Below are 57,447 nucleotides of genomic sequence, written 5' to 3' on the forward strand. Positions count from 1 at the left end.
AGAAACAGCTGCGCATCCGGCGAGATTTCCGCTGCCGTCATGGCAGGGATCTGCTGGGCGTTGGCGGACAGCCCGCCGTACCCCAGCATCGCCGCGGTCAAGGCGAGCGCCGTCCCGCTCGAAAGCGCCGCCTTACGCGAGACTCCGCCGATCCCCACCGGCGAAAGGTCGCTTCCCCTCATCACATTCACTCTATCCGTCCTCCTGATGCAGCAGGATCGTTACGCCGAACAGCCCTGCCGCCAGGACCGGGAACCACGCCGCGACAATGGGTGGCACAACGTCGTTGCTGCCAAGGGCCTGAGCAAGAAACGTCACCACGTACAGCACGAATCCGGCCACGACGCCACTGACGAACACGCGACCCGACTGTCCCGTTCTGGAGAAGCGCGTGGCCACGGTAGCGGCCAGCAGCGTCATCGCCACGAACAGTGCGGGCCGCGCGATCAGGGTATGGTACTGCATGGAGAATGCCATGGAGTTAAAGCCCAAGCTCGCCGCGACGTCTATTTTCGATCCGAGTTCCCAGATCGATATGGTTTCCGGATCTGCCAGTCTGTTCTCGATATACTCCGGTCTGAGGCTCGTCGGGAGACGGTACTCGACGAGATCACGCGGAGTGTAACCGATCCGCGTCACTCGCGGCCGGTAGAGGATCCACTCCTGCTCGACGAGTTCGGCCCGCGGCGCGTCGATGCGGGTCTCGACGGTGCCGTCCCTTCCGATCACGAAGGCCGTCGCATTGGAGAGGACTCGCCCATTCTCGGCCACCTGCTTGGCGCCGATGATCGAGGAGACGCCGTTCTCGTTCTGCCGAAGCCAGGGCGTCTGAAAGGCCTGCGACGACAGATCGACACCGTCCGTTCCCGCCTCGATTCGTGCGGCATAGGCTTTCGCCGACGCCGACAGGGGATTGTAGACGAAGGTCGCGAAGAGCCCGAGGAAGATCGATCCGGCGATGAAGGGAAGAAGGATCTGCCAGATCGAAACGCCGGCGGCACGGGCGACGACGAGTTCCAGGCGCCGGTTGAGGGACAGAAGCGTGAAGATCGAGGAGAACAGGACGACGAAGGGAAACGCCTGTTCGACGAATGCGGGCACGCGCATGGCCGAGAACAGCGCGACCACCGCGAAGGGCTGGTCGTCCGTGACGGAGCGCCTGCTCAGTTCGACGAGATCGATGAGGTAGATCAGCGCGAAAATTGCGATCAGCGTCGCGAAGAAGTTGAAGAGATAGAGCCGGAGAAAATACCGGTTGAACGTCATCCGTCTCATTATCGGCTTCCCGAACCCGCGCTTCGACCCGGCCGTTGTCCAGAACGGAGGATGGCGCCGATGATCCGGCCCGGCAGGTCGACGATCGCCTGGACAATCGGGAGCTGGGACACGTTGGTGCCGCTCCGGATCAGAAGAATATTGACGAGGATCGCCGCCAGCGGAACGGCGAAGGCGAGAATGCTAAGGCCCGGTATCTTGCCCACATTGCTGGCCACGATGAAGCCGACCGCCTGCAGGGCCACCGCACCCGACAGTCCGAGGGTCATCGCCGCGTTCGAAGCCTGGCGGTTGGTTTGGGGCTGGCCGGCCACTGCGACCGCCCAGAAGGCGAAGGCGACGCAGTAGAGCCAGGTCGAGAACCGGTTGACCAGTTCGCGAATCGTGCGATCCGGCGCTTGCTGGATCGAGGCGTCGTTGAGGTCTGGATTGAGCAATTGATAGGTCGTCAGTTCCGAGGAGCGCGTCCAGTCCGATCCGGCATCGGGCCGAAGCTCCGAGAGATCGAAGGCATAGGTCTGAAATTCGATGATCGAGATCGCTCCGCTCTCGCGGCTCTTGCGATGCAGCTGCCCGTCATAGAGCATCAGAACGCTCTGATTGCCCTGTTCGACGATCGCGGCTTCCTTCGCGAAATAGGTGAGGTCGAGCTTGGGATCGCGCGTGTCCTGGATGAAGAGGCTCTCGATCGTGCCGCCATTCGTCTCGCCGACGGAAATGACGAGATCGGACTGGATCTGTTCGAACGCCCCCGGCCGCAGGAACACGCTGATCGTATCGACATTGACGGACCGGATTCCGTCGTAGAACGCCTTGGAGGCGAGGGGGCCGATGCCGTGGGCAATCACGAGCATGATCAGCCCGCCCAGAAAACCGAGAAGCACGATGGGTCGGGCCACCAGCGTGATCGAGGCACCGGACGCCGATATGACGGCGCGCTCGGAATCGGCATTCATCGCGTTGAGTGTCTGGATCGAGCCGAGCAGAACGGCGAAGGGAACGACGCCCGCCGCCAGATTCGGAAGCAGCATCAGCGCGATCCACAGGATGTTGCCGGCTGCCGATGCGCTGGTCTTGACGATGTCGATCCGAGAGAGCGCCTGGACGATCCAGACGATAAGGGCGAGCGAGGCGAGGGATCCCGCCGAGGAGACGAGCGCTCGGCGGAAGATGTAGCGTTCTATCAGCGTCATTCGGCCCTACCTGCGGTGCGGCGGCATTTCTTGCGGTTCATGGCGTCCAAATTGGGGCTTCGCTCATCTGCCGGGCAGCGGACGGTCGCCGATCATGTCCTTATAACCGTTCCAAACCGTTCGAGGCAGTAGCCCTCCGAGCGTCTCGATGCAATCGCGCGGCGCTGAACCCGACTCGCGCATCGAAGCGATGACGATCCCGGTTTCTACCCGGCGGCGGACCATGATAGGCATGCGCGACACGACGATTGCGTCGGGCCTTTGACCATCCGATCTATCACGAACATTGGACGCATCATGACGAGCCTTCCGAACATACGATTCTCATCGATCGACGACCAGGCGCACGGCGTTCTCGTCGTCCTGGCGGGCGACGAGGCGAAACTGGCCGGGGCGCACGACGGATTTTCCGAGCTGGTCGCGAAGGCCGCGAAGGCGCGGAAGTTCAAGGGCAAGGCGCTTTCCAGCCTCGACATCCTCGCACCGTCCGGACTGGAGGTGGACCGCCTTCTGGTGATGGGCACGAAGCTTTCCCAGGAACCGGTCGAAGAGGATTGGCTGAAGCTCGGCGGCACGATCGCCGCGGCGACAAGCGGCGCGGAGGCGATCACGATCGACCTCGCGCTGCCGGGCGACAAGCAGGTCTCGCCCGAGGAGGCGGCGACCGTCGCCGCCGGTGCGATGCTGCGGACCTACAAGTTCGATCTCTACAAGACGAAGAAGAAGAAGGACGAGGACGAGGACGTCTCCGACACGAAGCAGGAGATCGTCATACGCGTTCCCGATGTCGCGGCTGCCGAGCGGGCCTTCGAGGCCGAGCGCGCGATCGCGGAAGGCACGATGCTCGCCCGCGACCTCGTCAACGAGCCGGCGAACGTTCTTGGACCCGTGGAATATGCCGAGCGGGCCGAGGCGCTGCGTTCGGTCGGCATCGAAGTCGAGGTCCTCGGTCAGGACGAACTCTCGGACCTCAAGATGAATGCGTTGCTCGGCGTCGCACAGGGCTCGCCCCGTCCGCCGCGCCTCGTGATCATGCGCTGGAACGGCGCCGGCAGCGACGAGGCGCCGATCGCCTTCGTCGGCAAGGGTGTCGTGTTCGATACCGGCGGCATCTCGATCAAGCCGGCCGGGTCCATGGACGAGATGAAGGGCGATATGGGCGGCTCTGCCGCGGTCGTCGGACTGATGCATGCGCTCGGCGCGCGCAAGGCCAAGGTGAATGCCGTGGGCATCATCGGCCTCGTGGAGAATTCGGTCGACGGCAACGCCCAGCGTCCCGGCGATATCGTCACCGCGATGTCGGGCACGACGATCGAGGTGCTGAACACCGATGCCGAGGGCCGTCTCGTGCTCGCCGATGCCCTCTGGTATTGCCAGGACCGCTTCAAGCCGAAGTTCATGGTCAACCTCGCGACGCTGACGGGTGCCATCATCGTCGCGCTCGGCAATCATCAGGCAGGCCTGTTCTCGAACAATGACGAACTCGCCGATCGCCTGTTCTCCGCCGGGAAAATCAGCGGAGAGAAGGTCTGGCGCCTTCCGCTGGCGTCCGAATACGACAAGATGATCGAAGGGAAGTTCGCCGATATCAAGAACATCGGAGGGGGACGCGCTGCCGGCTCGATCACGGCCGCCCAGTTCCTCCAGCGCTTCGTCAATGATGTTCCCTGGGCTCATCTTGACATCGCAGGCACGGCCATGGGTTCGCCTTCGAACGCCTACAACCAGTCCTGGGCCTCGGGCTTCGGCGTGCGCCTTCTCGAACGCCTGGTGCGCGACCATTACGAAGCGCGGTGACCGAACGCCGCCGGGCTGGGGCAGATGACCGAAGTCCTGTTCTATCATCTGACGGAGAGCCGTCTGGAGGAGGCCCTGCCGGACCTCCTCCAGCGGTCGGTCGATCGCGGCTGGCGCGCCGTCGTCCAGTGCGTCAGCGACGAACGCCTGGAAGCGCTCGACGCTGTGCTCTGGACGTTTCGCGACGACAGTTTCCTGCCCCACGGAACCGCCGGCTCGGAAGGAGCCGAGCGTCATCCGATCCTTTTGACGACGAGGTCCGACGAAGCGTCCAATCGGCCCGATATCCGCTTCATGGTCGAAGGCGCGACCCCCCCCGATCTTTCCGGCTATCAACGCGGCATCTACATGTTCGACGCATCGGACGAGGAGCAGATGGCCCATGCCCGCGAACGCTGGAAAGTGGAGAAGGCGGCCGGTCGCAATCTGACTTACTGGCAGCAGACCGAGGATCGCCGCTGGACGAAGAAGGCGTAACGCCCGGCAGGCGCGCGAACGCGTTCGTCTACGAAGGAGTGCGCTGGCTTCTCAGAGGGCGGGGGTCTGATCGTTCGAACGAAGCGGCCGTCCGGCGAGGGCCAGCCGGGCGCGGTCACCGTCTCGAAGGGCAATGCTCGTTCGACATGAACCCGTTCCTGCGCGCCGACGCTCTTTCGTTCCAACGCCGAGCATCGAACCAAGCCGGTCGAAGATTCACGAGAAGAGCGAGCATGAGGATCTGGAGATAGGCGGTCGTCTCGGCGATTTCTTCGAGCCACACATAGATGTGCGTCCCGAAAACCTCGCTCGCGACGAGGCAGAGCGCGATGAGGACGCAAGGCACGGCATAGAAGAATTGCATCTCGCTCCATCGTCTCGCCAACGGCTCGCGCTTGATCGCCAGAATGGCGACGATTGCAGCCACCACCGCGAGGAAGACATAGACCTTCCCGTCCGCTGTCAGGCAGGCACCGCCATCGTAGAAGGACGACGAGCATCGCGGCGTCTCGCGTGTCACGGCGAAGACGCAGAGCAGGGCGGCCACTGCGCAGACATAGAAGATCTCGCCGCGAAACCGGTATGCGCCGACGAGAAAGAGCGTAGCAGCAAGCGCGAGGATGATGGATTGAGATCCCTCGTAGAGCCCGTTCTCGACAGGCCCGACATCCAGACTGTCGAAGGGAGCGGCGGCCGCGGCGAAGATCAGCGCCAGGACGAGTGAGATCAATGCCACGGACACGAACAGCGTCGCCTCACGCCGTGTTCTGGTCTGCAGGAATCGGCTAAATCCTCCTGAGATGAACGTCAGGATGGTTCGAGCTGGATTGGGCATGGGGCATCGATTCCGGTTCGATCGTGGGGCGCCATCAGGCGGCGGCTCGTCCCGCATTCGGGACGGACACGGCGATCTTTCCCACCCGTCTAGCGCATCGTAACACCAGATACGAGCGCAACGCTGTAAATATTTGTAAGACTGACTGTTTTCCTGTCGTCTACGCGTCATGAAGAACGGTGGAACCGGGCTTTACTGGCACCGGCTCGGCCGCTTCAGCCGGCGATCGCAGCCTCGTACTCGCCGGACAGACCCAGCCATTCCTCTTCGAGCGTCTGGAGCGAGCGCTCGGCCTCGGCCTTCTGCCGGTTGAGGTCGACGACGCGAACCGGATCGTTGCGGTAGATCGCAGGATCGGCGAGCAGGCGATCCGTCTCGCTCAGCGTCTTCTGAACCTTCGCCATATCGGCTTCGAGCTTGTCGATCTTGCGCTTCAGGGGCTTCATTCGATCGCGCGCCTGCGCCGACTGACGCCGCAGATCGGCTTTGGGTGCCGAAGGTTCGATCGGCGCGATCGGAGCGGGCACGGATGCCGCATCCGCGTTGGTCTTCGTCGCCTTCGACGGCTTGCCGCCGGACAGGACCAGTTTCTTGTATTCCGACAGGTCGCCCTCGAAGCGGGACACCGTTCCCTCGTCCACGAGCCACAACCGATCGACGGTCGCCTCGACGATATGCCGGTCATGGCTGATCAGGACGACGGCGCCCGGATAGTCATTCAGCGCGTGGATGAGGCTTTCGCGCGCCTCGATGTCGAGGTGGTTCGTCGGCTCGTCGAGAATGAGGAGATGGGGCGCGTCGATGGTCGCAAGGCCGAGGAGGAGGCGCGCCTTCTCGCCGCCCGAGAGCTTGTCGGCAACGGTTTCCATCTTGTCGCGCGGCAGGCCCATCTGCGCGACCCGGGCACGCACCTTCGGTTCCGGGGCGTCCGGCATCAGGCGCCGCACGTGTTCGATCGCATTCTCCTGGGGTCTCAGGTCGTCGATCTGATGCTGGGCGAAATAGGCGACCTTCAGACCCGGTGCCTTCGTCAGGCGTCCCTGGCCCGCATCGAGTCGCTCGGCCAGAAGCTTGGCGAAGGTTGACTTGCCGTTGCCGTTCTTGCCGAGAAGCGCGATCCGGTCGTCGTTGTCGATCCGCAGATCGAGGTGCTTCAGGATCGGCTGGCCCGGCTGATAGCCCACCTCGATCTTCTCCATCGCGATGATCGGCGAAGCGGGCTGTTTGTCGGGTTCCGGGAATACGATCGGCGTCACGCTCTCCTCGACGATCGCCTGGAGCGGCCCGAGCTTCTCCAGCGCTTTCAGTCGCGACTGGGCCTGCTTCGCCTTCGACGCCTTGGCGCGGAAGCGAGCGACGAACGCTTCCATGTGCTTGCGCTTCTCGGTCTGCTTCACGTTCTGCTTCTGGAGCAGTTCGATCTTTTCGGCCCTCTGGCGAGCGAAGGAATCGTAGTCGCCGCGATAGAAGACGAGCTTCTTCTGGTCGAGGTGGACGATCGAATTGACCGCATTGTTGAGAACGTCCCGATCATGGCTGATGAGGAGGACGGTATGCGGATAGCGGGCGACGAAGTTTTCCAGCCAGAGCGTGCCCTCGAGATCGAGATAGTTCGTCGGCTCGTCGAGAAGCAGAAGATCGGGACTGGAGAAGAGGACGGCGGCGAGCGCCACGCGCATGCGCCATCCCCCCGAGAAGGACGAGGCCGGGCGGGCCTGCGCTTCCTCGTCGAAGCCGAGGCCTGCGAGGATCGAAGCCGCGCGTGCCTCGGCGGAATGGGCGTCGATGTCGAAAAGCCGCGTATGGATGTCCGCGATTTTCATCGGATCGGTCTCGGTCTCGGCCGCCGCCATGAGCGCGGCGCGCTCCTGGTCGCCGGCAAGAACGATCTCGATCAGCGACTCCTCCGTGCCCGGCGCTTCCTGCGCGACCTGCCCGAGCCGCATGTTGCGGGGGATGCTGACGGACCCGCTCTCGGACGCCAGTTCACCCGTGATGACGCGAAACAGCGTCGACTTGCCGGCGCCGTTGCGGCCGACTAGCCCGGCCTTCGTGCCTGTCGGGAGGCTGAGGCTCGCATGATCGATGAGAAGGCGTCCAGCGACGCGAGCGGAAAGGTCGGTAATCTGTAGCATGGCGCGCTTGTGCCACGGCTTTCGGTCGAGGTGAAGTCGCGCTTTGCACTCGCCGGATCGCAGGGGCGAAGAAACCGGCGAAACCTCGCTGCAGCAGGCCGCGCGCATCGATGGGGGAGAAGGCTTGACGCGGTCCCCGGCTTGGGCAGAGAGGAGAAGGGTGTGAATAGCCCGATCAGCATCGGCAAGCCTGCGTTGAGACGACGTCCCGATTTTCCTTTCGGGCCGACCGCCTTAGGTCCTGTCTCACGTTGAACGCGAGGCCCATACCGGTCGTTGGTAAGTTCCTTCGGTGTAATTGCGAAACGGTATCGAGCCCATCTGGCAGATGGACGCCTATGAGCATCACACTCTACGAACTCGTCGGGAGCGACGAAACGCGGCCGTTTTCGCCCCACTGCTGGAAGGTGAGAATGGCGCTTGAACTCAAAGGCTTGTCCTACGAGTGCGAGCCGGTTCGCTTCACGGAAATCCCGACCGTCGCTGATGGTTCGGCGCGGACGCTGCCCGTCCTCAGAGACGGTTCGCGCCTCATCGTCGACTCGTTCAAGATCGCCGAACATCTGGAGGAGGCCTATCCTGAGCGGCCGACGCTGTTCGGCGACGGAGCGGGACGCGCCTATGCCCGCTTCATCGAGAAGTGGGTGCTGATGGAGCTTCACCCGCTCATCACGAGAATCGCGGTTCGCGAGATCCACGATCTTCTGGATCTGCCGGACCAGAATTATTTCCGGCGTACGAGGGAGATGCGGCTCGGCGCGACACTCGAAGACGTCACCCGCAGCCGGGACGAGGCAAGGCCGAAATTCGCGTCCGCTTTGCAACCCGTTCGCGCCGTTCTCGACGAACAACCGTTCCTTGGCGGGGCGGAGCCCCGTTTCGTCGATTTCATCCTGTTCGGCGCCCTGCAATGGGTTCGCCTCGTCTCGACTTTCCCGGTTCTGGCGAAGGACGATGTGGTCGACATCTGGTTCGAGCGATGTCTCGATCTCTACGGCTCTCTTGGCCGATCCTATCCCGCCTGCGAGGGCTGACCTCGTCGAAATGCAACCGAGGCTAGTCGCCGGTCACGAAGTAGGCGAGTTCTCCGTCCGGCGTGATGCCGAGCCGATAGAAGTTGTAGGCGCCGAAGTCCGCCATGAACTCGTAATCGCCGGCGGTGACGAGTTCGAAGAGTTCGACCTTCTGCGACGGTGTGAGCGTATCGAGGCGGGTCTGGGCGAAATAGGGCCAGACATAGATGGTGTCCTCGCTGTCCGGCTCGACTACGATATGACCGGCCTCCAGAACTTCGAGAAGGATCGCCAGGATCTCAATCCCATCCGGATCTCCCGAAAGACCCTTCAGATGCTCGATGGGGTTTGTGACGCTGCCACCGAAGGACAGGATGGTTTCGTTCTCGCCGGTCTGCAGAAACGGGCGCAGCTTTTCGATGATACCCGTTCGCGCGACCTCCATGAGCCTCGCCCTGAGGTCTCGCACCGGCTTCGGCAGGCCCTCGTCTCCGTAGAAGATGCGGGATGTGCGAAGACTGTCTCCGGTCGCAGGAGGTGCCTCGGTATCAGCTCCCCCAGCCGAAGGTGCCGGTTGCGCCGGTTGCGCCGGATCGGTGTCGGTAGCCGCGGATGGTTGAGATCGGCTGGTCGAGGGGAGGGATGGTTGCGACCCGGCCGCTCCCTCGCTTGCGGGCGCACCTTCCACTGGATTACCGCCCGCTGCTGGCTCGACCGAAGTTTGCGGCACCGAATCCACCGGCGAACCGGCACCGTCCGGAGTGGCTGGTACCGTCGAAGGCAGGGGCGGGAGAGGGACGGCGACGATCCCTTCCCGGATCTCGCCCGATGCCTCGCCATTATCATCGACGATCTGCGAGAGGGCCATCGATGCGGTCGAAGCCGTGAGGCAACCGAAGAGTGCGGCCACGCGAACGAGTCCGTTCAAATTCGGCATCGTCTTCCTCGTCGAGCGGGACAGGGGAATGGGCTTGGACTCGGTAGAGGATCCGCCGGGCCGGGCCGGCGCAATCGCAGTCAAACTACTGAAGCGTCGGATTCTGGCGGAACACGCCGAACTCCACCTGGCGCCGCAGGCTCTCCAGAACGTCGAGTGCATGGGTTTCGCCGTGGAGACGGACGAGCTCGGTCATCGCAGTAGAGAGAGCGGTCTCTGCGAGGATCTCCGATTCGATCCCCTCGCTGATGCCATCGGCCCATGCCTCGTTGTGATATTCGAGGGCGACCTGCTTCTTCTCGGCCTGAATGATCTCGTCGAGTTCGGTTTTCGGCAGGTCGAGCATGAAGGCATCCCTTGTTCTCAATGCGGATTGCGACGATCCGTTTACGTTTCATTACCACGAAACACGGGATTGTCTGCGTCACCGGTGCAAAGATCATTTACGTTTGATTAATTTCCGTAGCGCGTCAGCATGTCTCGCGAAAGGGCGACACCCTCTTCCCTGTAACGATTGTGAGCGATCCGAGCTGCCGGGGTGCAGTGGCGATAGGTCGATTCGAACGCCCTGTAGCCACTGTTGAAGCTCGCGATCATGCGCTTGCGATCGGTCTCGTTCGGCTTCTGAGCCTTGAGAAAGGCGCTCATTTCGTCTCGCCACACATTTGATTTGGGATCGGCGCAAAGGGTGCTGAGGAAGTGCATCGACCCCATGACGGTCGAAAGGCGATTGATCGCATTGCTGAACGGGCCCTCGCTGGCCGCCGCGGGAGCCGCCGCGTCGCTCGCTTCGTCTTCCGCCTGCCCGGCCTTCCCCCCACTCTGCTGCTGCTGCGCGGCCTCCTGCGCCGGAGCCTCGCGCGGGAGGGCGAAGGAGAGCGGAAGAAGGGCGCAAAGGACGGCGAGCGAGGACGAGCGGCGGAGCGTGATCATGGTCGCCATTTTGGGTCCCGTGCGGACAATTTTAAGGCCGGCCGCCGCGGGTGCAGCAATGATGCGCTTTCGATGCGTCACCGCAACAGTTTCGCGCAGTCGGCGACGATGCGGCCGAGTTCGGGCGTCGTCTCTCCACTGGCCTCGAGCCCCGCGATCTCGGAACAGGGACGAAAGAGGACACGCGCGGCATCGCTTCCGGCGATGGGCGATGCGTTCTCGGGCAGCTTCCCGGTGAAGACGCAGATGACGAAATGAAACGCCTCATAGATCGCCTGATGATTCGTAACGAAGCGAAGCTCCGTCTCCTCGACGCGAACGCCGACCTCTTCCATGATCTCCCGCGCGGCGGCCGCAGACAGCGTCTCGCCGAAACCGACGCGGCCACCGGGAAGCGATAGCAGACCTTCGAGAGTCTGCCCTTTGCTGCGCTCGATCAGGAGCACGTCACCGTCGCGAATGAGAGCGACTGAAACGGCGATTTCGGGCTTCCTGGTCATTCTGATGAACCTTGCGTTTCCCGGGTGCGATGGCGGGCTTGACCCCGCGCGCCCAGCCCTGTTCTGTCGGCCGCATGTGCGGACGCTTCGCCTTACACGCCAAACCCGAACTCGTCGCCGAATTCCTCTCGGCTGGCGACGTGACGGATTTCCCACCGCGTTACAACATCGCCCCGACGCAGCCGATCCTTCTGGCGATCGGCGACGAGGGTGAGCGCCCGAACGGAAATGCATCCGGCCGGTCGCTGCAACTCGCCCGCTGGGGCCTCATCCCGTCATGGGTAAAGGATGCGTCCGGGTTCCCCCTTCTCATCAATGCCCGGGGGGAGACGGCTGCGACCAAGCACTCGTTTCGGTCGGCGATGAAGTACCGACGATGCCTCGTCCCGGCAACCGAGTTCTATGAATGGCGTCGGGAAGGGAAGGGTGCGTCGCAGCCCTTCCTGTTCAGGCCCGCCGATCGCAGACCGTTCGCTTTCGCAGCCCTGATGGAGACCGCGATCGGGCCCGATGGCGGAGAGTTGGACACGGCGGCTCTCGTCACAACGGCAGCGAGCGGTGCCGCAAAGACGATCCACGATCGCATGCCGGTGACGGTGGGAGAGCCGGATTTTGAGAGATGGCTGAACTGCCGCAACTACGGCGTGGCGGATGTCAACGATCTTCTGGAGCGTTCGGATGTGCCGGATTTCGACATCGTACCGATCGGGCCTGCCGTCAATAAGGTGGCCAATATGGGCCCGTCCATTCAGGACCCCGTAGAGAGACCGATCGAGGATCGGGACATGCCGGGTGACAGGAACGAGACGCCGCTCGGCGATCAGTTGCGACTGATCTGAAGGCTGCTTGTCACGGACGGCGTTTCCGAACGCGATATGATGGATGAACGGGGCCGTTTGCCGCGTGCGATCGGCCCCTTTCCTGGGTTGTCATTTGCCTGCGTTCTGGAACTGGGGCAGGGCGGCATGGGACTGGGCCACACGCTTGCCGCCGCAATAACTGGCTGCTGCGAGGATCGCGGCATTGCCGAGCTGGCGGTAGTTGTCTTCCAGTCGGATCTCGTTCTGGCGATCGGCCTGGGAGCGGAAGTGGATCTCGTTGTGCTTCATCGGGTGTTCGTGCCTGGCTGGTTGGACGCCTGTCCTAGCCATCCCGCAATTGAGACAGTTTCGAGGCATTCACGCTCTCCACGAACGCTTTGTGACACCGTCCGATCGGCGGACGGATCGATGCCGGAGAGCCGTGTCCTTCCGGCCACGCTGCGCGCCATGATGGTAAAGAATCGGTTAAGGCGGGGTGGGTCCTTACAGGTCGGTGGGGCCGAGGAATGGACCCGTCATTTCGCGTTCCGTCGCGATACCGGATTTGAAAATCGCCCGGATTGAGCCTACCCACGCAAAACGCCAATACCGATCTTCGAAGCGACAGGACGTTCAACCATGGCCGAGGCTTCTCGCGGTCTTCGACTGACCGATACGATGACGCGCCAGAAACGGGACTACACACCTCTGGATTGGCGCGACGACACCATTGCCGACGCCGACAAGCGCGTGCGGATGTATGTCTGCGGACCCACTGTCTACGATTTCGCCCATATCGGCAATGCGCGGCCGGTCATTGTGTTCGACGTCCTGTTCCGTCTCCTGCGCCATCTCTATGGCGCCGAGCGGGTGGTCTACGTCCGGAACATCACGGATGTCGACGACAAGATCAACGCACGCGCCGCCCGCGATTTTCCGGGCCTGCCGCTCAACGAGGCGATCAGGCTGGTGACCGAGAAGACCGCCGACCAGTTCCACGCCGATACGAAGGCGCTTGGCTGCCTTCCGCCGTCGGTCGAGCCGCGAGCGACGGAGTATGTCGCAGGTCATGCGGACGGGCACGACATGGTGACGATGATCTCGACCCTGATCGGGAAGGGCAACGCCTACGAGGCGGGTGGCGAGGTTCTGTTCGACGTCACCTCGATGCCGGACTATGGCGGATTGTCGAACCGCAAGCTCGACGAGCAGCAGGCCGGTGCCCGGGTGGCGGTGGAGCGGCACAAGCGAAATCCGGGCGATTTCGTTCTCTGGAAGCAGTCGAACGAGGGAGAGCCGGGCTGGGACAGTCCGTGGGGCAGGGGCCGCCCAGGCTGGCACATCGAATGCTCGGTCATGAGCGCGGCCCATCTGGGCGAGATCTTCGACATCCATGGCGGCGGGCTCGATCTGATCTTCCCGCACCACGAAAACGAGATCGCCCAGTCGCGTTGCGCGCACGGGTCGGACAGGATGGCCGAGATCTGGATGCACAACGGATATGTGCAGGTCGAAGGCCGCAAGATGTCGAAGTCCGAGGGCAACTTCGTCACCATTCGCGATCTCCTCGAGACCGAGACCTTCGGTGGCCGGACCTGGCCGGGGGACGTTCTGCGGCTTGCGATGCTGATGACCCACTACCGCGAACCGATCGACTTCTCGGTGAGACGGCTGGAGGAAGCCGAGACGGCGCTGAAGGCCTGGTTGTCCGACACGCGCGACGCCGCCGCGACGCGGCCGAGCGAGACGCTCGTCGCGGCGCTCTCGGACGATCTGGCGAGCGGAGCCGTGATCGCGGAACTGCATGCGCTTCGCCGATCGGATCCGGCAGCCCTGCGCGCCGGGCTCGACCTTCTCGGGATCGATCTCGAGCGTTTCGCGGGCGATGTCTCCCGGCAGGAGCAATTTCGTTCGCAGGTCCCGGTCGAGGAGATCGAGAGACTGGTCGAGGAGCGCCTCGCTCTCATCCGCGCGAAGGAATGGGCCGCCGCGGACGAGATCCGAGACATCCTTTCGCAGAAGGGCATCCAGCTGAAGGACGGCAAGGATGCGCAGACGGGCGAGCGGATCACGACCTGGGAGACGCGCCACTGATCCGTCGGGACGGTTCGGCTGCTGCCGACCCTTCCCCGCGTTATGATCGATGCGGAAGATCGATGGACACGTCCATTTGACGCATGAGCGCAGATTTCTTGCCCGATCCGTTCGCTGGCGGCAGTGCGCACTATAGTTTCATGTCGAAGAGCCGCGCCGAGGTTCTCGGAACCGTGGCTTCGACGAATTCAAATTCCGTTGCGAATCGATAGCTGATGACATCCGACACGACGCGCAAAGCCTATCCCGCCATCGATCCGTACGAGACCGGCCGACTGCCCGTCGGCGATGGACACGAGCTCTATTACGAGCTCTGCGGGAATCCGAACGGAACGCCGATCGTCTTCCTGCATGGCGGACCGGGAAGCGGATGCTCGCCGCACCATCGCCGGCTCTTCGATCCGCAGCGCTACCGCATCCTGCTTTTCGACCAGCGAGGCTGCGGCCGATCGAGCCCCCTCGGCGGCCTCGATGCGAATACGACCTGGCATCTCGTCGAGGACATGGAGAAGCTGCGCCGCGCCCTCGATATCGAACGCTGGGTGCTCTTCGGCGGATCCTGGGGCGCGACCCTTGCCCTCGCCTATGCCCAGACCCATCCCGAGACCGTTTCCGCGATGATCCTGCGAGGCGTGTTCTCCGGCCGGCGCGCGGAGCTTTCGTGGTTCTACGAAAAGGGAGCGAACCATCTGTTCCCGGACGAATGGGAGAACCTGACGGCTCTGGTTCCTCAGGCGGAACAGGGCGATATCATCGGCGCTTATCGCCGCCGTCTGACCGATCCCGATCGCGCCGTCCGCGCGGCTGCCGCTGCGAGCTGGACGCAATGGGAATCGGCGACCGTCGCGATGCGATCGGGGCCGCCACCACAGCCGTCGCGATCCGTGTCCGATGCGACCATCGCCTTCGCGCGCATCGAGAACCATTATTTCCACCACGACCTGTGGCTCGAAGACGGGCAGCTTCTCGATCGCGCCGATCGTCTGTCCCGGATTCCCGGCGTCATCGTGCAGGGTCGGTACGACGTCGTCACGCCGGCGATCACGTCATGGCAACTTGCGCAGGTCTGGACGCAGGCCGATTATCGCATGGTCGAGGGTGCGGGCCATGCCTTCGCCGAACCCGGAATCCTTCAGGAGCTGCTTGCGGCGACGGATCGGTTCTCGTCGGCACTCTGAAAGGCGAGGCGGACTGCCATGCAGAACGAAACACATATGATGAGTGGCGGATGCCAGTGCGGTGCCGTGAGGTTTCGTTGCGAACCCGATGTCGCGACCGCGCATATCTGTCATTGCCGGATGTGCCAGAAGGCCGTCGGCAACTTCTATGCGGCCCTCGTGAAGGTTTTCGACGGCCGTCTCGTCTGGACGAAGGATGAGCCGAGCGAGTTCCAGTCGTCTTCCGCCGCAAGCCGGGGCTTCTGCGCCCGATGCGGAACGCCTCTCACCTATCGCGCGCCCGACGGCATGTTCCTGCTCATCGGCGCATTCGATGACCCATCCAAGCTTCCTCCCCGACGCCAATACGGGATCGAGGCGCGCTGCGAATTCGTGCAGACCCTTTCCAGCCTGCCGGCATCCCGGACCAGCGACGACTTTGACGATCAGCCCTTCCTCGCCGATCTCGTCTCCCATCAGCATCCCGATCATCCGGGTGAGGACGAGCGATCGGATGACGAAGGTTTCCGGTGATCGCAGCGATCACAAAAAACAGGACGCCCGAACTCGCGAAGGCTGATAGACCGGGGGCAGGGGATACGGACCGGCAGATGCGTTCGCGATCCCATTCGTTTCAAACCTGAGACAAACGACGATCCCGCATAGTCCGTCAAACGACCGTCTGGTCCGTCATGGCGGTTTCGGGTTTTCGCTTCCGCAAGGCCATGTTCATGCAGCCAGATCCGACCGAAACCCGCCGCGGGCTGCTCCTCGCGATCAGTGCCTACGGATTGTGGGGCATCGTGCTGCCATTCTACATGAAGGCGCTGGATCACGTCTCGCCCGTGGAGATCGTGGCGCACCGCATCATCTGGGCGCTGCCCTTCGCGGCCATTCTCCTGATGTATCAGGGGCGCTTCGCCAGGACCGTGCGTTATCTCGCGGACATGCGAACGACGGCCCTGGCACTGCTGACGGCGGCTCTGATCTCGATCAACTGGGGCGTCTACGTCTACGCCATCGTTGCCGGCCAGACGGTGGATGCGGCGCTCGGCTATTACATCAATCCGCTTCTCAACGTGCTTCTGGCCGCCCTGGTTCTGAAGGAGCGTCCGAGCCGGCTTCAGGCGATCGCCGTCGGGCTCGCGACGGTCGGCGTTGCGATCATGACGGTGAAGGCCGGAGGGCTGCCGTGGATCTCGCTCGTCCTCGCCTGCACCTTCGGGTCCTACGGCCTGGTGCGCAAAATGGTGAAGGTCGATGCGAGCGAGGGCTTCTTTCTCGAAGTCGTTCTCTTGACGCCCTTCGCGGTGGCCGCGCTCTTCATCGTCCCCGTGAGCCATTTCGGCGTCATTCCCTACGAGACCGTGATGCTGATGGGCGCCGGCCCCCTGACCGCTGTTCCGCTGATCCTCTTTGCGGCCGGAGCGCGGCTTCTGAACTTCGCGACGGTCGGCATCCTGCAATATCTCGTGCCGACCTGCCTGTTCCTCATCGCCGTCTTCATCTTCGGCGAGCCATTCAGCGTTTGGCAACTGGTCGCTTTCGCCTTCATCTGGACCGCGCTCGGCCTCTACACGGTGACGCTTCTGCGGCAGGCGAGGGTGGAGCGCCAGAGGCGACGCCGACGCCAACCCTCCGCCGCGCAGACCTCCGCCCAGATGGACGGTCAGGCCGCAGCGCTCGATCAGCCCCCGTCGGACCAGGCGATCCGGTAGAGATCCAGACGGCGGTCGCGCAGGTTCTTCACCGAACCCTCGTAGCGGGCCCAGGACAGGGTCGCCAGATTGAGATCGGCGACGGTCACCATCTCCACGTTTTCCGAGGCTTCGGCCGCGATGCCGTCGCGCGCGAAGGGAAAATCACAGGGCGTGAAGATGCCCGATTGCGCATATTCGATATCGAGATTGTCCACATTGCCCAGATTGCCCGTCATGCCGCTCGTGACGACATAGCACTGGTTCTCCACCGCGCGTGCCTGACAGCAGTAGCGCACGCGCAGATAGCCGTGCCGCGTATCCGTGTTGAACGGCACGAAGAGGATGCGCGCACCCTGATCGGCCAGACGGCGGCCGATCTCCGGGAATTCCGAATCGTAGCAGATCATGATGCCGACCGGTCCGCAGTCGGTCTCGATCACGTCGAGCGGTTCGCCGCCCTTGATCTGCCAGTAGGTCTGCTCGTTCGGCGTGGGATGGATCTTCTCGCGGGTATGGACGGAGCCGTCGCGCAGGAAGGCGTATCCGACGTTCTGGATATCCCCGTCCTCGGTCTTGGTCGCATGGCTGCCGCCGATGATGTTGATGTTCCGGCGGATCGCCATTTCCGTCAGCCTCTCGACGAATTCGGGCGTGTGCTCGGTCAGGCGCTGGATGGCGGCTTCCGGCTTCAGTTCCTCCGGCTCGCACGACAAGAGCATGAGCGTGAACAGCTCGGGGAAGACGACGAAATCCCCGCCATATTCGGAGGCGACCTCCACGAAATATTCGACGGCATCGTAGAACTGCTGCGGCCTGCTGATGGTCCGCGCTTCCATCTGGACCGTGACGACGCGCACAATATCCGGATTGCCGCGATTGACCGGCTGATTCTCACGCTCGGGATCGTAATACGGATTGCGCCAAACCATCAGCACGCCGTATCCGCCGGAGTCCGCATCGGCGGGATAGTAGTTCTTCAGGAGCCGGACCGGCTCGAAGCCTGCATTAAGATGGAAGGTGGCGACGGGGTCCTTCACGTCGTTGCGCTTCACGGCTTCCAGATAATCCTCGGGCGATGCGAATTTTCTGGCATTGCGCTTGTAGCCCGGCATGCGGCCGCCGAAGGCGATGCCCTTGAGATGCTTGTCGGTCGCAAGGCGCCGCCGGGCATCGTAGAGCCGCTTCCCGATCCGCAAGCGGCGCTTGTCGGGATCGACACAGACCTCCATGCCATAAAGCCATTCGCCCCGCCGGTCGTGCATCGCAGCGTATCCGCCGCCGGTGACTTCGTTCCAGGTGTGCTGGTCGAGCGCCTTTCGCTCCGGCAGCATCATGGTCGCGGCGTAGCCGACCACCTCGCCGTCGTAGACCACGACGAACTGGCCTTCCGCGAATGCCGACATCTGACCGAGGATCATGCCCCGCGTATAGGGCGCCTCGTTCCGGAAGACCTTCGAAGACAAGGCGATGATCTTGTCGACATCTCCCTTCTCGGCAACGCGAACGACGATCTTCGGGGTTTGGCTTTTGTCGACCATGGAGGTTGGGCTGTCCTCGATTGATTAGGATTTCACCCAAACCTAGGCGGCAAAGGATCTGCCGCAACGCGTGAGCCGCATAATTCGCAGGAGAACCAGCGCGCCACTCCTGCGCGCCGGAACCTACACCGCCCGCAATCAGAGCTTCTCGATGATCTCGCCTCGACCCTCGAGCGCCATCTCGCCGAGAGCGCCTTCGATTGCGGGAAGAACCTCGTCGATGTCGGTCACGGGCAGCGGTCGCACATGCTGTGAGCGATGGATGAAGCCTTCCGCATCCATATGGTCGAGGAGGCTGGTCAACGGGTCCCAGAACCCGTTCAGATTCGCGATCACGATAGGCTTGCGGTGACGGCCGAGCTGGCCCCAGGTGAGGATCTCGATCAGTTCCTCGAGCGTTCCGATACCGCCCGGCAGGGCGACGAAGGCGTCCGACCGCCGGAACATCAGATGCTTGCGCTCATGCATGTCCTCGGTGACGATCAGCTCGTCGAGCCGCTTCAGCTCGCTCTCGGTCGCCTCCATATCGATGAGGAAACGAGGAATGATCCCGGTGACGAGGCCGCCGCCTTCGATCACCCCATCGGAGACCGCACCCATGATGCCGCGGGTGCCGCCACCATAGACGAGACGGATATCGTGCTCGGCAAGCGCGAGGCCGAGACGGCGAGCGGCGGAGAGATATTCGGGATCGCGGCCGGTGGAGGAGCCGCAATAGACGCATAGGGAACGAATCGTTGTCATGGCTCGGAAAATCGGTTTTGCGCGGGCAGCCGTCAAGCGTGAATCCGGCATTGCGTTACGTGTTCGGCGAAATGCTGCGCACGAGCCGACATACCGCCGTCTGCGACCGTTAGGTAAGGCTTGCAGGAGAGATGAAACCATCAGGCGCACATGCGAGACGCGCGATATCGAGTTCTTCCGAAGGACCGTCGGTTTCGAAGCTGCCTGGCGCGAGATGATTTTGCAGGCCGCGGGATGCCGTCTCGATCGCATGGCATAGATATCCATCTGCGACGATCGTGAACGATCGCGACGAATACCCTAGACGAGGCGGATATCGACCGCGCATGACGACGATCCGCATCTTCTGGTGGGCCATCGGCGCCCTCGCACTCGCACTGGGGCTGATCGGAGCCGTTCTGCCGCTCCTGCCGACGACCCCCTTCCTGATCCTCGCGGCCTTCGCGTTCTCCAAGAGCTCGCCACGAGTCGAACGCTGGCTGATCGAGCATCCGCGCTTCGGCCCGACGATCATGAATTGGCGACGCGAGAGAGCGATCGCCCGCAAGGCGAAATGGCTGGCGACGATCGTCATGCTGGTCACGCTCGCCGGCGGCCTGGTCTTCGGTCTCTCGTCGACGGTCCTGACGATCCAGGCGTTGGTCTTCGCCGGCGTCTGCACCTTCCTCTGGACGAGGCCGGAACCGCGCGCCGACCTGTTCGAGGAGAACGGGGCCTGAAACCTGGCCGGCCGGCGCGCCACAGGAGCGGCCGGCCGGCCGAACACGGAAGGTTCGCGGCGCGCGGAGCTGGAAGCGAGCCTTCGGACGAATGAACTCAACGACGTCGGGGAACCGACGTATCGTCGTTGGGGGCATTCTCCCGCTCCCCCGCACCCTTCTCGCGCCCGCGCCTCACTTGCTGGAGCGGCACTGCTGATCGAAGGTGAGGATCGGCCAGCGGTTCATGCGCGTCGCGGTCTGCTTGATCCAGCCGGAGAAATTGGCGACCTGGGCCCGGCACCAGTTCTCTCCAGACTGCGACTTGCACTCTTCGAGCCGGACGCAGGTTCCAGCAGGAATCGTCGCGACGACGTCGGCATCGCTGCGAGCTTCCTTGCGAGCATTGAGCGCGACGAGAACGCCCGCCTCGACGCTTCCGCCGTTCGGCGCGATCTCGGGAAGGCTCATATCCTTAGCGTCGGCGCAACTTGCGGTGTAGCCGTAATAGGTGCAGGGCGAGCGGGTGGACGGGGAGGGCGATCCGGCGCTTGCGGACTGTGTCACCCGCTCGAACACGATCGGGCCGCTGGTGGTGTCGCCGTTGATCCGCCGCTGATTGCCGCCGAGACGCGCCACGATCTTGTTGCTCGAATCGCGAAGGGCGAGCTGGTTGTCGACGATCGCCCAGTGATCGAGGTCGCTGAGCGTTCCGCCGCAATGTTCGGCCGACAACCCGAACCCGCCGTCGACGCTCTGGGAACGCAACTCCACGCGGCAGGCGCCGTCCTTCGTAAAACTCGGATCGAGGGTCTGCCACGTTCCGGAAAACGCGGCGACAAAGTCCGCCTCGCTCTGGGCCAGGACGGGAGCCGTCAAGGCGAAAAAGGCGGCAGCCGCCGTCGATGTATAAATCCTGATCAAGATCTGTTCCCCGTACGATCTCTTTTGCTGGGCGTTCGGGCGGGCGCTACCTCTGCGTCAGCACCTGCGCCGATGCGATCTCGTGACCGCCGGCCTGAACGACGAAACGCACGCTCAGGCTATCTCCGGCGGAGGCGTTGACGCTGGTGGTCGCCACAACGGCGGTTTCCCCCGCTGCCAATTTGGCGGTGCCGCCCTGGGCGGTGTTGATCCGGCCGGATGGCCCGGACTTCTCGATCGTGATCCTGCCCTCGTACTCGCCGGCGCTGAGACCGATGATCCGCCCGGCGATCCGCAAGGTTCCGTCCTCCCCCGAAACGTCGATCGCGCCGATGGCCGAAGGCATCGGCGTGGCCCCGTCCGTCGCGGGTACTGGTGAAGAGGACTGGGCGAAGGAGGCGGTTCCGGCAGGGGCCATGGCCATGATCAGGAGCGAAAGGCAGAATGCTGCGCGCATCTCACTGCCCGAAGGTCGACTGCGTGATGAAGACCGTTGCGCCATTGCTGACCACGCTGGGCGGCGCGCCGACGAGATTGTTTCCGATCTGATTGTAGATCACGTTCGTGCCGGGCGCGCCGACGACCGAGAGAGCGGCGGCATTGTTGTTGCCCTGCTGGAGGATGCCGCCGAAGACCTGGTTGCCTTCCACGTCGACTTCCGCCTGATTGTCGTTGCCGATCTGGATCGCGCCGGCGCCGGAGAGCTGCCCGTTCACGGAGACGTCGGCGGAATTGCCGCGTCCGTCCTGGAAAACGAAGGCCGTGTTGCCTCCGGCGAAATCGGAAGCCAGGGCCGAGCCTGCGTCCGGAGTGGCCGAGCGGCCGAGCGTTCCCGCAGCCGCATCGACGGCGATCGTCGCGCTGTTGCCCTCGCCGCTCGTCCCTGAATTCTGCTCGAGGGCGATTCGGTTGCCATTGCCGCCATCGAGGATGGTGGCTGAATTGCCTGCGCCGATCTGGCGCGCGAAGGCGGACTTGTCATCGTCGAGGATAAGGGACCGTCCACCCACGATGCTTCCGACTGCTTCGGACTGGTCGACGATCAGCGTGTTCTGCCCCCCGTCCTGCGTGATCCGCAACTGATTGTCCTGAGCGTAAGCCAACGTTACGGAAACTGCAGAGACGAAGATTGCGCCCGCAATGGCAGGGAAGGGGTGCAAGAACATCACAGTCTCCGTGGATGGCTTCTATACTCGCCCTCTACTACCATGATTGTTGTGATATGGATACCATATTACCGTTCCCGACCTGCGAAAAACCAGCGATATTGCCGCTTCCGATCTGGCTCACGCTGGCCTGGTTGCCCCGACCCTCGATGAAGGCGGAGAGTGTGTTGTTCGCGCCGCGCTGGGCGGAGGCGAAGAGATTGTCGCTGCCCACCACCTCGACGGTCATCGCGTTGCCGTAACCCTGCTGAAGCAACGAACCGAAGGGAAGCCCGTCGATGAGAGGCTTCGCGGCAAGACCTTCGCGCCCGCCGTTGCGATCGCCGCGAATGTCGATCGTGATCGCATTGGCGGAGAGGTCTGAACTCGAGTTATAGGTCTGGCGAATGTCGAGGCCGTTGTCGTTGCCCTCGACCGCCAAAACCAGCGTGTCGAGGCTGTCGGCCGTGGTGTCGATAATCAGCCTGTTCTCAGTGGCCGAGGCGGTCGAAGCAGCGAGCAATCCGGCGGTTGCGAGAAGAAGAAGGCGCATGACGGTCATCCGATCCGTTGAGTTGGATCGATGATGCCGCAGTCCTTCTCACGCCCTCTTGCGCAATCTTTTCAAATTGTATGGATCTGCCGTAACGTCGACGAACCTCGCATCACGGTTAAGACTTTCGAACGATCCTCAATACTGGCCGATCGACGCGCTGTTGCCCTCGCCCCCCTGCCGCACGCGCGCGAGTTGTCCCTCGCCGATCTGGCCGATACCGGCCTGATTGCCGTCGCCGACAGTGGTGATCATGGCCGAATGCGATGTGCCGGCCTGGAAGATCCCGCTAAGGTTCTCGTTGCCCACGATCGAGACCGAAGCCGTATTGTCCCGTCCGGCCTGAACGATGCCCCCCTGCGCGAGAAGGCTTTGAAGGAGCGCATCCCTGTCATCCCGTCCCGGGATCGATGCGCCGACATCGTTCCGGCTTCCGACGATCGTTACATCGGCGCGGTTCGAAAGGCCCGACTGGTTGATGAGGAGGTCGTTTGCGTCTCCCTCAAATGACAGCGATGCGATATTGCCGAGCCGGATGCCGGACTGGCGCGAGAACACTGCGTCCGAGTCCTGCACGATCGTGGCCGTGTTCCCATCGCCGGTCTGGCGGGCGTTCGTCTCGTTTCCGTCGCCCGTCATCGTCACGAACAGTCCGTTCTGAAGACCGGACTGCGAAAGGGAGAAGAGATTGCCGTCGGAACCGCCGCCTGTCGACGAGGCGCCGATGGTCAGTTGCAACTGGTTGCCGTCACCGACCTGCTCCACCGAAGCCGCGTATCCGGCAAGCTGCGAGCCCTGGGCGCTCATCGCGCGATAGCCGCCGATGCCTTCCCCCCCATTGTCGTCGCCGAAGATCGAGATGCCGGCGAGATTGTCGCCCCCGCCCGATGTCGTGAAGCCGGTCTGGCGAACCTGATCGACGAAGTTGCGGTCACCGACGAGCGACAGATCGAGCGCATGGCCCTGGCCCGTCTGCTGCAGGTTGCCGATCGTGTTGTCCTCGCCGGTGCTGATCAGGGTTGCCTGATTGGCCGCGCCATCCTGGGATGCGATGCGTAGGGCGTTGCCTCGCACGCTCTGCAAGACGGAAAGGCTGTTCTGCGCGCCGCTCTGGCGTATCTGCCAGATCGACTGACCGAAGCCCAACTGGTCGACCTCGAGACGATTGGTACCCGTCGTGGACGCCGTCGGCAGCCATTGCTGGGCGAGTTCCTGGAAGAGGTGGTTCGCCGGACCGGACGATTCACCGAGCCGGCTCGTCGCCGGGTCGTAGCGGCCGCCGATCTGCCGTATCTCCGCGCTGTTCGTAATGCTGGTGCCGGCGGAATCGGCGCGCTGATCGATGGCGCCGATCGTGCTTCCGCCTCCCATGTCGCGGCCCGATCGTTGCTCGACGATTAGCTGGTTGACGTCGCCTGCCTGGGTGAGACCGGAGGCCGATCCGACCGTGCCGGTCAGAAAGCCGGGAACGCCGATCAGGTTCGAGGGGCCGACGGCATTGTCTTCGCCGACCTGTGTGATCGTCAGCGTGTTGCCCGCGCCGAGCTGATTGAGGCGGAGGTCGTTCGACGAGCCGCCGACGATGTTGCGGGCACCGGTCTGATCGATCACCGCCTCGTTCTGGTCGCCGACCTGACCGAGAAACACCTCGTTGGACTGCGCGAAGGCCGCGGAGGCGGAAAGCCATAGAGCGAAGGCCGGAAGAACGCGATGCAAGACCATGGCAGGAAATCTCCGCGATAGGATGCGTCTGAGGACGCGAGAAGGTCGGCCGGGAAAGCCCCGGCCGACCTCTTATTCGACGAGTTCCGTCTACCGCTTACAGGCGGCCGTTCGGGGCGCCGCCCTGGGTCACATTGAGGACGTTGCCGTTCCCGCCCTGATCGAAGTTCGTGTAGTTGCTGCTTCCGAACTGGGAGACCAGCGCGCTGTTTCCGTTACCGGAAACGGTACCGAAGATCTCGTTGTCGCTGGAGGTCTGGAAGAGGGTCGTGTCGTTCCCGTTGCCCGAAACATCCAGGTCGACCAGGTTGTTCATCCCGCCCTGGGAGGTGATCACGGTGTTGGTGTCACCAGAGATGTTCAGGCTGGCATTCTGGAGCGAACCGAGCTGGCTCAGGGAAACGGTATTGCCGAGGCCACCGTCGATCGCAACCGAAGCGAGATGGTCGCTTCCGTCCTGGAACATGACCGCAGTATTGAACGAGCCGCCGTCGATCGACAGGCCTGCGCCATTACCATTGCTTGACTGATCCACGAGGACGGTGTTTCGGTTCGCATCGTTGTCCATGCCGATGACGAAGGTGCTTCGGCCGGACTGGGTGGCGACGACGCCGTTGCGGTCGCTGCCGTTGGCGATCGAGACGAGGGCGCTGCCGAAGTCGGACTGGGTCGAAGTGATCTCGTTGCGATCGGACCCGGTGATCTCGAGTGCGAGGTTAGCGTTATTGGTCTGCGAGAGCGTCAGCGTATTGCCGTCGCCGTCGTTGACGGCAACATTACCGACGTTGTCGGTCGCGGTCTGCGAGAGCGTGATGATGTTGCCGTCGCCTGCGCCGACAAGCACGTTGCCGAAGTTGTACGCGTCAACCTGCGAGACACCGATATCGTTGTCATCGCCGTCGTTCACCGAAACCGTGGCGCTGTTCTCGAAGGCCCAGGTCTCGGGGTCGTTCTGCGTGATCGTGACCTTGTTGTCATCGCCCATGGTCGAGCTGGAGGCGCTGTTAACTTCGCCGATCTGCTCGATCGTCGTGTTGTTGCCGTCACCGTTCTGAGCGAGATTGGCCGTGTTCGCATAGCCCGCGTCGAAATCGAAGGGGGACTTGATTTCCTGCGTGACGTCCGCCGTGTTGCCCTGACCGGTCTGGGCGATCGAGGTTACGCGGCTGAAGGTGCTGCCGGTACCGCTCTGCGTCACGGTCGCCGTGTTCTGGCCATTCTGGGTGACTGCGTCGACGACGCTTCCGGCGCCGGCCGACTGATCGATGGTCAGCGTATTGCCCAGTCCACGTGCGGGACCTTCCTGAACGACGGATCCGACCACGTTGTCGTCCGAGGACTGCGTGACGTCGATCGAGTTACGGTTGCCATACTGCTCGACGCCAACTCCGTCGAGGCCGATCACGTTGCTGTTGCCGCTCTGCGTAACGGTCAGCGAGCCGCGGGTGCCGCTCTGCAGCAGGAACTGGTCGCCGCTACCCGCCTTGTTGTCGTCACCCGTCTGCGTGACGGTGGCCTCGTTGGCGCGAGCGGTTGTGGAGCGCTGCGACGTCTGGGAGACGAAGGCTTCGTTGCCGTTGCCGGCCGACTGCGCGAAGGCGGCGCCGCTGAGAAGCGTCAGCGCCGTGGCAGCCAGAAGTGAAGTCTTGAAAATGGTCATTGCAAGTCCTTTCAGCTCGAAGTCGCAACCCGCGTCCCGTAGATTGGCGGATGCGAGAATGAATTCTTGATGCGCCGGTTTTCCAGCGTGTCGTTGCGGAGCCAGACCCGTGGCCTGGCGCCGATTTTTCACCGAGTTGAGATGAGAGAGAACCAGAGAAACTCTGAAAGATGACATGAAGACAGTAATCACCTGACAGAAAGAGTCAGAATGCTGCAATTACTCTCGACATCTTTGGATTTTTTTCCGAACCTGACGGACGTCTTCACGACGACCCCGACAGAACCCCCTCGCTCGATCGCAATACCAGAGAGGGTTCTCCTCTCTTCGAAGATTGCGGGGGTATCGCACCCCTCGACCGGCCCGCTATCTTGAGGGAGTGTTTACACCAGGGGCGATTTTCGAGTCAACGAAATTAACCCCACGTAAGCCATTTAACGCCTGCTTAACCTTTAAGACTAAAATTTTAGGATTATCTAGTCCCGGCCGAAATCGGTTGGTGGCGAAAGGCTCTGTGAGATATCAAAAGCTTAAAATACTTTGCTATGCATAGCGAAGTAAAAAATGGGGCGGCCGCCCTTAAGACTTCTGCGCGTGAGCGCAGGTGGTCATTGGGTGACGGGCGAAAATGCGCGGCCGATCGAGCGGCCATCGGCAGAAAAGTTCGTACGGCAATGGTCCTGATGCCGCGCTTGGATCGGTACCCGCCGGCCAGATTTACCGACTCGTTTCTTACGCAATCGAAATACTCCGCCAGCGAAAGCCCGGCTGAGAAAATGATGTCGGCGCAGTCTGCCTGTCTGTGCAGTCGCCCTGCATTCCTAAGCCACACGACGAATATCCTTATGGATTTGGTGACGGGGCCTGCGTCGCCTGTCCGATCGAGGCCTGAACTGAAATAATCGATCCGACTGCCGATCGGAAAGCCGGTTTGGGAGGGTCTCAGGCTCGGTCGAGCAGAGCGCGGCGCAGGAGGGCTGTCATGGAGAGGGGATGGACGGGGCCACATCGTCGTAGGATCGGTATGGTTCGTGGTTTGCTCTTCTTCCTCTGGGGCATCAACCGCTGAAGAATCCGAGGAGGGGCATCAGTTGTCTTCATCGCGCCCTGCTGGAATGTGTCACGCAGACTTCCGAATACCTGAACCCAATCCAGTTTCGGACAGTGCCGATCGGTCATTGACTGTACCAGCGAGATGCGGGCGGGCCTTCCGTAACGGTAATCAGTAAGGCATACCATTTACCATCCTGTGGTGCAGAATGGCCACGTGAAGTGATTCAAGGCCACGATCCACGTTTTCTTATTCACCCGCTGCCACGCTTCCCCTATACAAGGCCAAACTCAGGAAATGAGGTCTTCCGTGTCCCTGCGCTTCCGGCTTATCAGTATATCTCTCTTAGTATCCGTCTCCGGCTCCGCAACGGCAGGTGACCTCGTCTATCAGCCGATCAATCCGTCATTCGGCGGCAACCCGCTCTATTCCGCTCATCTTCTCGGGATCGCCAACGCCCAGCGTGACGCGACGGCGAGTGACGCCGGCCGCGATGATGCAGCCTCCGCGCTTACAGCAGGCCGAACGCAGGCTGGAACGTCGGATGCCGATCTGTTCGTACGTCAGTTGCAGGGCCGGCTGCTTTCCGCGCTCGCCGGGCAGGTGACGGACGCGATCTTCGGGGACCAGCCTCAGACGTCGGGAACGGTTCGGTTCGGCGACACGACGGTGACATTCCAGCGGGGGCTGGCCGAGATTCGCCTGTCGATCCTCAATTCCACCGACGGAACGATCACCGACATCGTCGTGCCGGTTCTTCAAACGAGCGCGATCAACTGACCGGCAGTCTGCCGGTAACTTCAAAATGGCATCACCTTCCGTGCCGGAGGGGAACGAGCCGCCTGTCGACGTCTCCATGCTGTGAGGCGATGAAGGGCTCGTCCGGCGATGAGGGTGGGGCAGGGCCGGGGAGCCGACAATGACTTCGAGGGGAGCTGCCATGCAGCGTCGTAAAACCGTGTCGCGGGCACTTCTGATGGGGGCGAGCCTCCTGCTTCTTTCCGGTTGCGTCACCAGTTCGCCGCTCGACGCTCTGCCGGTCGTCGACCCCGTGAACCAGCCCAATGACGAACTTCGACGCATTCCGCCTCCGGCAAGCAAGACGGTGGTCGCCGTCTACGATCTCGAGGATCTGACGGGGCAGTTCAAGGAACGCGAGAACGTCCAGTCCCTGTCGCGGGCGGTCACCCAGGGTGGCGCGCCCATGCTCATCAAGGCCTTGCAGGACGCCGGCGAGCGTCGCTGGTTCACCGTTCTGGAGCGCAAGGAGCTGGAAAACCTCCTGCGCGAGCGTCAGATCGTGACGGAGATGCGCCGCATCTACAAGAACGAGGTGAGCATCGACGCCAACGTGCTGCCGCCGCTGATGCATGCCGGGATCATCATCGAAGGCGGGATCATCGGTTACGACACCAACATCATGACCGGCGGCATCGGTGCCCGCTTCCTCGGTATCGGCGGCGATACGAAATATCTGCAGGACGTCGTCACCGTGACCCTGCGCGCGGTCTCCACGAAGACGGGCGAAGTGCTGACGAGCGTGACGAGCCGCAAGGCGATCGCCTCCTACGCGCTTCAGGGCGGCGCGTTCCGCTTCGTGAAGATCGACGAATTGCTCGAGGGCGAGGCCGGGGTCACCTATAACGAGCCCAAGCAGATCGCCGTCCAGTCGGCGATCGAGAAGGCCGTCGAAGCGATGATCGTCGAGGGATCCGAGCTGGGTCTCTGGAGGTTCGCCGATCCGCACGCCGGCGCCGCCTATATCGCGAGCTATCGTCAGCAGAAATACGGGAACCGGTTCACCGCAGCCGCTGCGGCGCCAGTCCAGCCAAAAAGCTCTGGTCCCGTCGAAGTCGCCGCGACCGTCCCCAGTGCACCGAGGCAGGTCACGGTCACCCAGCGGCGTGTTCCGGCGTCCCAGGCCCGGGCGGCCCAGCAGGGCGTTCCCGCCCGCGTGACCCCGGCGGGTGGATCGGTGAGGCAGGTTCCCGGTGTCGGCTTCGTGCCGGCCGAAGACGCGTCGGATATCCGCCAGCCGGTCGACTCGAACCCGCCCCAGCTTCCTCCGGCCCGTCAGGCGGATGAGCCCGCGGTGGGTATGAATCGCGGCTCGGATGCAGCGGAAAGCGAAGTCCAGGTCTCTCGTCTCTGAGCGAGCCCTGAGCTCATCGCCGAGCCATTTCGGTCATGACCCCCGCGCTCATCTCTGAGTTCGCTGGTGGTGGTGCACCGAAGCGGAACGGCGTTGCTTAAAGCTCACCCACCCTGCAGGCTTGGAGAATCCCCCAGCGGCCGGACGTGTCGATTATGGGCATGAGCCTGTCGCCGCTGGCGCCCGAGGAGGCTCCAGCCGCGTCGCAGTTGGCGCCAGCACGCCGAGAGAGGCTTTTCGCTTTGGCCGGGGGGGCAGCCGCCTTCAGGCTCGCTATGACGGTCGATGAATAGGTCGACGATGTAGCCGCATGGGTCGCCTTCACCGCATTGAGATCCACGCAGGCGCGTCTGTCCTCAGACTGAGCAATCGGGAACGCTCGGAACCCAGGACTGGATGGAGATCCGCTGACCCAAAGCGGGTCAGAAGCTGGAGACCTTGAGCCGATCTCCTTATCCGGTCAGACGCCGATTGGCTTTATCACCACCCATCTTCGTCGTTACCCCAAAAGGGCCGCAGACGAGCGGTCACGGAATACGAATTTCAGGGAAGGGGAATCGACCGCCATCACCACGCGGCAAACAGCAGTAAAACCGTCGGACGCGACTTTTCGCTTGAAACGACCGAGCTAATTATCAGGCGGAGAATTGAATGGTGGGTGATGTAGGGTTCGAACCTACGACCCGCTGATTAAGAGTCAGCTGCTCTACCAACTGAGCTAATCACCCACGGTCGAACCGGCCTCAGCCGCTTCGACGCCCGATATAAAGGGAGGTTCGGGGCCTGTCTACCCATGGAAGCGCTGCTTTGACAGAAATATTGCCGAATTGCGGAGGAGCTCGGATCGAGGCCGCGGCTTGGGCAGGCGAGGGGGCTTCAAGTCCCCGTCTCTCGTCGTTCAGTGCGCTTTCCAGGGAAGATTGGCCACCACACGGAGCGGCAGGCGCTTCGCGGTGATCTTGATGATTGCGCCGTGGCCACGATCTTCGGCAGGAAGGGCGGGCTCACCGTTCGGAACGGCTGCGACCTCCCGAACCGCCGGAAGGCGTGCTTCGGGCGAAGGATCGGTTCCGGTCTTGGGTTTTTCACTTGTCGGCGCGTCGGCATATCGGACGCCTGCGAACATGGTCCTGCGATAGACGAGGCGGGCGGGCCGCGCCGGTTCGTCGCCGATCTTGATCTCGAATTCCTTCGGCATGTGCGCGGATTCGGCGAGCGTCAACAGCGCGCCGGTCGCGGACATGTTGCGGACCACGCAGTCGAAGGTGGAAAAGCCGTTGTTGAAGATAATCTTCGCACGCTTCAAAACGCGCATGCGGGGTGCCGTGCGACGCTCGGCGTCATCCGCTTCTGTTTCGAGCAGCCCCATCTCGATCGGTCCCCGCATCATGGCACATGCGCGGAACTTCGCGCGGAACTGGTTAAGACGAGCTTAAAGGCCGGCGCACGTGCATGCGGATCGATGTCGCATGCCGGAAGACAGGCGGGGTTGCGAGCGGCATTTTGGCGGTTATCGGACCAAGGAGCGATGTGGAGCGCTCCGCTTCCTGTAAACAAAAAGGGCGCGGGTCGAGCCGCGCCCTTTCTCATGTGGCGTGCATCGGACGCCGCGAGCTTCGTCTCGGCCCGCAGCGTCTTACACAGGGATCAGTTGCGGTCTTTGTCGACGAGTGCGTTCGACTTGATCCACGGCATCATGCCGCGCAGCTTCTCGCCGACTTCCTCGATCTGATGGCGATCGTTGACGCGGCGAATACCCTTGAAGCGAGCAGCGCCCGAATGCCATTCCTGCATCCACTGCGAGGTGAACTTGCCCGTCTGGATATCGGTAAGGACACGCTTCATCTCGGCCTTGGTCTCGGCCGTGATGATGCGCGGGCCCGAGACGTATTCGCCCCACTCGGCCGTGTTCGAGATCGAATAGTTCATATTGGCGATGCCGCCCTCATAGATGAGGTCGACGATCAGCTTCACTTCGTGCAGGCACTCGAAATAGGCCATCTCCGGGGCATAGCCTGCTTCCGTGAGGGTCTCGAAGCCGGCACGGATCAGCTCGACGAGGCCGCCGCACAGGACCACCTGTTCGCCGAAGAGATCGGTCTCGCATTCTTCCTGGAACGTCGTCTCGATGATGCCGGAGCGGCCACCGCCGACGCCGCAGGCATAGGAGAGGGCGAGGTCCAGGGCATTACCCGACGGGTTCTGGTGAACCGCGACGAGGCACGGAACGCCGCCGCCGCGCTGGTACTCGCCGCGCACCGTGTGACCGGGGCCCTTCGGCGCGATCATCAGAACGTCGATCGTCTCCTTCGGCTCGATGAGGCCGAAATGCACGTTGAGGCCGTGGGCAAAGGCGATCGCCGCGCCATCGCGAATGTTCGGGGCGATCTCGTTCTTGTAGATCGCGGCCTGGAGCTCGTCCGGCGTCGCCATCATCATGAGATCCGCCCATTTCGCCGCCTCGGCGACGGAGAGGACTTCGAGACCATCGGCCTCGACCTTCTTGGCCGTGGCCGAGCCTGGACGCAGGGCGACCTTCAGTTCCGACGCGCCGGAATCCTTGAGGTTCAGCGCATGGGCACGGCCTTGAGAGCCGTAGCCGACGATGGCGACCTTCTTGCCCTTGATGAGATTGAGATCGGCATCGCGATCGTAATAGACGCGCATGGCGTTTCCTTCCTGCTTGTTGGCGGGCGAGGGCGCTTACCCTCGGTCCCCGTTGGGTTCCGGTCCGTAGAGGACCATGAATCGGTCGGCTGCGGACTTCGCAGTTCCGTCGATATCGATCATCGCGTTCTGGGTCTCGCCGAGCAGCATCCGGACCTGCAGGTCCTTGACCACCAGACCGAAGAATGTCGAAAACGCTTCGTCTTCCTGTGCGTAGCGCAGAAGACCGCTGGCCCTGGCTGCGGCGAAGAGCGGAGCGATGCGTCGAGCCATTTCCTCCGGCCCGTTCCGAAGCACGATCGCTCCAAGGTCCAGCGTCTCGGATCCGGCCTCGGCGATGGCGAGACGGTTGAGCGCGACGGAGGTCGAGCTGGAGAGGACCCGCAGCCAATCGGCTGCGAACCGGGTCAGGGCTTCGTTCAGAAATCCGGCATCGATCGGACCGTTCGGCAGGTCGACGCCGCGCACTTTCGCGGCCTGCCAGCGAACGGTCGCGGTCAGGAGCCCGTCGCGATCGCCGAACCAGCGATAGAGCGTCTCCTTGGAACAGCTCGCCGCACGTGCGACAGCGATCATGGAGAGAGGTCGCTGTCCCTTGACGATGAGATCGAGAGTGGCTTCGAGGACGTCGCGCTGACGATCGGTCAGCGTCGCCGCCGCCGTTCTCGTCTCCATCGCTTCGCGCTTTGCGGCCTGCATCGAACCCTCAAATGATCGAACCGTACCGTACGGTTCGGATGCTTATGCCGGATGCTTGATCGCTTCGCAAGAGAGATTCGGCAAGGGAACGCGTCGATGGACAGACCTTTTGAAGGCGATCCACCGCCAGATCGAGTGATGTCGGGACCGTGCAATATTGGTCGGGACCGCTCGCATCTTTCGATGTTCGCCGGGTCTCGATGCGCGCGGTTCGGTTCGAGATCCGCGGCTAGCTGAGCTTCGTCCGGATCATCGAGGCCTGGCCTTCGCTGCCACCCATTGCTCCTCCATCTCCGCGAGGCTTGCCTCTTCCAGTGTCTTGCCCACGCTTTCGAGGTGATCCTCGATCGCCGCGAAACGATGGCGGAACTTCGATACGCAGGCTCGCAGTGCCTTCTCCGGGTCGACATCGTAGAACCGCGCGAGATTGACCGCCGTGAAGATCAGGTCGCCCAGTTCCTCTTCTCGTTTCGTCTCGTCTCCGTGTGTCACCGCCTGGCGGAACTCCAGAATCTCTTCCTCGAGCTTCTCGTAGATCGGCTCGGGTGCGTCCCAGTCGAATCCGCTCTTGGCGGCTTCCTTCTGGATCTTGAGGGCGAGCGTCAGGGCAGGGAAGTTTGCCGGCACCGCATCCAGTCGCCGGGACTTCGGCGGTTCATGGTCGTCCTTCCGAAACCGGTTACGTTCTGCGGCCTTCTCGGCTTTCTCCTCGGCTTTGATCCTTTCCCATTGTCCCTTCGCGCTTCCGGCCGATCGTGCTTCGGCGTCTCCGAAGACATGGGGATGGCGGCGGATCATCTTCCGAGTGATCGCCTCGACCACGTCCTCGAACGTGAACCATCGGGCTTCGCGGGCAAGCTGTGAATGATAGACCACCTGGAGGAGAAGATCTCCGAGTTCCTCCTTTAGGTCGGCCATGTCCTTGCGCTCGATGGCGTCCGCGACCTCGTAGGCTTCCTCGATCGTGTAAGGGGCGATCGTCTCGAAAGTCTGTTCGAGGTCCCACGGGCAGCCGCTCTCCGGCTCTCGAAGCGCTACCATGATCTCGACGAGGCGCCCGATCTCGCGTGATGGTTCCATCGGTCTGTCCTCGCTCGTTTTGTCCGTAATGGCCGTCGGCTACAAAGCCGAATGGTGGCTCGCGCATCAAGTCACCACGACGAAAAGTTTCCACGAAAGGCGGTACGTCCGCCGGTGCAGGGCTGCACGTCGCCGCCGATGACTGAGGTGAGTGCGGCAAGGACACGCTTTCTCAACGCGGGTGAATTACCGATCTGCGTGGAGGATCAGGTCGCGGGTCCCAATCCGGCTGCGTAAGGGCTATGGTTAACGGTCCGCGCCGTGAGGCCTCCCCATGTTAGCCCCGTTCAAATCAGTTCCATAATCTATATTATGCAACTAGGCTTACGGAAGTGCGAGCCCTACTCCGGTTTGACGCAGCGTTGGCCTCGTGGATGAAAATGCCAGACTGGCAGTCGCCGTCTTCCGTCGGACCACAGATCAGGATCACCTTCACCACCCGGTTGGGGTCCGCGATCTCGAAACCTCTAGGACGCTTCCGCGCCTATAGTCGCGTGGTCCCGTTCGTTCGATCGTCCGCATCGAACGGCAGTTCGAGAACCAGACCGTCGAAGCCGGGTTGGATGCCGGCGGGCGTCTCGCGCAACACCGTCGCGTAATCGAGCGGCGTGTGCATATGGGTCAGAACGGCCGAACGCGGACCAAGGCGTTCGATCCATTCGACGGCCTGGTCGAGCGAGAAATGGCTCGGATGGTTCTTGTATTGCAGAGCGCCGAGGACGAGCACGTCGAGATCGTGCAACTGGGCTTCCGTTCGCGCGGGAAATTCGCTGACATCGGTGCAATAGGCAAGATCGGCGAAGCGGTAGCCGAGCGACTGGATCGAACCATGGATCTGTGTGAGCGCCAGCACCGGAAGATTTCCGCCCGGACCTGAGATCGAGAACGCGCGATATGGCTCGATCAGGTGACGGTTGGCGATCGGCGGATAGGAACTTCCCGCAGGCGTCTCGAAGATGTAGCTGAAACCATCCATCACCCGTGAAAAGGTGCCGGCATCGGCGTAGACGTCGATCCGCTCGCGCTGGACCTGCATATAGCCGCGCAGATCGTCGATCCCGTGGATGTGGTCGGCATGGGCGTGAGTGAGAAGGATCGCGTCGAGGCGATCGACCTTCGCCGCGAGCATCTGGGCGCGGAAGTCCGGCCCGCAGTCGATCGCGACGCGTGTCGTGCCCGTTGGCGAGATCAGTTCGACGAGCGCCGCCGTGCGCGTGCGCCGGTTCTTCGGGTTCGAGGGGTCGCAGGCGCCCCAGTCACCGGAGATCCGCGGAACGCCGGGGGACGACGAGCAGCCGAGAATGGTCAGCCGCAGACGCTTTTGCCGATCCTCGCTCACGGACCCTCAGACGCTCTGCCGCGGATCGGGCACCTTCTTGAACAGCCGGAAGAAGTTGTCGGAGGTCGTCTTCGCGATATCCTCGATCGAAACCCCCTTCACCTCGGCGAGGACCTCGGCCGTATGTCGAGTGTAGCCTGGTTCGTTGCGTTTTCCGCGATAGGGCATCGGCGCGAGATAGGGAGCGTCCGTTTCAACGAGCAGCCGGTCGGATGGGATGGCAGCGGCGATCGCTCGCAGCTCTTCGGATCGCTTGAAGGTGAGAATACCCGAAAACGAAACGTAGCCGCCGAGTTCGATGCCGGTCTCGGCGAGGGCGCGTCCCGACGAGAAGCAGTGCAGGATAAAGGGAAAAGCGCCCTTCCCGCTCTCCTGTCGCAGGATCGCCGCCATATCGTCGTCGGCGTCCCTCGCATGGATCACCAGTGGCAGGCCCGTCTGGCGGGCGGCCGCGATGTGTCGGCGAAAGACGTTCTCCTGAACCTCACACGGCGCCTTGTCGTAGTGATAATCGAGGCCCGCCTCGCCGATCGCGACGATCCTGTCGTGAGTCGTCGCCGCCTCGACGAGCGTCTCGGTCGCCACATCCGGTTCCTCGCCGGCGGAGTTCGGATGTGTTCCGACCGAAGCGTAGACGCCCTCGTGGCGACGCGTCAGATCCAGCAGGCGATCGAGCTTCGAGACGCGCGTGGAGATCGTGACGAACAGGCGCACATCGTTTTCACGCGCCCGCTCGAGCATCGCCTCGCGATCCTCCTCGAAGTCCGGGAAGTCCAGATGGCAATGACTGTCGACGATGAACATGAGATCTCAGCCCGCTTTCTCTTCGTCCACATAACGCGGGAAGATCGGCGCCGGTGCCGGCAGGTCCGTGTTCGGCACGAGCCGCGTCCCGTTCGCAAGGCTGTCGAAGCCACGGGAGGCTTCGTCGAGGCCCAGGATGTCGAGAAGCTTTCCGGCACTCTCCGGCACGAAGGGCTGGAGGAGCAGCCCGACGATCCGCAGGATTTCCGCCGTCACGTAGAGGACGGTCTGCATCCGATCGAAATCGGTCTTGCGGAGCGCCCAGGGCTCCTCGCCGGCGAAGTAGCGGTTGGCATCGGAAACGACCGCGATGATCGCGGCGAGCATCTGGTGCAGTTCCTGCCGGTCGGCGAAGGCGCGGCATTTGGCGAGCAGCGCGTCGGCGTCGCTAAGGATCGCACGATCCGCTTCGCTGAACTCACCCGGCTGGGGCACCCTGCCCTCGCAATGCTTGGCAACCATCGAGAGCGAGCGCTGCGCCAGATTGCCGAGATCGTTGGCGAGCTCGGAATTCGTGCGGTTGACGATCCCGTCGTGGGAATAGTTGCCATCCTGGCCGAACGGGACTTCCCGCAGGACGAAGTAGCGGAAGCGATCGAGCCCGTAGGTCTCGACGAGAGAGAACGGATCGATGACGTTGCCCACCGATTTCGACATCTTCTCGCCCCTGTTGAACAGGAAGCCGTGGGCATAGACGCGTTTGGGAAGCGGCAGGCCGGCGGACATCAGGAAGGCCGGCCAGTAGACCGCGTGGAAGCGGACGATGTCCTTACCGATGACATGCAGATCCGCTGGCCAGAAAGCCGCGCGATCACCCTCCGGATCGGCCAGATAGCCGGTCGCCGTCAGGTAGTTGGTGAGGGCGTCGACCCACACATACATCACGTGCTTCTCGTCGCCCGGAACGGGAATGCCCCAGTCGAACGTCGTTCTCGAGACCGAGAGATCCCTCAGGCCCGACCTCACGAAAGAGGCGACCTCGTTGCGACGCTCGTTCGGGCCGACGAAGGACGGATTGTCCTCGTAGAGCTTGAGGAGCGGCTCCTGAAATTTGGAGAGGCGGAAGAAGTAGCTCTCCTCTTCGATCCACTCGACCGGCGAGCCCTGCGGCCCGAGGCGGGTACCGTCGTCCTTCAGGGTCGTCTCGTCCTCGCCGTAATAGGCTTCGTCGCGGACCGAATACCAACCCGAATAGCTGTCCTTGTAGATATCGCCTGCCGCCTCCATCCGCTTCCAGATCTCCTGGCAGGCGAGACGATGACGAGGCTCGCTCGTGCGGATGAAATCGTCGTTCGAGCCGCCGAGAACCTCGGCCATGCGCTGAAACTCCGCGGAATTGGCATCGGCCAGTTCGCGCGGCGTGATTCCCTGGGCCCGTGCATTCTGCAGCATCTTGATGCCGTGCTCGTCGGTTCCGGTGAGGAACATGACCTCGTAGCCATCGAGACGCTTGAACCGGGCCAGCGCGTCGGTCGCAATCAGCTCGTAGGCGTGCCCGATATGCGGCTTGCCATTGGGATAGGAGATCGCGGTCGTCAGATAGTACCGGTCGGCCATGGTGTCGGTCATGCTCGTTCGAATGATCGGATGGAGGGCGCAATAGCGGAAAAGCGCCGGGGCCTCAATCAACGGAGATCGAAGTCCGCTCTCGGTTGAACTGTGCGGCGGAGGGGCCGCGATCAGTTGGGCCGGATATAGTCCTGTGCGCCGGTCTGGTAGAAGTGGTCGTAGAGCGTCAGGAGCACCTGCTTGCGATCCAGATTGTAGGCCATGGCTTCGACGATGCGCGATTTTTCGTTCTGCCAGAGGAGCGAGAGTTCGGCGGCCTTGGCGAACGCGCCCTCACCCACCGCGTTCTCGCTCGCTTTCGCGATGGACGAAGTGATCGCCTCGATTGCCAGATCATAGGACGCCTCCCGGCCGCGCATGGAAAGCTGATCGGCAATCGAACCCATCGCGTTCCATTCCGGCCGGTCGGCGCTGAGCAGCGGGATCAGGGTATTCAGGATCTCGACGCCCCCATATTCGGCGATCTGCAATGCGCGGCGAACGGAACCTTCCGCCTTCTCCACGAGCAGCGTCGCATCCTCCGGAACCGCATTGGGCTTGGCGTTTCTCATCGCGGTCAACAGGTCATGGGGTTGCAGGCTTTCGAACCGCAGAAAGCGGCAGCGCGAGCGGATGGTCGGAAGCAGCCGTCCCGGCGCATGATTGACGATGAAGAAGACCGTGCGGCTCGGTGGCTCTTCGAGGAGCTTCAGGAGCGCATTGGCCGCATTGCGGTTCATGTCGTCGGCAGGATCGATGATCGCGATCCGGTAGCTGTTCCGGTTGCCCGTCGCGTGGAAGAAGCGGGCAAGCCGCCTCACCTCGTCTACGGTGATCTGACCGCGGAAGCCCGTGCCCTTGTCCTGGGCGGCACGCGTGATGTGGATGAGCCCGGGATGGGCGTCGGTCGCGATCTGGCGGCAGACAGGATCTTGTCCGTCGAACGCGATGCCGTCGCCTGATCGTTCCGCTTTCGCACCGAGAAGCAGTCTCGAAAACGCGAAGGCGGCGCTCGCCTTGCCGACGCCGCGTGGCCCCTGGAGCAGCCAAGCATGGTGCAGCCTGCCGGTCTCGCGGCTCGATTCGAAGGCGTCGAACGCGGCGTCCTGCCCGACCAGTGTCATCCTGGCCTTGGGCGGTGCGACGCCGTCGAGGTCGTCGTGCTCGGCTGTGGTCGAGATCTCCACGCGCTCAGGCCGAACCGGCGTCGGTCGCAGTCCCGGTGCCGCCCGTCGTCAGAACGATCCCGAGCCGGTCCTCGATCACGGCGACGATATCTTCCATGATCTCCTCCTCGTCGCCTCGCCCGTCGATGACCACGCAGCGCTCCGGCTCGTTCTCCGCGATCGACAGAAACCGGTCGCGTCGCTTTCGATGAACCTCCGCTTCTTCGCCCTCGAAACGATCGGCGGCGGACGCTGATCTGCGGGCGCGGGCGCGCTCGACACCCAGTTCGGCCGGAACATCGAGAATGATCGTCAGATCCGGGAAGACGCCGTCGAGCGTGGCGGCTTCGAGCCGGGCGAGAAAGGCCTGATCGGTTTCGTCCGCGCCCATCTGATAGACGCGCGTCGAATCGTGGAACCGGTCGCAGATGACGATCGCCTCCCGCTCGAGCGCCGGACGGATCACCTGGCTCAGATGGTCGGCGCGTGCGGCGGCGAAGAGGACCGCCTCGATGTTCGGGCCGAGGCTCTGCGCCGCGCCGGACAGGACGACATGGCGCACGGCATCGGCGCCCGGCGTCCCGCCGGGTTCGCGGGTCGTCACCACCTCATAGCCCTCGCTGCGCATCAGCCCGGCGAGGCGTTGAACCTGGGTGGTCTTGCCGCTGCCGTCGCAGCCTTCGAAGGTGATGAACGTTCCGACCAATGTCGCTCCTGCCGCAAAGGGCTCTGAGATCCAAGACCATCCGGCCCTGCCCGCCGACTTTAGCCTTCTTGTAATCCAACCGCGTTCGGGTCAAGCGAGAGCCTGTGGGGCATGGCTCTCAGGGCTACGTCAGAAGGCGCGCATCCAGCCGAATGCCAGTTCGGAAAGGGCGCCTCCCGCGCGTTCGGTGAAGCTGCCGACCGGAGCGGATGCCGCCGCGTAGGCCTCCTGACTGTAGACGGTTTCGCCCGAGATCTCGATGTCGAGTGTTCCGATATGATCCCCCTCCTCCACCGGAGCGATCACGGGTCCCTCGAAATGCAATCGGGCCGTGACGTTCTCGAGGGCATCCTGTGGAAGGAAGATGGCGATCGGCTCCTTGACGAGGACCGGCACCTGATCGCTGACGCCGTTGAAGACGGGAACATTGCCGACAACGGTTCCGGCATCGAGAACGGTGGCCTCGATCAATCCGTCGAAGCCGTAGTCGAGGAGCCGCTTCGCTTCCGAAGCGCGCTCAGCGCTCGTCTCGACGCCCGATAGTGCGAGGAAGAAGGTGCGGCCGTTTCTCGATGCGACACCCATCAACGAGTAGCCTCCGCCCTCGCTGAAGCCGGTCCCGACGCCCTCGCCCCCGAGATCTGCCCCGAGGATCGGGTTTCGGTTGCGCTGGAAGATCTTGTTCCATTCGAAGGAGGGTTCGGCGTAGATCTTGTAGAGGTCGGGATAGGTTTGACGCAGATGCCGCGTGAGCGTCACGAGATCGCGCGCACTCGTCCATTGCTCGGCCTCGGACGGCAGGCCGGTCGGATTGGCATAGAGCGTATCCGTCAGTCCGAGTTCCTGGGCCCGGGCGTTCATGCGCTGCGTGAACGCGTCCTCCGAACCTGCCAGGCCCTCGGCGAGAATGATCGCGCCATCGTTCGCGCCCTGCACGATCGTGCCGCGAATGAGATCGGCGACCGGCACCGAGGAGCGGATGGCAGCGAACATCGTCGAGGTGCGGGACGGAGCGCCCCCCGTCCGCCAGGCATGTTCGCTGACCGGATACTGGGTCTCGAGGTTGATCTCGCCCGATTTCACCGCGCCGAAGACGAGCTCCATGGTCATCAGCTTGGCGAGTGAGGCCGGGGCGAAGCGCTGTTCGTCGCTCTTGTCGAGGATCACGGTTCCCGTGCGGTCCTCCACCATGAGCGCCTGCTTCGCATCGGTTTCGAGCCCGTAGCCGCTTCGGGTCCCTTCCTGCGCTTGGCAGGGCGCGGTGACTGCGAGCATGAGCAGGCCGGCATATGACGCGAGGCGGAGAGACGTCGTGGCAATGGGCATGAACGAGACGACCATGGTGCGGGGCGGACGGAGTTCGGCCCGACACAAACTGGCTCTATCGCTCCCGTCTTGCAAGCGCCCCGATCAGCCGCGGGCGGTTTTGGACAGGCCGGAGGCCTTTCAGTCGCGAAGAACGAAGGCGTCGGCGAAGCCGGCGGCCCAGAGCTTGCGAAGCAGATTGTCCGTGTCGACGTTCGGCTCGGTGGTCACGGTGGCGGACACGATGTTCGGGCGTGCCGTGGCCTCGCCGCTCGCACGGGTGCCGACGCCGATCACGTCTCCGACCTTCTTCATGAGATCCCGGTCGATCGCGCCGAGATAGATCCGCTCCGAACCCGATGCCGTGCCGGCACCAAGCGTCTCCAGGGCTGCGGCAGCTCCCGACCGCCTCTCCTCGCCTTTGAACGAGCTCAGCGTATCGATGACCGCACCGGTGCGTGACGGCTGGTTCTGGAAGAGCGACTGCATCGGCCGCACGCCAGGAATGGCCGTCCTGCCCGAAGGCGAATAAGCCGTCGCCGAGAGAGAGTCCAAAGGCTCGTTCGAGGCGATCATGTGGTCCGAATCGGAGGCATCGCCCGGGGAAAAGCTCGCAAGCAGCATCTGCGTATCGTCGCCCTCGAGCGGGGCGCGGCCGAGATACTCGACCTTGACGTTTGCAACGCCCTTGCTCTTGAACTCGAGAAGTTCGGCCGCCTTCTTGGAAAGGTCGATCTCGCGTCCGTGCGAGAAGGGCCCGCGATCGTTCACGCGAACCTTCACCTGGCTGCCGTTGTCGAGATTGGTCACCAGCGCATAGGACGGCAGCGGGAAGGTCTTATGGGCTGCCGAGAGATGGTGCATGTCGTAGGTCTCTCCGTTCGCGGTGAGACGTCCGTGGAAGTTCGGTCCGTACCATGAGGCCATGCCCGAGGCGGTATAGCCGGGCTCGTCCTTCGGGTAATACCACTTGCCCTTGACCTTGTAGGGCTTGCCGATCTGCGCGCGTCCCCCGCCCTTCGCAATCGCCCGTGCGGTTCGTTCGACAACGCGCGGCGAGGCCGGAACTCCGTAGGTCGCTTCGTCGAACTTCACCGAAGTGGCGACGTCCTCCATTGCGCCGGAAGCAACCTTTTCCTGACAACCCCCGACGATGAAACCTGCAGCGAGGCATGTCACAATCGTCAGCTTACCCCGATGGGCCGTCAGAGCGTCGAAGAGCATGTCGGGCTTATCCCCCTGGCCGTTGATCGTCGACGTTCTCGACCGGAAGTCCCCACTTCCGAAAACGTCGGCGCGGCATTCTTAACAATGCCTGCGAACGGGGATCAAGCTGGATATGTGGTCGGCACGGCTTGCAGACCCGTTTCGCACAAGGCGATCGCGGATGCTCCGAATGCCAGCAGCCTTGCGGATCCGAGCACCCCTGCCCGGTCGAATTCCAGCAGAACGAACAAGGCGCCGTTCGCCATCACCGGCAAGAGCACGTGTCGAATCAATGGACTGCTGCCGTCCGCCGTCGATCGAGACGCCTCCGGCTCCCCCAGCGAGGGGGTCTTTCGCCAAGAGTGCCCATCGAGACTTACGGATGGCTTAACCAGAAACATTCCACTGACACGGTCTGAAAAATTATCGGCGCGTGTGCTCTCGGCGCAACGCTTGCCGACCGGGTCGAACGCGATCGCTCCGCCCGGTCGCGCAGCTTCTCTCGGACGCGATCCTACCCGCGCCCGACAAACGGCATGGCCGAAGCCATCACGGTCATGAACTGCACATTGGCGCCCAGCGGCAATTCGGCCATGTGCAGGACGGACGAGGCGACATCCGCCACATCCATCGTCGCTTCGGCGGCGATCGACCCGTCGGCCTGCGGAACGCCCTTGGTCATCGGAACGGCCATCTCCGTCAGCGCATTGCCGATGTCGATCTGGCCACAGGCGATGTTGAAGGGGCGGCCATCGAGGCTGAGCGAACGGGTGAGCCCGGTGATCGAATGCTTCGACATCGTATAGGGAACCGATCCGGGACGCGGCGCGTGGGCGGAGATCGAACCGTTGTTGATGATGCGCCCGCCCTGGGGGTCTTGACGCCGCATCAGCGCGAATGCGGCGCGCGCGCACAGGAACATGCCGTGAATGTTCGTGTTGGCGACCTTCATCCAGTCGTCCACCGAGATCTCGTCGATCGGCGCGGCGGAAACATTGGTGCCGGCATTGTTGAAGAGGACGTCGAGCCGCCCGAAGCGGTTGGCGATCTCCACGAACACGGCTTCGACGCTCTGCGCATCGGACACGTCGCAGGGCAGAATCGCCGCATTCTCCTCGAAGCCGTTCGCGGTCTCGCGAAGCGGCTCCTCCCGGCGTCCGCTGAGCGCGACGCGCCAGCCGTTTTCGAGAAATGCACGCGCCGTGGCGCGGCCGATGCCGCTGCCGGCGCCCGTAACGAGAATTGTCTGCATGAAGTCCGCCTCCCTCTTCGCGTGCCGTGACCCATGAGGCGCAAGCGCCGCCCGGGCACGGGATGGCTCGTGCTTTGCGCAAGACCGGGCGGCGCGTCAACGCCGCAGGGTGAGGAGTGGCCGACCGTTCCGGCTTCGTCGAGCGCGGCCCTCCGGCATCGGACCGAAATGCGGCCCCGGTTTTCGGACTGTCCGATGTGTCAGCAGGAAACCGGAGCCTCGGACTCGATTCTCGTATCGGTTCCGACGCTCTGGCAGGCGTCAGGTCGCCGAAGGCTTCGTGACCCGTCGCAAGGTCAGATTGATGCGGCCCCCGTTCTTGAGAAGCGTCGAGGTCGCAGGGTAGATCCGGTCGACCCCGTGGTACGAGAGGCGCCCCTCCCCGCCCAGCACCACGACATCGCCGGAGCGCAGCCGGATCGAGGTGGTTCGTCCGCCACGCACCCTCTCGCCCACACGGAAGAGGCAGTCGTCTCCGAGCGAGACCGAGACGACTGGCGCATCGAAATCGTCCTCGTCGCGATCCTGGTGGAGGCCCATCTTCGCGGTCTCGCTATAGAAGTTGACGAGGCAGGCCTCGGGCGGAGCATCATAGCCGCTCACCTCCTGCCAGAGATTGAGAAGCTCGTGCGGCATCTCGGGCCAGGCATCCCCCGTGACCGGATGATGCGGCTGATATCGATAACCGCCTTCGTCTGCGACCCAGCCGAGTTCGCCGCAATTGGTCATTCGCACGGAGAGCGGCTTGCCGGTGCGCGGCATTTTCGGCGCAAAGAGCGGCGCGCGAGCGACGCACTCCCTGATCCGGTCGACGAGAGCCTCTTGTTCCTGCCGGTCGAGGCGTTGCGGGATGTGGCGCACCCCCTTCGGAAGGACGTTCAAGACAGGTAGCCGAGTTGTGCGGCCATCGCGACCGCATGAGTCCGGTTCGAGGCGCTGAGCTTTCGCTGCGCCGAGGTCAGATATTGGGAGACGGTATATTCCGAGATCCCGAGAATCAGTCCGATCTCGGCCGATGTCTTGCCGAGCATCGCAAGACGCAGGGAGTCGCGTTCGCGTGACGTCAGCGGGTTGTTGCGACGGTTCTCCTCGAAGCGCACTGCCGCGAGCATGCCGAAGAAGGTGAAGGCGAAAGCCTGAAGTTGGCGGATCCTCGTCTGCGGCGGAAGGGGACCGGGTCCGGCAAGACTGAGTGCACCGCATATGGCGGTCATGCCGTGCACAGGCAGGAGAACGCCTTCCGACCATCCCGCTCCTGCCACGAGGCGTGCGCCCTCCGAGGGAGAAGGGTCGGAAATGCCGTAGAGCGTGTCGATGTCCCACTCGAACGGCATCGGATCGGTGTTGAGCGTCGCGACGACGACCTTGTGCCTGTGCAACCCGCACTTCTCGTAGGACCGCTGAAACGATGCGGACCAGTTTCCGAGGAGATATCGGGTGTGAAGCCCCTGCTCGTCCGTCGAGGGAAGCGTGAACGCGGCTGCGTGATCGAACCCATCGTTCGCGGCGACCTCGATCAGAACCTTCTCAAGCTTCGTTTCGGTCCACGGCTCGTCGAGAGACGCCAATCGAGTGACGGGGTCGCTCATATGGTCGGTCTCGGGCGAGAGGGTTCGGAGGACCGTTCGCATGCCGGTCTCCAGTCTCCGCATGTGCTCGTGCCGCTCATCAGCTTCGCTGCCCCGCCACTCGGTCCGCACCGTAAAATCTTCGTCCGAAACGCGATTTCGCGTCATCGGTCCAAGCTTGAACTTGGCGATTTTGCTCTGCCGACAACCCCCACGCCGGACTTCCATAAGCTCAAATGGAGCCGATCCGGCTCGTTTCCAAGCAAGTGCGAAAAGGTTCCGCACCGCACAAAATGACCTTTTCCGTGTCGCAAAGCCATCACGGTTTCGTCACGATGCACGTCGATACGCACCCTCGTCGGCGGCTTCGAGGGGCCATGGGGGTTCTACCGCCGGGAAAAATGGGGATAGCGCGAGCGCCTGATTGCTGCGCGCCGGGAAAGACGAGACTACCGTATGAAGATCACCGCCAAGACAATTCTTGCCGCCGCCGTTCTGACATTCGCGTCGGCAGGCACGACGACCGTGATGACCGAATCCGCTTCGGCCGCTTCGGTTTCGGGCGGACACGCTTCCTTTTACGGCAAGCGATTCCATGGCCGCACCACGGCCAATGGCGAGAAGTTCAACATGAATGCGATGACCGCCGCTCACAAGACGCTTCCCTTCGGCACGAAGGTGAAGGTGACGAACCGCAGCAACGGCAAATCGGTGGTCGTGCGCATCAACGATCGTGGGCCTTACATCCGCGGCCGCGTCATCGATCTGTCGCGCGGAGCGGCTGCCAAGATCGGGATGATCAATTCCGGCACCGCGAACGTGAAGATCGACATTCTCTGAGAGCCATCTGACTGCAAGGGCTCGCGGGTCGCTTCCGTGAGGCTTGGGCGGCATCGCCCGCATGATGCCGAGCTTGTCCGATATGCCGGACTGCCCCCTCTGCCAAACCTCGCTCTCCATGAGCCTGGATCGGTTTCGGTCCGTCGAAAGGAATCCAGATCTTGCCTCGACCGGGCAGGGGCTGGGTTCTTTTCTTTTCATGTAGGCGCGAGCGCCGAAACCGGCCGCGATTTCCGGCGAACCATGGTCCCGTTGGATCGAACTTATTGAAAATCGCCGGTACCTTTCCAGATATGCACGTTGAAAGCGGGCCGATGAAAGCGCAACTGGGTCGGGACAGGGTGCAGGCGTCGCCGGACATGCCGCGGTGCCTCTCGATGAGAGAGGTCCGGCGAGGACCGGATGCTCGCGGCACCGCCACAGAGGAGAACAGCCCCGATGCCGACCATCGCCCTCGTCGATGACGACCGCAATATTCTGACATCGGTGTCGATCGCGCTCGAGAGCGAGGGGTACAAGGTCGAGACCTATACGGACGGGGTGTCGGCGCTGGACGGCCTTCAGGCGAGCCCGCCACATCTCGCGATCTTCGATATCAAGATGCCGCGCATGGACGGAATGGAACTGCTGCGGCGCCTGCGCCAGAAGTCCGATATCCCGGTGATCTTCCTGACCTCGAAGGACGAGGAGATCGACGAGTTGTTCGGCCTGAAGATGGGCGCCGACGACTATATCCGCAAACCGTTCTCGCAGCGCCTGCTGGTCGAGAGGGTCAAGGCGATCCTTCGCCGGGGCGCGGCCCGCGAGGCGAGCCCGGTTCGTGCCGGCAATGTCACCAATCCCGAGACCTCGCTCGAGCGCGGTCAGCTCGTCATGGATCAGGAGCGGCACACCTGCACATGGAAGGGGGGACCCGTCACCTTGACGGTCACCGAGTTCCTCATCCTCCAGTCCCTCGCTCAGCGGCCGGGCGTCGTCAAATCGCGTGATGCGCTGATGGATGCGGCCTATGACGAACAGGTCTATGTGGACGACCGGACGATCGACAGCCACATCAAGCGGCTGCGCAAGAAGTTCAAGGCGATCGACGACGATTTCGACATGATCGAGACGCTCTACGGCGTCGGCTATCGCTTCCGCGAAATGTAATCTGACGCCGGTGCCGCGATCGGTTAGAATGGCCTACATGGGCGCAACGCGCGCCGGCTTTTTTCGTGGCTCTAACGCGCCCGGCCGTTCAATGACACGTCGCGAGCGGCGACAACGGAACTTCGATGACTGCGGCAACCGACGCTAAAGACGACAGCGGACGTGATCTTCCTCGGAGGAGACGCCTGCGGCGGTTTCCACTGGTCAGGCGGACCATCTTCCGCTTTCGCTGGCTTCTGTCCCATACGGTCTTCTCCTCCCTCACCCGCCGTATCGTCTTCCTCAATCTCGTTGCGCTGATCGTTCTGGTTTCGGGCATTCTCTACCTGAACCAGTTTCGCGCAGGTCTCATCGACGCCCGGGTCGAAAGCCTTCTCACCCAGGGCGAGATCATGGCGGCGGCGATCGCATCGTCGGCGACGGTCGACACAAATTCGATCACGCTCGACCCTGAACGCCTTCTCGAATTGCAGGCGGGTGACACGCTGACCCCCTCCTCCACCGGCGCCGACAGTCTCGATTTTCCGATCGAACCGGAACGGATCGCGCCGCTTCTCGGCCGGCTGATCTCACCCACGCGGACCCGAGCACGCCTCTACGACCGCGATGGAAACCTGATCCTCGACACCCGGCATCTCTACGCGCAGGGCCAGGTCCTCCGCTACGATCTCCCGCCCGTCGAAATCGAGGAGCAGACCATCGTCGGCGATATCGTCGGCTGGTTCGAGCGGCTGTTCTCCGGCAATCGGTTGCCGGTCTATCAGGAGACGCCCGGCGGATCCGGAACGACCTATCCCGAAGTCGTCAATGCCCTGACGGGAGGGCCGGCAACCGTCGTGCGCGCGACCGAGAACGGTGAGCTCATCGTCTCCGTCGCCGTCCCGATCCAGCGTTTCCGCGCGGTTCTCGGCGTGCTCCTCCTGTCGACGCAGGGCGGCGACATCGACAAGATCGTCCAGGCGGAGCGCACGGCAATCGTGAGAACGTTCGCCGTCGCCGCTCTCGTGACGATCGCACTCTCGATCCTTCTCGCCTCGACCATCGCGACCCCGCTGAGGCGCCTTTCGGCCGCCGCCGTGCGCGTGCGCCGAGGCGTGAACGAACGGGCGGAAATTCCCGATTTCGGCGACCGCGCCGACGAGGTCGGCAATCTCGCCGTCGCCCTGAAAGACATGACCCGCGCGCTTTACGCCCGGATCGACGCGATCGAGTCCTTTGCGGCCGATGTCAGCCACGAATTGAAGAACCCCCTCACCTCGCTGCGCAGCGCCGTCGAGACATTGCCGCTTGCCAAGAACGATGAAAACAGGGCGCGACTTCTCGACATCATCCAGCACGACGTCCGTCGTCTCGATCGCCTGATCACCGATATCGCCGACGCCTCGCGCCTCGATGCCGAACTCGCACGCCAGGAATCTCAGACCGTCGATATCGCAAAGCTTCTGCAATCGGTCGTCGAGGGCGTTCGCGGGCGGGTTTCGCCCGATCGACGAACGGTGATCGATCTGAAGGTGCAGCCGGTTCCCTCCAATCTCAAAGGCGGAACGAGCGTCACCGGACACGATCTGCGGCTCGGCCAGGTCTTCACCAATCTCATCGAGAATGCCCGATCCTTCGTTCCCGAGGACGGGGGGCGGATCACGATCACGATCCGCCGACGCACGAACCGGCTTCTGGTCATCGTGGAGGATAACGGGCCCGGCATCCAGGTCGAGGACATCGATCGGATCTTCGAGCGCTTCTATACCGATCGGCCGGGAGCCGAAGCGTTCGGGCAGAATTCCGGGCTCGGCCTGTCGATCAGCCGGCAGATCGTGGAAGCCCATGCCGGCACGATCCGTGCCGAGAACATCGTGGAGAACGACCGGATCGCCGGCGCGCGCTTCACCGTTTCGCTGCCGGCGGGAGCCTGAGCGAACCCGATGGCGCAGGCGAATGTCCACGGAACGGCCCTGCTCGTCGGCTCGCGAGGCATTCTCATCCGCGGGCCGTCGCAGTCGGGCAAGTCGAGCCTGTGCCTGTCTTTGCTGCGCCGGGCGCCGTGTCAGAATGTCACCGCCGCCCTCGTGGCGGACGATCGGGTCGATCTCCACATCGAGGAAGAGATTATCGTGATGTCGGCGCCCCCGGCTCTCAGCGGCATGATGGAAATCTACGGTATCGGGATCGTGAAGGAGAGTTGTGTGCCGAGGGCGAACCTGTCTCTCGTCGTCGATCTCGTTCCCAGGCAAGTCATCGTAAGGATGCCCGAGCCTTCGGAGCGAATGACGGAAATTCTCGGACGGCAGGTCAGGCGGATCGTTCTGGCGCAGCGCGAGCCGGCATTCGGGGCGGATGTGGTGATGTCTCTCTTAGAACATGAAGATCTGTTCGTTAGCTGATTGCCGACTTGCAAATGAACGGCAAAACGTGAACCAATTCGCCCCGTGCGACCCTCGCGCCAGCAAACAGTGGCAGACTATGAATTCTGGTAGCGAAGCTTCTGCTTTGATAGTAACAGATGATGGTATGGTGGACATGACTCCCGCGACCGAGGACAAAAAGCACTCATGATCGGCCTCGTTCTGGTGACCCATGGGCGACTCGCGGAAGAGTTCAGAAACGCGCTCGAGCACGTTGTCGGGCCGCAGGATGCTCTCGAGACGATCTCGATCGGACCGGAGGACGACATGGAGCGTCGCCGGACGGACATCATCGAGGCCGTGGGTCGCGCCGAGCGCGGAAAGGGTGTCATCCTCCTGACCGATATGTTCGGCGGAACGCCGTCGAACCTCGCGATCTCGGTGATGGACGGCAGCCGCGTCGATGTTCTGGCCGGCGTGAACCTTCCCATGCTGATCAAACTCGCGAGCGTTCGCAGCGAAAAGCCGATCGGCGACGCGCTGGCCGATGCCCAGGAGGCCGGCCGTAAATACATCAACATCGCGAGCCGTGTTTTGAGTGGAGCCTGACACATGCGACGAGTACCGAGTTGCGAAGATACGGATGTCCGCTGGACCGGCGATCTGGCCGCCGAAGGCGCTCCGGCGTCCCAAGGCGCCGAGCGTGTGCTGACCATCTGCAATCGGAGAGGCCTCCACGCACGCGCGTCTGCCCGTTTCGTGCAGACGGTGGACCAGTACGATGCGGAGGTGACCGTCAAGCGCGACGGCATGTCGGTGGGCGGTCTGTCGATCATGGGACTGATGATGCTGGCGGCGACGAAGTCCTCCGATATCCACGTCTCCGCGACCGGACCGGACGCCGTCGCGGTGCTTGCGGCCCTCAAGGAACTCGTCGACAACCGGTTCGGCGAGGAGGACTGACGGTCAGGGGCGCAATTCCTGCAGCTCGCCCACCGGCGCAAGGAACGCTGACTTAGTGACCCTCGACTTCGATCACTGATCCGCAGAGCGGTATCAAGACATAAAGATTTGTTTATATCCATCTTGAGGTCGTGGTGACGGCCTGTTAGAGATCCCTCCAACGCCGTCGCGCATCGCGATCGCGCAACCGATCATTGGACGGAAGGACCTCTCATGGCTGACCAAAACGACTACGTCGTCGCCGATATTTCGCTCGCCGGATACGGGCGCAAGGAAATCGAGATCGCGGAAACCGAGATGCCCGGCCTGATGGCCTGCCGGGAGGAGTTCGGTGCGGACAAGCCCCTGAAGGGGGCGCGCATTACCGGCTCGCTGCACATGACGATCCAGACGGCCGTCCTCATCGAGACCCTCGCCGAACTCGGCGCCGATCTTCGCTGGGCCTCCTGCAACATCTTTTCGACCCAGGACCACGCCGCCGCGGCGATCGCCGAGCGCGGCATTCCCGTCTTCGCGATCAAGGGTGAGACGCTGGAGGACTACTGGTCCTACACCGACAAGATCTTCCAGTGGCCGGACGGCCAGCCGTCCAACATGATCCTCGACGATGGCGGCGACGCCACGATGTACATCCTGCTCGGTGCCCGCGCCGAAGCCGGAGAGGACGTCCTGTCCAACCCGGGCAGCGAGGAAGAGGAAGTTCTCTTCGCTCAGATCAAGAAGCGGATGGCCGAGACGCCGGGCTTCTTCACGAAGCAGCGCGACGCGATCAAGGGTGTGACGGAAGAGACGACGACTGGCGTCAATCGTCTCTACCAGCTTCAGAAGAAGGGTCTCCTCCCCTTCCCCGCCATCAACGTCAACGACTCCGTGACGAAGTCCAAGTTCGACAACAAGTACGGCTGCAAGGAGAGCCTCGTCGACGGCATCCGTCGCGGAACCGACGTGATGATGGCCGGCAAGGTCGCTGTCGTTTGCGGCTACGGCGATGTCGGCAAGGGATCGGCGCTCTCGCTGCAGGGCGCAGGCGCCCGCGTGAAGGTGACCGAGGTCGATCCGATCTGCGCGCTGCAGGCGGCGATGGACGGCTTTGAGGTCGTCACGCTCGAGGAAGCCGGCCCGACCGCCGACATCGTCATCACGACGACCGGTAACAAGGACGTCGTGACCATCGAGCACATGCGCTCGTTCAAGGACATGGCGATCGTCGGCAATATCGGCCATTTCGACAACGAGATTCAGGTCAGCGCACTTCGCAACCAGAAATGGACGAACATCAAGCCGCAGGTGGACATGATCCAGTTCGCCGACGGAAAGCGCATGATTCTCCTGTCAGAGGGCCGTCTGCTCAATCTCGGCAATGCGACCGGTCATCCGAGCTTCGTGATGTCGGCTTCGTTCACGAACCAGACCCTCGCCCAGATCGAGCTGTTCAAGAACACCGGACAATACGAGAACCAGGTTTACGTGCTTCCGAAGCATTTGGATGAGAAAGTTGCACGTTTGCATCTGAACAAGCTCGGCGCAAAGTTGAGCGAGCTGAGTGAAGCGCAAGCCGACTATATCGGTGTTTCCCAGCAAGGCCCGTTCAAGCCTGAGCACTATCGCTACTAGAAATCGAACGCCCGAGAGGGTCGGATCGACAAGGCCGCCGAAGTCAATTGCTTCGGCGGCTTTTTCTTTTCGTGTTGGTGATGATCGGGCAATTGCACCGATTCCGGTGATGACTATTATGTCGCAATCATGGCGGACGGAGTGGCGGACGACGGCCGTGAGTGTGATGCGTTCATGCTTTTTAAATTGATTTCAGCGGCGGACACGGGGATCGAAGCGATGAACGAGGAGCGGCGGACTCTGTGCAGAACCATGCACGGACTACGGCAGGTTGGCCGGTATCGTGGTGCCGCACTCACAAACCTTTTCGATGATGCTCGGTTCCTGCGCATCGGCCTTGGAGGTCGCGGAAAGGCGTCCGCCTGCCTGATCGTCGCCGCGACGCTGCCGGCTCCCGCATACGCTCAGACCGGACTGTTCGAGGGCTCCTATTCGATGACGGTGATGGCTCTCGTCGCCATCGCCATGGGAACGGCCATGGTCTGCGCCGTCTATCTGATGCAGTACCGTGCGCGATTGACGCGCGAGAACGATCGCCTCATCGACGACCTGAAGGAAAGCCGGCTCGAGGCGAACGAGCTGAGAACGCTTCTGACGGCAAGCGATCGCAGGCTCCTCGCCTATCGAGGCCACCGGGCCCCGGCGATGTACGGAGACCTGCCGCGTGAATGCGGGGCGCCCCAGTCCAAGGATCGTTTCGCCGACTTCGCGGCTTGGCTTCCTGCCGATGTCGCAGGTCAACTCGCGGTTCAGATCGAGCAGCTGATCGATCGCGCGACGCCGTTCGTCCTCCTCCTGGAAACCCCCTCGAACGAGTTGATCGAGGTCGATGGCCACACCCATGGCGATCTTGCGCTGGTTCGGTTCACCCGTCTCGGCGGTCTGCGTGCCAAGCTCGAGCGGGCCGATCAGGATCTCTCCGAAGCCCTCGGGACGGTCGATACGATGCAGGCGCTTCTCGACTCTGCGCCGATCCCGGCCTGGCTGCGCGACACCAACGGCCGTCTCTACTGGGTCAACCGCGCCTATTCGCAGGCGGTCGAGGGCGGAACGCCGGAAGAGACGATCGAAAGCGGAACCGAGTTTCTCACGATGGCGGACCGCCAGTCGGTCGCGAGCACGATCGCCGAGGACAGGGTCTTCCGGGGCAAGCTTTCGACGGTGGTCAATTCCGAACGGCATATCTTTCAAGTCACGGAGCTTGCGGGACCATTGGGAACCGCAGGCATCGCGATCGACATTTCGGAAGCCGAAAGCATTCGCCGCGAACTGCGCCAAACGATCGAAAGCCAGTCGGAAACGCTCGACAGGCTGGCGACCGCGGTCGCCCGTTTCGACCCCGACACGCGGCTCGCCTATCACAACGCGGCCTTCAAGACGCTGTTCGCGCTGGACGACGATTTCCTGCGCTCCGATCCCGATCACGTCGCCTTCCTCGACCATCTGCGTAGTGCCGGCACCCTGCCGACGGAGACGGCCTTCCCGAGCCAGAAACGCGGCGAGGATCTGGCGCCTTACAGCGCGGCGGGACCCACGGAAACGATGTGGTATCTGAAAGGCGGCCGGACGCTTCGCGTCGTCGCGACACCGCATCCGCAGGGCGGCGCCACGTTCGTGTTCGAGGACATTTCCGAGCGGCTCAAGCTGGAGATGGAGGTCAAGACGGTCGCCCAGCTTCAACGCGAGACGCTCGACTATCTCGGCGAAGGTGTCGCGGTGTTCGGCAGCGACGGGCGGCTTCGGTTGTCCAACCCGGTCTTCGGCGAGATGTTCGGGCTCTCCGACACCTTCCTCGATACGAAGCCGCGCCTGAAGACGTTCGGTGACATGGCCGAGGTGAAGATCGTCGAAGGGCCGGAAACCGGCGAGGGCTGGGCAGGACTGAACGTCTTCGTGACGTCGATCGACGAAATGGGCCGGAAGACCGACGGAGGCGAGATCCGGCTGTCGACCGGCATGATCCTCGCCTTCAAGGCCGTGCCGCTCCCCAATGGCCAGACCATGCTGACATTCTCGGACGTCTCGGATGCCCGGGCGGTGGAGCGCATGCTGCGCGAAACGAACGACGCGCTCGAGGAAGCCGCTCGCCTCAAGCACGAATTTGTCTCCTTCATGAGCTACGAACTGCGCTCGCCGCTCACGACGGTCATCGGCTTTACGCAGCTCCTCGGCGAGCCGGAACTCGGAACCCTGAACGAGCGGCAGAGCGAGTATCTCGAACATATCAATTCGTCGACGCGGACCCTCATGGCCCTCGTCAACGACACCCTCGATCTCGCGACGATCGACGCCAACATCATGGAGCTCGACGTCTCTCTCGTGGATATCGCCGCACGCGTCGACAGTGCCGTCGAAGGCGTTCAGGAGCGCCTGAGCGAGCATGGCATCACGCTCGATATCGATCTTTCGCGCAGCGGCGGCGTTTTCGAGGCCGATGGGCAGCGCCTGACCCAGATCCTCTACAATCTCCTGTCCAATGCCGCCAACTTCGCACCAAGCGGATCGCGGATCGAACTCGACGCCTGGAAGAGCGACGACGGCTCAACCATCTGTTTCTCGGTCGGCGACCACGGGCCGGGCATTGAGTCCGATCGGGTCGAGAGGATCTTCGACCGGTTCGAGACCAATGCGGAAGGTGGGCGCGCCTCCGGTCCGGGCCTCGGCCTCTCGATCGTCAAGAGCCTCGTGGAACTGCATGGCGGGGATGTTCATATCGAGAACAGGGATGGTGGCGGCACCCGGGTGGTCTGCTCCCTCCCCGCCCGCCAGCCGGCGCCCGACCCCGATCGTCCCGCCCGCGACCGTTCCGGGGAACTCGGCCGGAAAGGCGGGCCGCGGTCCCCGATCTATCGCGATGCCGCCGAATGAACCGCATCCCCGATCGTCGATCCGCCGCGCGGATGACCCGCAGTCCCACAGGCAGACAGGCATGAACATGGCGATGACGACGCCCGACTTGACGGTGATCGAGATCATCGAATTGATGGACAGCGCGGCCACCGAACGTCTCGGACGGGATCTGAGCCTGGTCCTGGCGAAGGGCGACGCCGTGATGCTTCTCGGCGATCTCGGCGCTGGTAAGAGCACCCTCGCCCGCGCCATGATCAGGGCCGTTGCGGGCGACGACGGGCTCGATGTTCCCTCCCCCACCTTCACGCTCGTGCAGGCCTATGGTGGCCGCGTTCCCGTCAGCCATTTCGATCTCTACCGCCTCGGCGACGAGAACGAGATCGGCGAACTCGGTTTCGACGACGCTCTCGAAGAGGGTGCGGCGATCGTCGAATGGCCCCAGCGCGTCCCCTCGGTCCTCGCCCGAGCCGATATCGTGATCGAACTTCGGATGAGCGAGAACGGCGGACGGTGCGCGGCGATCGCCGCGAGAGGTTCGGCCGTGCGGAGGCTGTCCCGTACCCGTTCGATCCGTGCGTTTCTCGCGAGATCGGGCTTGGCTGAAAGTGAGCGCCGACACCTGAACGGCGATGCATCGAGCCGCCGCTATGAGACCGTGAGCGGTCCCGCCGGTACGCTGATTCTGATGGACTCTCCGCGCCAGCCCGACGGCCCGCCGATCAGGGACGGCCTGCCCTATAGCCAGCTCGTTCATCTCGCCGAGGATGTCGGCCCGTTCGTTGCCATCTCCTCCGCTCTCGCGACCGCCGGATTTACGGCACCGCGGATCGTCGCGAGCGATCTGGAGGAAGGGCTTCTTCTTATCACCAATCTCGGCGGTGCCACGATCCTGAAGAGAGACGGCGATCCCGACCCCGAACGCTATCATGCGGCGATCGATTGCCTGTCGAAGCTTCACCGGATGGATTGGGCGAGCGGATTGCCCGTCGGCGAAGGCAGGATCCATCATGTCTCCGCCTATGATCGCCGCGCGATGATGATCGAGGCGGAGCTCCTGCCGGACTGGTTCGTATCCGATACGCTCGGCCGCGCGGTCGACGTCGAAGAACTCGCCCTCTTCCGCGAAGCCTGGAACATGGCATTCGACGAGATCGAGACGGCCGAGCGCACGCTGGTCCTGCGTGACTTCCATTCACCCAACATCATCTGGCAACCGGATGCGATCGGCATCTCGCGCATCGGGATCATCGACTTCCAGGATGCGATGATCGGGCCTACGGCCTACGACGTCGCGTCACTTGCCCAGGATGCACGGGTGACGATCCCCGCCGAGCTCGAGGCTTCCCTCGTCGCGGCCTATATCGCGTCGCGCCGCAAGTCCGATCCCGAGTTCAAGCCCTTCTATTTCGAGCGCGACTATGCGGTGATGGCGGCGCAGCGTGCGACGAAGATCCTCGGGATTTTCGTGCGCCTTGCCAATCGCGACGGGAAACCGCAATACAAGCGTCACATACCCCGCATAATCGAATATCTCAGACGGTCGCTCGACCACCCGACGCTTGCGCCGGTCAAATCGCTCTACAGCGATTGGGGCATCGTCGAGAAGCACTGATCACCGAAACAAGACCCGGACCCCATGACGACTTCGATCGTGCGCTCCCCACGACCCAAAACGGCGATGATGCTGTCCGCAGGTCTCGGCAAGCGCCTCCGCCCCATCACCTCCACGGTCCCCAAACCTCTCGTCGAGGTGCGCGGCAAGGCGCTCATCGACTACGGCATCGACGCCCTGGTCAAGGCCGGTGTGGAGCGGATCGTCGTGAACGTCCACTACCTGCCGGATCTCATGCGCGCCCATCTTCGCAAGCGCCAGGATGTGGAGATCGTCATCTCGGATGAGAGCGATCAGCTGCTGGATTCGGGTGGCGGGATCGTGCGGGCGCTGCCCCATCTGGGTAACGAGCCGTTCTACGTCCTGAACTCCGATACGTTCTGGATCGAGAGCTACAGGGCCAATCTCGACGTCCTGTCCGATCTCTGGCGGCCCGAGCGAATGGATGTCGCGCTTCTGATCGCGGATATGGCCCAGGCGACGGGATATGACGGGCGCGGCGACTTCGTCATGGATGCGAGCGGTGAGCTGATGCGCCGCGAAGAGCGCGACATGTCGCCTTTCATCTATGCGGGTGCCGGCATCTTCAAACCGGAACTCTTCGCGGGCCGGGATGCCCTGCCGTTCTCGCTCAACGCGATCTTCGACACCGCGATCGAGGCCAACCGGCTCTTCGGCGTTCGCCTCAGCGGGCTCTGGCTGACCGTCGGAACGCCGCCGGCGATCCGCCAGGCCGAAGCCGCATTCCTCGCAAGCGCGGCCTGAGCGCTCACTCGGCCGCGTTCCTCTCGCCATCGCCAAGGAAGCCGCCGGACTGGCGCTCCCAGAGCTGCGCGTAGAGGCCGCCCCTGCGGATCAGCTCGTCATGGCGCCCTTCCTCGACGATCCTGCCTTCGTCGAGGACGATCAGGCGGTCGAGCGAGGCGATCGTCGAGAGGCGATGGGCGATCGCGATCACCGTCTTGCCTTCCATCATGACGTTGAGATTTTCCTGGATCGCGGCCTCCACCTCGGAATCGAGCGCACTCGTCGCTTCGTCGAGAAGAAGAATAGGCGCATCCTTGAGGAGAACGCGGGCGATGGCGATGCGCTGGCGTTGCCCGCCCGACAGCTTGATGCCTCGCTCTCCGACGGTCGCCGCATATCCCGAATTGCCTTTCGGGTCCCGCAGACCGGGAATGAAGCCAGACGCGTTCGCGCGCCTTGCCGCATCGAAGATGAGATCGTCGTCTGCATCCGAGCGCCCATATGCGATGTTCTCGCGGATCGAGCGGTGGAGAAGGGCCGTATCCTGAGTGACGACGCCGATCGCACCGCGCAGGGAGGCCTGCGTGACGTCAGCGATGTTCTGCCCGTCGATGGTGATCGAGCCCTTCTCGACGTCGTAGAGACGCAAGAGGAGATTGACGAGCGTCGTCTTGCCGGCGCCAGAACGGCCGACGAGGCCGACCTTCTCGCCCGGACGAATGGTCAGGGAGAAATTGTCGATGATCCCCCCGCCCTTTCCGTAGTGGAACGTCACGTCCCTGAAGGCGACCTCCCCTCGGACGACCTCGAGCGGGCGCGCATCCGGTCGATCCGTCAGTGTTGGAACCGGGCTGATGGTCGCGACGGCGTCCTGGATCGTGCCGTAGTTCCGCACGAGCCCGTTGATGTTGAACATCATCCACCCCGACATCTGGTTGAGGCGCAGGACGAGGCCGA

General features: G+C 63.0%; 54 protein-coding genes and 1 tRNA gene (2 of these 55 cut by a window edge). 21 read left to right on the plus strand and 34 right to left on the minus strand.

The features are described from left to right. The 3 genes in view from DYI37_RS01700 to DYI37_RS01710 are tightly spaced (at most 10 nt apart) and all read right to left on the minus strand, a layout consistent with a single transcriptional unit that may run on beyond the window. Positions 1-182 carry the start of an LPS-assembly protein LptD gene (locus tag DYI37_RS01700; RefSeq protein ID WP_245413730.1) on the minus strand. The gene continues 2,317 nt to the left of window position 1, outside the view, so only the first 182 of its 2,499 coding nucleotides appear in the window; the start codon lies at positions 180-182; the stop codon falls past the left edge of the window. Positions 183-192: 10 nt separating this feature from the next. Then, the gene (gene lptG, locus DYI37_RS01705) at positions 193-1,275 is read right to left on the minus strand and encodes an LPS export ABC transporter permease LptG (protein ID WP_116681455.1); all 1,083 of its coding nucleotides are present in this window, start codon (positions 1,273-1,275) and stop codon (positions 193-195) included. Then, the gene (locus DYI37_RS01710) at positions 1,275-2,468 is read right to left on the minus strand and encodes an LptF/LptG family permease (protein WP_116681456.1); all 1,194 of its coding nucleotides are present in this window, start codon (positions 2,466-2,468) and stop codon (positions 1,275-1,277) included. Before DYI37_RS01710 ends, lptG begins: the two co-directional genes overlap by 1 nt. A gap of 297 nt (positions 2,469-2,765) precedes the next feature. On the opposite strand from DYI37_RS01710, the gene DYI37_RS01715 reads away from it, so the two are divergent. Then, positions 2,766-4,265, plus strand: coding sequence for a leucyl aminopeptidase (locus DYI37_RS01715; protein ID WP_116681457.1), 1,500 nt, complete (start codon positions 2,766-2,768; stop codon positions 4,263-4,265). A gap of 24 nt (positions 4,266-4,289) precedes the next feature. Further along, a complete protein-coding gene (locus DYI37_RS01720; protein WP_116681458.1) occupies positions 4,290-4,742 on the plus strand; it encodes a DNA polymerase III subunit chi in 453 nt (150 codons plus the stop codon). A gap of 115 nt (positions 4,743-4,857) precedes the next feature. On the opposite strand, the gene DYI37_RS01725 is transcribed toward DYI37_RS01720, so the two are convergent. Beyond that, positions 4,858-5,484, minus strand: coding sequence for a hypothetical protein (locus tag DYI37_RS01725; RefSeq protein ID WP_147307845.1), 627 nt, complete (start codon positions 5,482-5,484; stop codon positions 4,858-4,860). Between the two features lie 308 nt (positions 5,485-5,792). Beyond that, positions 5,793-7,712 (minus strand): ABC-F family ATP-binding cassette domain-containing protein, encoded by a 1,920-nt coding sequence (locus DYI37_RS01730; protein ID WP_116681460.1) that lies wholly within the window; start codon positions 7,710-7,712, stop codon positions 5,793-5,795. A 338-nt stretch (positions 7,713-8,050) separates the two neighbouring features. On the opposite strand from DYI37_RS01730, the gene DYI37_RS01735 reads away from it, so the two are divergent. Further along, complete coding sequence (locus DYI37_RS01735) at positions 8,051-8,746, plus strand: glutathione S-transferase family protein (protein WP_116681461.1); 696 nt, start codon at positions 8,051-8,053, stop codon at positions 8,744-8,746. 22 nt (positions 8,747-8,768) lie between these two features. On the opposite strand, the gene DYI37_RS01740 is transcribed toward DYI37_RS01735, so the two are convergent. From DYI37_RS01740 to DYI37_RS01755, 4 genes are all read right to left on the minus strand, one after another. After that, positions 8,769-9,170: a hypothetical protein gene (locus DYI37_RS01740; protein ID WP_116681462.1), complete on the minus strand. Its 402-nt coding sequence runs from the start codon at positions 9,168-9,170 to the stop codon at positions 8,769-8,771. 577 nt (positions 9,171-9,747) lie between these two features. After that, positions 9,748-10,008 carry a hypothetical protein gene (locus DYI37_RS01745; RefSeq protein WP_116681463.1) on the minus strand — a complete coding sequence of 87 codons (261 nt, stop codon included), beginning with the start codon at positions 10,006-10,008 and terminating at the stop codon, positions 9,748-9,750. Positions 10,009-10,115: 107 nt separating this feature from the next. Next, positions 10,116-10,604, minus strand: a complete 489-nt coding sequence (locus tag DYI37_RS01750; RefSeq protein ID WP_245413731.1) for a TIGR02301 family protein — start codon at positions 10,602-10,604, stop codon at positions 10,116-10,118. Positions 10,605-10,672: 68 nt separating this feature from the next. Then, positions 10,673-11,095 carry an NUDIX domain-containing protein gene (locus DYI37_RS01755; protein WP_116681464.1) on the minus strand — a complete coding sequence of 141 codons (423 nt, stop codon included), beginning with the start codon at positions 11,093-11,095 and terminating at the stop codon, positions 10,673-10,675. Positions 11,096-11,133: 38 nt separating this feature from the next. On the opposite strand from DYI37_RS01755, the gene DYI37_RS01760 reads away from it, so the two are divergent. Then, a complete protein-coding gene (locus DYI37_RS01760; RefSeq protein WP_245413732.1) occupies positions 11,134-11,934 on the plus strand; it encodes an SOS response-associated peptidase in 801 nt (266 codons plus the stop codon). A 90-nt stretch (positions 11,935-12,024) separates the two neighbouring features. Here the strand turns inward: DYI37_RS01760 and DYI37_RS01765 are convergent, their stop codons facing one another. Then, positions 12,025-12,204: a hypothetical protein gene (locus DYI37_RS01765; RefSeq protein WP_116681465.1), complete on the minus strand. Its 180-nt coding sequence runs from the start codon at positions 12,202-12,204 to the stop codon at positions 12,025-12,027. Positions 12,205-12,534: 330 nt separating this feature from the next. Here DYI37_RS01765 and cysS point away from each other — a divergent pair, with 330 nt between their 5' ends. The 4 genes from cysS to rarD all read left to right on the plus strand — a co-directional run bounded on the left by cysS (position 12,535) and on the right by rarD (position 16,864). Beyond that, a complete protein-coding gene (cysS, locus tag DYI37_RS01770; protein ID WP_116681466.1) occupies positions 12,535-13,989 on the plus strand; it encodes a cysteine--tRNA ligase in 1,455 nt (484 codons plus the stop codon). Between the two features lie 215 nt (positions 13,990-14,204). After that, positions 14,205-15,167, plus strand: a complete 963-nt coding sequence (gene pip, locus DYI37_RS01775; protein WP_116681467.1) for a prolyl aminopeptidase — start codon at positions 14,205-14,207, stop codon at positions 15,165-15,167. An 18-nt stretch (positions 15,168-15,185) separates the two neighbouring features. Next, on the plus strand, positions 15,186-15,680 hold the full coding sequence (locus DYI37_RS01780; protein WP_116681468.1) for a GFA family protein: 495 nt from the start codon (positions 15,186-15,188) through the stop codon (positions 15,678-15,680). Positions 15,681-15,877: 197 nt separating this feature from the next. After that, complete coding sequence (gene rarD / locus DYI37_RS01785) at positions 15,878-16,864, plus strand: EamA family transporter RarD (protein WP_116681798.1); 987 nt, start codon at positions 15,878-15,880, stop codon at positions 16,862-16,864. Here rarD and DYI37_RS01790 read toward each other — a convergent pair. Next, a complete protein-coding gene (locus DYI37_RS01790) occupies positions 16,834-18,384 on the minus strand; it encodes a carbon-nitrogen hydrolase family protein (RefSeq protein ID WP_116681469.1) in 1,551 nt (516 codons plus the stop codon). The two genes, rarD and DYI37_RS01790, sit on opposite strands and share 31 nt — an antisense overlap. Before the next feature lie 138 nt (positions 18,385-18,522). Beyond that, on the minus strand, positions 18,523-19,128 hold the full coding sequence (locus tag DYI37_RS01795) for an LOG family protein (protein WP_116681470.1): 606 nt from the start codon (positions 19,126-19,128) through the stop codon (positions 18,523-18,525). Between the two features lie 326 nt (positions 19,129-19,454). Between DYI37_RS01795 and DYI37_RS01800 the strand changes: the two genes are divergently transcribed. After that, entirely contained in the window at positions 19,455-19,847 is a 393-nt protein-coding gene (locus tag DYI37_RS01800; RefSeq protein ID WP_116681471.1) for a YbaN family protein, read from the plus strand. 174 nt (positions 19,848-20,021) lie between these two features. On the opposite strand, the gene DYI37_RS01805 is transcribed toward DYI37_RS01800, so the two are convergent. The 6 genes from DYI37_RS01805 to DYI37_RS01830 all read right to left on the minus strand — a co-directional run bounded on the left by DYI37_RS01805 (position 20,022) and on the right by DYI37_RS01830 (position 26,049). After that, the gene (locus tag DYI37_RS01805) at positions 20,022-20,750 is read right to left on the minus strand and encodes an SH3 domain-containing protein (protein ID WP_116681472.1); all 729 of its coding nucleotides are present in this window, start codon (positions 20,748-20,750) and stop codon (positions 20,022-20,024) included. Between the two features lie 46 nt (positions 20,751-20,796). After that, entirely contained in the window at positions 20,797-21,207 is a 411-nt protein-coding gene (gene csgH / locus DYI37_RS01810; protein ID WP_116681473.1) for a curli-like amyloid fiber formation chaperone CsgH, read from the minus strand. 1 nt (position 21,208) lies between these two features. Continuing rightward, a complete protein-coding gene (locus tag DYI37_RS01815) occupies positions 21,209-21,829 on the minus strand; it encodes a hypothetical protein (RefSeq protein ID WP_116681474.1) in 621 nt (206 codons plus the stop codon). 124 nt (positions 21,830-21,953) lie between these two features. After that, positions 21,954-22,448, minus strand: a complete 495-nt coding sequence (locus DYI37_RS01820) for a hypothetical protein (protein ID WP_158555057.1) — start codon at positions 22,446-22,448, stop codon at positions 21,954-21,956. Between the two features lie 138 nt (positions 22,449-22,586). After that, a complete protein-coding gene (locus DYI37_RS01825) occupies positions 22,587-24,170 on the minus strand; it encodes a hypothetical protein (protein WP_116681476.1) in 1,584 nt (527 codons plus the stop codon). Positions 24,171-24,267: 97 nt separating this feature from the next. Next, complete coding sequence (locus DYI37_RS01830; RefSeq protein WP_147307846.1) at positions 24,268-26,049, minus strand: beta strand repeat-containing protein; 1,782 nt, start codon at positions 26,047-26,049, stop codon at positions 24,268-24,270. 1,141 nt (positions 26,050-27,190) lie between these two features. Here DYI37_RS01830 and DYI37_RS01835 point away from each other — a divergent pair. Further along, positions 27,191-27,661 (plus strand): curli assembly protein CsgF, encoded by a 471-nt coding sequence (locus tag DYI37_RS01835; RefSeq protein WP_245413733.1) that lies wholly within the window; start codon positions 27,191-27,193, stop codon positions 27,659-27,661. A gap of 160 nt (positions 27,662-27,821) precedes the next feature. Continuing rightward, entirely contained in the window at positions 27,822-29,033 is a 1,212-nt protein-coding gene (locus DYI37_RS01840; protein ID WP_116681479.1) for a CsgG/HfaB family protein, read from the plus strand. A 652-nt stretch (positions 29,034-29,685) separates the two neighbouring features. Here the strand turns inward: DYI37_RS01840 and DYI37_RS01845 are convergent. From DYI37_RS01845 to DYI37_RS01915, 15 genes are all read right to left on the minus strand, one after another. Then, positions 29,686-29,761 (minus strand) — tRNA-Lys (locus tag DYI37_RS01845). Between the two features lie 170 nt (positions 29,762-29,931). After that, positions 29,932-30,348 (minus strand): PilZ domain-containing protein, encoded by a 417-nt coding sequence (locus DYI37_RS01850; protein ID WP_147307847.1) that lies wholly within the window; start codon positions 30,346-30,348, stop codon positions 29,932-29,934. Between the two features lie 332 nt (positions 30,349-30,680). After that, positions 30,681-31,700, minus strand: a complete 1,020-nt coding sequence (gene ilvC / locus DYI37_RS01855) for a ketol-acid reductoisomerase (RefSeq protein WP_116681481.1) — start codon at positions 31,698-31,700, stop codon at positions 30,681-30,683. Positions 31,701-31,736: 36 nt separating this feature from the next. After that, the gene (locus tag DYI37_RS01860; protein ID WP_199520054.1) at positions 31,737-32,375 is read right to left on the minus strand and encodes a TetR/AcrR family transcriptional regulator C-terminal domain-containing protein; all 639 of its coding nucleotides are present in this window, start codon (positions 32,373-32,375) and stop codon (positions 31,737-31,739) included. A 273-nt stretch (positions 32,376-32,648) separates the two neighbouring features. Continuing rightward, positions 32,649-33,479: a nucleoside triphosphate pyrophosphohydrolase gene (gene mazG, locus DYI37_RS01865; protein ID WP_116681483.1), complete on the minus strand. Its 831-nt coding sequence runs from the start codon at positions 33,477-33,479 to the stop codon at positions 32,649-32,651. Positions 33,480-33,963: 484 nt separating this feature from the next. Next, positions 33,964-34,818, minus strand: a complete 855-nt coding sequence (locus DYI37_RS01870; RefSeq protein WP_116681484.1) for an MBL fold metallo-hydrolase — start codon at positions 34,816-34,818, stop codon at positions 33,964-33,966. Positions 34,819-34,824: 6 nt separating this feature from the next. Then, positions 34,825-35,622: a TatD family hydrolase gene (locus tag DYI37_RS01875; RefSeq protein ID WP_116681485.1), complete on the minus strand. Its 798-nt coding sequence runs from the start codon at positions 35,620-35,622 to the stop codon at positions 34,825-34,827. 6 nt (positions 35,623-35,628) lie between these two features. Further along, positions 35,629-37,179 carry a methionine--tRNA ligase gene (metG, locus tag DYI37_RS01880; RefSeq protein WP_116681799.1) on the minus strand — a complete coding sequence of 517 codons (1,551 nt, stop codon included), beginning with the start codon at positions 37,177-37,179 and terminating at the stop codon, positions 35,629-35,631. Positions 37,180-37,301: 122 nt separating this feature from the next. After that, positions 37,302-38,357, minus strand: coding sequence for a DNA polymerase III subunit delta' (locus DYI37_RS01885; RefSeq protein WP_116681486.1), 1,056 nt, complete (start codon positions 38,355-38,357; stop codon positions 37,302-37,304). 4 nt (positions 38,358-38,361) lie between these two features. After that, a complete protein-coding gene (tmk, locus tag DYI37_RS01890; protein ID WP_116681487.1) occupies positions 38,362-39,042 on the minus strand; it encodes a dTMP kinase in 681 nt (226 codons plus the stop codon). A 129-nt stretch (positions 39,043-39,171) separates the two neighbouring features. After that, positions 39,172-40,317 carry a D-alanyl-D-alanine carboxypeptidase family protein gene (locus tag DYI37_RS01895; RefSeq protein WP_116681800.1) on the minus strand — a complete coding sequence of 382 codons (1,146 nt, stop codon included), beginning with the start codon at positions 40,315-40,317 and terminating at the stop codon, positions 39,172-39,174. Positions 40,318-40,488: 171 nt separating this feature from the next. Next, positions 40,489-41,442 carry a septal ring lytic transglycosylase RlpA family protein gene (locus DYI37_RS20515; RefSeq protein ID WP_425365013.1) on the minus strand — a complete coding sequence of 318 codons (954 nt, stop codon included), beginning with the start codon at positions 41,440-41,442 and terminating at the stop codon, positions 40,489-40,491. Positions 41,443-42,067: 625 nt separating this feature from the next. Continuing rightward, complete coding sequence (locus tag DYI37_RS01905; RefSeq protein ID WP_116681489.1) at positions 42,068-42,805, minus strand: SDR family oxidoreductase; 738 nt, start codon at positions 42,803-42,805, stop codon at positions 42,068-42,070. A gap of 261 nt (positions 42,806-43,066) precedes the next feature. Then, positions 43,067-43,687, minus strand: a complete 621-nt coding sequence (locus DYI37_RS01910; RefSeq protein WP_116681490.1) for an alpha-ketoglutarate-dependent dioxygenase AlkB family protein — start codon at positions 43,685-43,687, stop codon at positions 43,067-43,069. Beyond that, on the minus strand, positions 43,684-44,436 hold the full coding sequence (locus DYI37_RS01915; protein WP_245413734.1) for a helix-turn-helix transcriptional regulator: 753 nt from the start codon (positions 44,434-44,436) through the stop codon (positions 43,684-43,686). Before DYI37_RS01915 ends, DYI37_RS01910 begins: the two co-directional genes overlap by 4 nt. 393 nt (positions 44,437-44,829) lie before the next feature. On the opposite strand from DYI37_RS01915, the gene DYI37_RS01920 reads away from it, so the two are divergent. From DYI37_RS01920 to DYI37_RS01965, 10 genes are all read left to right on the plus strand, one after another. Then, the gene (locus DYI37_RS01920; RefSeq protein WP_116681491.1) at positions 44,830-45,213 is read left to right on the plus strand and encodes a septal ring lytic transglycosylase RlpA family protein; all 384 of its coding nucleotides are present in this window, start codon (positions 44,830-44,832) and stop codon (positions 45,211-45,213) included. 438 nt (positions 45,214-45,651) lie between these two features. Further along, the gene (locus DYI37_RS01925; RefSeq protein ID WP_116681492.1) at positions 45,652-46,362 is read left to right on the plus strand and encodes a response regulator transcription factor; all 711 of its coding nucleotides are present in this window, start codon (positions 45,652-45,654) and stop codon (positions 46,360-46,362) included. Between the two features lie 125 nt (positions 46,363-46,487). Beyond that, positions 46,488-48,275, plus strand: coding sequence for a sensor histidine kinase (locus DYI37_RS01930; protein WP_116681493.1), 1,788 nt, complete (start codon positions 46,488-46,490; stop codon positions 48,273-48,275). A 9-nt stretch (positions 48,276-48,284) separates the two neighbouring features. Next, positions 48,285-48,743 (plus strand): HPr kinase/phosphorylase, encoded by a 459-nt coding sequence (locus tag DYI37_RS01935; protein ID WP_116681494.1) that lies wholly within the window; start codon positions 48,285-48,287, stop codon positions 48,741-48,743. 168 nt (positions 48,744-48,911) lie between these two features. Next, a complete protein-coding gene (locus DYI37_RS01940; RefSeq protein WP_116681495.1) occupies positions 48,912-49,313 on the plus strand; it encodes a PTS sugar transporter subunit IIA in 402 nt (133 codons plus the stop codon). Positions 49,314-49,316: 3 nt separating this feature from the next. Beyond that, positions 49,317-49,667 carry an HPr family phosphocarrier protein gene (locus tag DYI37_RS01945; RefSeq protein ID WP_116681496.1) on the plus strand — a complete coding sequence of 117 codons (351 nt, stop codon included), beginning with the start codon at positions 49,317-49,319 and terminating at the stop codon, positions 49,665-49,667. A gap of 213 nt (positions 49,668-49,880) precedes the next feature. Continuing rightward, on the plus strand, positions 49,881-51,281 hold the full coding sequence (gene ahcY / locus DYI37_RS01950; protein WP_116681497.1) for an adenosylhomocysteinase: 1,401 nt from the start codon (positions 49,881-49,883) through the stop codon (positions 51,279-51,281). A gap of 252 nt (positions 51,282-51,533) precedes the next feature. Next, positions 51,534-54,149 (plus strand): sensor histidine kinase, encoded by a 2,616-nt coding sequence (locus tag DYI37_RS01955; protein ID WP_245413735.1) that lies wholly within the window; start codon positions 51,534-51,536, stop codon positions 54,147-54,149. A gap of 61 nt (positions 54,150-54,210) precedes the next feature. Next, positions 54,211-55,743, plus strand: a complete 1,533-nt coding sequence (gene tsaE / locus DYI37_RS01960) for a tRNA (adenosine(37)-N6)-threonylcarbamoyltransferase complex ATPase subunit type 1 TsaE (RefSeq protein WP_245413736.1) — start codon at positions 54,211-54,213, stop codon at positions 55,741-55,743. 24 nt (positions 55,744-55,767) lie between these two features. Next, positions 55,768-56,508 (plus strand): nucleotidyltransferase family protein, encoded by a 741-nt coding sequence (locus DYI37_RS01965; protein ID WP_116681498.1) that lies wholly within the window; start codon positions 55,768-55,770, stop codon positions 56,506-56,508. A 4-nt stretch (positions 56,509-56,512) separates the two neighbouring features. Here DYI37_RS01965 and DYI37_RS01970 read toward each other — a convergent pair whose 3' ends face one another. Continuing rightward, positions 56,513-57,447: the 3' portion of an ABC transporter ATP-binding protein gene (locus DYI37_RS01970; protein WP_116681499.1), read on the minus strand. The gene runs 967 nt beyond the window's last position; only the last 935 of its 1,902 coding nucleotides appear in the window; the start codon falls outside the window, past its right edge; it ends in the stop codon at positions 56,513-56,515.

The sequence above is a fragment of the Fulvimarina endophytica genome, from assembly GCF_003403015.1.
Lineage (GTDB): Bacteria > Pseudomonadota > Alphaproteobacteria > Rhizobiales > Rhizobiaceae > Fulvimarina > Fulvimarina endophytica.

Excerpts from the sequence above, each read along its gene's own strand:
- DYI37_RS01935 (WP_116681494.1), top strand. The coding sequence starts at position 48,285 with ATGGCGCAGGCGAATGTCCACGGAACGGCCCTGCTCGTCGGCTCGCGA.
- csgH (WP_116681473.1), bottom strand. The coding sequence starts at position 21,207 with ATGCGCGCAGCATTCTGCCTTTCGCTCCTGATCATGGCCATGGCCCCT.
- DYI37_RS01720 (WP_116681458.1), top strand. The coding sequence starts at position 4,290 with ATGACCGAAGTCCTGTTCTATCATCTGACGGAGAGCCGTCTGGAGGAG.
- DYI37_RS01755 (WP_116681464.1), bottom strand. The coding sequence starts at position 11,095 with ATGACCAGGAAGCCCGAAATCGCCGTTTCAGTCGCTCTCATTCGCGAC.
- DYI37_RS01930 (WP_116681493.1), top strand. The coding sequence starts at position 46,488 with ATGACTGCGGCAACCGACGCTAAAGACGACAGCGGACGTGATCTTCCT.
- DYI37_RS01750 (WP_245413731.1), bottom strand. The coding sequence starts at position 10,604 with ATGGCGACCATGATCACGCTCCGCCGCTCGTCCTCGCTCGCCGTCCTT.
- DYI37_RS01905 (WP_116681489.1), bottom strand. The coding sequence starts at position 42,805 with ATGCAGACAATTCTCGTTACGGGCGCCGGCAGCGGCATCGGCCGCGCC.
- DYI37_RS01780 (WP_116681468.1), top strand. The coding sequence starts at position 15,186 with ATGCAGAACGAAACACATATGATGAGTGGCGGATGCCAGTGCGGTGCC.
- pip (WP_116681467.1), top strand. The coding sequence starts at position 14,205 with ATGACATCCGACACGACGCGCAAAGCCTATCCCGCCATCGATCCGTAC.
- DYI37_RS01965 (WP_116681498.1), top strand. The coding sequence starts at position 55,768 with ATGACGACTTCGATCGTGCGCTCCCCACGACCCAAAACGGCGATGATG.
- DYI37_RS01740 (WP_116681462.1), bottom strand. The coding sequence starts at position 9,170 with ATGGAGGTCGCGCGAACGGGTATCATCGAAAAGCTGCGCCCGTTTCTG.
- DYI37_RS01945 (WP_116681496.1), top strand. The coding sequence starts at position 49,317 with ATGCGACGAGTACCGAGTTGCGAAGATACGGATGTCCGCTGGACCGGC.
- DYI37_RS01820 (WP_158555057.1), bottom strand. The coding sequence starts at position 22,448 with ATGCGCCTTCTTCTTCTCGCAACCGCCGGATTGCTCGCTGCTTCGACC.
- DYI37_RS01940 (WP_116681495.1), top strand. The coding sequence starts at position 48,912 with ATGATCGGCCTCGTTCTGGTGACCCATGGGCGACTCGCGGAAGAGTTC.
- DYI37_RS01915 (WP_245413734.1), bottom strand. The coding sequence starts at position 44,436 with ATGCGAACGGTCCTCCGAACCCTCTCGCCCGAGACCGACCATATGAGC.
- DYI37_RS01730 (WP_116681460.1), bottom strand. The coding sequence starts at position 7,712 with ATGCTACAGATTACCGACCTTTCCGCTCGCGTCGCTGGACGCCTTCTC.
- DYI37_RS01875 (WP_116681485.1), bottom strand. The coding sequence starts at position 35,622 with ATGTTCATCGTCGACAGTCATTGCCATCTGGACTTCCCGGACTTCGAG.
- DYI37_RS01765 (WP_116681465.1), bottom strand. The coding sequence starts at position 12,204 with ATGAAGCACAACGAGATCCACTTCCGCTCCCAGGCCGATCGCCAGAAC.
- DYI37_RS01840 (WP_116681479.1), top strand. The coding sequence starts at position 27,822 with ATGCAGCGTCGTAAAACCGTGTCGCGGGCACTTCTGATGGGGGCGAGC.
- DYI37_RS01715 (WP_116681457.1), top strand. The coding sequence starts at position 2,766 with ATGACGAGCCTTCCGAACATACGATTCTCATCGATCGACGACCAGGCG.
- DYI37_RS01825 (WP_116681476.1), bottom strand. The coding sequence starts at position 24,170 with ATGGTCTTGCATCGCGTTCTTCCGGCCTTCGCTCTATGGCTTTCCGCC.
- DYI37_RS01925 (WP_116681492.1), top strand. The coding sequence starts at position 45,652 with ATGCCGACCATCGCCCTCGTCGATGACGACCGCAATATTCTGACATCG.
- DYI37_RS01860 (WP_199520054.1), bottom strand. The coding sequence starts at position 32,375 with ATGGAGACGAGAACGGCGGCGGCGACGCTGACCGATCGTCAGCGCGAC.
- DYI37_RS01735 (WP_116681461.1), top strand. The coding sequence starts at position 8,051 with ATGAGCATCACACTCTACGAACTCGTCGGGAGCGACGAAACGCGGCCG.
- mazG (WP_116681483.1), bottom strand. The coding sequence starts at position 33,479 with ATGGAACCATCACGCGAGATCGGGCGCCTCGTCGAGATCATGGTAGCG.
- DYI37_RS01745 (WP_116681463.1), bottom strand. The coding sequence starts at position 10,008 with ATGCTCGACCTGCCGAAAACCGAACTCGACGAGATCATTCAGGCCGAG.
- DYI37_RS01790 (WP_116681469.1), bottom strand. The coding sequence starts at position 18,384 with ATGGTCGACAAAAGCCAAACCCCGAAGATCGTCGTTCGCGTTGCCGAG.
- DYI37_RS01850 (WP_147307847.1), bottom strand. The coding sequence starts at position 30,348 with ATGCGCGTTTTGAAGCGTGCGAAGATTATCTTCAACAACGGCTTTTCC.
- ilvC (WP_116681481.1), bottom strand. The coding sequence starts at position 31,700 with ATGCGCGTCTATTACGATCGCGATGCCGATCTCAATCTCATCAAGGGC.
- cysS (WP_116681466.1), top strand. The coding sequence starts at position 12,535 with ATGGCCGAGGCTTCTCGCGGTCTTCGACTGACCGATACGATGACGCGC.
- DYI37_RS01795 (WP_116681470.1), bottom strand. The coding sequence starts at position 19,128 with ATGACAACGATTCGTTCCCTATGCGTCTATTGCGGCTCCTCCACCGGC.
- DYI37_RS01920 (WP_116681491.1), top strand. The coding sequence starts at position 44,830 with ATGAAGATCACCGCCAAGACAATTCTTGCCGCCGCCGTTCTGACATTC.
- tsaE (WP_245413736.1), top strand. The coding sequence starts at position 54,211 with ATGAACATGGCGATGACGACGCCCGACTTGACGGTGATCGAGATCATC.
- rarD (WP_116681798.1), top strand. The coding sequence starts at position 15,878 with ATGCAGCCAGATCCGACCGAAACCCGCCGCGGGCTGCTCCTCGCGATC.
- DYI37_RS01955 (WP_245413735.1), top strand. The coding sequence starts at position 51,534 with ATGCACGGACTACGGCAGGTTGGCCGGTATCGTGGTGCCGCACTCACA.
- DYI37_RS01710 (WP_116681456.1), bottom strand. The coding sequence starts at position 2,468 with ATGACGCTGATAGAACGCTACATCTTCCGCCGAGCGCTCGTCTCCTCG.
- lptG (WP_116681455.1), bottom strand. The coding sequence starts at position 1,275 with ATGAGACGGATGACGTTCAACCGGTATTTTCTCCGGCTCTATCTCTTC.
- DYI37_RS01800 (WP_116681471.1), top strand. The coding sequence starts at position 19,455 with ATGACGACGATCCGCATCTTCTGGTGGGCCATCGGCGCCCTCGCACTC.
- metG (WP_116681799.1), bottom strand. The coding sequence starts at position 37,179 with ATGGCCGACCGGTACTATCTGACGACCGCGATCTCCTATCCCAATGGC.
- ahcY (WP_116681497.1), top strand. The coding sequence starts at position 49,881 with ATGGCTGACCAAAACGACTACGTCGTCGCCGATATTTCGCTCGCCGGA.
- DYI37_RS01895 (WP_116681800.1), bottom strand. The coding sequence starts at position 40,317 with ATGCTCGCAGTCACCGCGCCCTGCCAAGCGCAGGAAGGGACCCGAAGC.